Genomic DNA, 54,018 nt, shown 5'->3' on the forward strand with positions numbered 1-54,018 from the left:
GGCCGGCCGGTCCGGGCCGGCCCCGGGCCACGCCGGCCCGCACCCGGCGTCGAGGCGGGACGCGGCGTCGCGCGCCGACGACGCCGACCGGGCGTACGCCGCGGGAAACGCGACGGAGGCCCTGGCCGGGTACCGCCGCAGGCTCGCCGGGGATCCCGGGGACACCGACGCGCTGGTCGGGCTCGCGCTGGCCGCCGGGCGGCTGGGGCGTACCGCCGCCGCCCGGATGCTCACCACCCGCCCGGACCTGGTCCGGGCGCTGTGCCACCGGCTGCCCGGGGCCGACCCGGTGGCGGTCGCGGCCTGGCTGGCGGAGTGCCCCGGCGGGGTGTCTCCCGGCGGTCAGAGCAGCGCGGGCTCGATGTAGCCGTTGAACCGGTCCCGTTGCCGGGCCTGGAGCACCCGCGGGTTGTCGCCGCCGAAGAGCTGCACCAACTGGCCGAACGCGTCGTCGTAGAGGGCGCGGCCGGCGTCGGCCTCGCTCTCGGTGGCCAGCCGGCTGACCGCCAGGTTGACCGACGCGGAGACGGTGTCCGGGTGCTCGGCGCCGAGCGCGCGGGTCAGCTCGACGTACGCGGTGGTGTCCAGCAGCAGGGCATTGTCCCGCTCGCCGAGGGCGAACAGGTCGTTGGCGAGGTTGAGCGTGGCGAGCAGGGTGTGCGGGTGCCGCCCGCCGAGGCTGGCCAGGAGCTGGTCGCGGACCCGCTGGGCGAGATCCCGGGACAACGGGTGCTCACCGGCCTTGCGCAGGAACACGCCGAGGTTGTTGAGGCAGGCCAGGGTGATCGCGTGGTCGGCGCCGAGCACCTCGGTGTAGCCGTCGCGCAGCCGCCGCGCCATCCGCAGCGCGGTCGGGTTGTCGCCCACCGCCGACCAGGTGGTGGCCAGCGCCATCTCGCAGGAGAGGGTGTCGGCGTGGTCGCCGCCGAGGGTGCGCTGGTAGCGCACCACCGTCCGTTCCAACACGCGGTGGGCGTCGGCGAACCGGCCGAGCTGGCGCAGCGTCAGCGCCAGCTCCTTGGCGGTACGCAGGGTCTCGGGGTGGTCGGGGCCGATGACCTTCTGCTGGGTGGCGGAGGTGCGTTGCAGGACGCTGTGCGACCGCCACAGCTCCCCGACGTCGCGCAGCCCCCGGCCGTAGTTGCTGGCCGAGGCGAGGGTGGACGGATCCTCCTCACCGAAGCGTTCCCGGCGCCGCTCGTAGATGTGCTGGTCGAGCTGGGCCGCCTCGCGGAACTGGCCGACCAGGCGCAGCGAGACGGCGAGGTTGTTCTCGGCGGTCAGGGTACGACCGCTGTCCTCGCCGAAGCTGCGCACGCTCAACTCCAGGGTGCGCCGGTCGCGCTGCTCGGCGTCGTGGTAGCGGCCCTGGGCCCTCAGGTCGGCGCCGAGGCTGCGGGCCGTCATCAGGGTGTAGAGGTGCTGCTCGCCGAAGATCCGGCGCTGCCGCTGGTAGACGTCCTGGTCGATGTCGAAGGCCCGGTCGAAGAGGCTCTGCGCCCGCAGGACGTTGGCCAGGTGGAACCTCATCCGCAGCTTGGTCGGTTCGTCGTCGTCGGTGTCGCGCCAGCGGTCCAGCGCGTCCTCGGCCAACGCACGGCTGCTCTCGTAGTCGCCACGCCGGTAGAGGTAGCGCACGGTGTCGGCGACGAGCTGGCGGGCCTCGTCGGCCGTCGAGGTGTGCAGCGCCGCGGGCCGTACGTGCGGCCACAGCTCGGCGTAGCGCGGCCAGTTGGCCGGCTTGTCCGGATCGCGAGGGCTGGCCGCGGCGAGCAGCAGTTGGGCCTGCCGCAGCGTCTCGTCCGGATCGTCGAGCTGGTCCTTGATGACCAGTTGCACCAGCCGGTGGATGCGGACGGTGTTGTTCTCCGCGTCGACCTGGGCGAGGCCGTAGCGGCCCAACTCGGCGGTGACCAGCCCCTGCAGGATCGGGTCGGTAAGGGTGGGGTCGAACGAGGCCATGAAGGCGGCGAACCGCTCGCCGGTGAGCATCGCGACCGGGATCGGCTCGGGAGCGTAGTAGGAACACAGCTCCAGCAGGCGCGCGGCGGCGGGCTTCTCCTGCCGCAGTTGGCGCAGGGTCACCAGCCAGGTGGCGGCGAGCGCCTTGGAATAGCCGGCCGACTGCCGTCCGTCGAGGATCCGCAGCAGGCCGGGAGTGTCCAGCGACGCGAGGTACCGCTCCACCGGCAGCGCCGTGGCCCGCAGGTAGGCCGCGCCCTGCTCGACCGCCAGCGGCAGGTCGCCGAGCTTCTCCGCGACCTGGGCCGCCTCCTCGTCGGTGAGCCCCCGGACCCGGTCGCGCAGCAGTTGCACGCTCTCCATCCGGTCGAAGACGGACAGTTCGGTGGCCGTGGCGTACTCGCTCCAGGTCTGGTCCCGGGTGGTGAGCAGGATGTGCCCCGGGCCCTGCGGGATCAGCGCCCGGGTGGCCCGGGACGGCTCGTCGGCGTTGTCCAGGACGATCAGCCAGCGCCGGCCGCCCCGGCGCAGCGCGTCGAGCACCCGCCGGACCGACTCGGCGCCGCCGGCGACGCCCAGCCCCATCGCCTCGGCGAGGTCGGCCAACCCGCCCCGGATCCGCTCCTCGCTGTCGGCGGGGATCCACCAGACCAGGTCGTAGTCGCGGGCGAAGCGGAGCGCGTACTCGGCGGCGAGCTGGGTCTTGCCGACCCCGCCCAGACCGTGGATCACCTGCACCCCGGAGGCGGGAGACGCGGTCAGCCGGTCGCGCAGCGCCTCCAGCTGTGCCGCCCGCCCGACGAAGGCGGTGCCGTGCTGGTGGACGTTCCAGACCGCCGGGAACGATCCGGGGAACCGGCCGACCGTCCGTCCGGTCACCGTGTGCGGGGGTGCGCCGACCTCCTCGAGCAGCAGGGTCCGGGCGGTGCCGGCGTCGGCGGCGCTGACGTCGACGGGCGTGCGGTCGGTGTAGGGCAGGGCGAGCCGGGACTCGTCCACCCGCAGCGGCACCAGGACACCGGTGCCGGCGATCTGGTCCCGGCTGGCGGCGACCTTCCAGGTCTCCCCCGCCAGCGGGGTGGCCGCGAAGTGCCGGGTCAGCACCACCAGCACGCGGCTGGCGGTGGCGAGCGCCCGGTCGAACTCGGCCCGGCCGCCCGCGCGGACCGGCACGTCGACGGCCCGCCGGTCCACCCGCAGGCCGGCCTCCTCGAGCTGGTCGCTGATCCACTCCGCCCAGAGCCGGTCCATCGAGGCGTAGCCGACCAGCACGGTCTGCTCGGCGGTGAGCCGGGAACGCTCGAACGCGGCCAGCGAGCGGCGGCGTTCCTCCTCCGGCATCGGCTCCAGCCGGCTGACCCGGCCGTCCGTGACCACCGAGGTGAGGTGCTCGTACGCCGCCAGCAGCGTGCCCGACTGCTCCGGGCGGTCGCCGAAGGCGGCGAGGATCTCCTCGTACGCGTAGAACGCGCGGTACGGCACCTCGATGGTGTTCCAGTAGCGGGCCCGCGCGGTGTCGGAGAGGTGGTCGAGGAACGACGCGAACTCGGCGCGGACCAGGTCCCGGCCGGTGTCCAGCTTGCGCAGCTCGGCGTCCTCCACCCGGCTCGGCACCGGCACGACCAGCGGCGGGTCGTCGGGGCGTTGGGCGCGGATCGAGCGGGCCACCGCCGCCGCGCCCCGGATGCTCTGCGTGGACATGGTGAAGCAGTTGACGACGGTGTCGGGCAGCTGCACGGTGCAGATGCCGGCCACGTCGCTCAGGCCCGTCCGGCTGTCGATCAGCACGATGTCGTACTCGGCGCGCATCTGGGCGCGGACCGCGTCGAAGAACGCCGCCCCGCCCTGTCGTTCGTAGAAGTTCGACCAGTCGAAGGTGCTCACCAACCGCGAGTAGCCCGTGTCCTGTTGGCCGGCCGCCACGAAGTCGATGACGCCGCCGTGCGGGAACTCCCAGTTCAGCGAGACCGCCATCCGCTGGATCTTGGCGTGCCCGGCGAGCAGGTCCTGGGGGTCGTCGGCGGGGTCGCGCTGCATGGTGGCCATCGAGTAATCCCAGATCATCTCGATGACCCCGGGCGTGGCCCGCAGCTCGGAGTCGCGCAGGAACGGGTGGAAGTAGCGGTGCAGGCCGGGTGACTCCAGGTCCCAGTCCACCACGAGCACCTGGAGCCCCTGGCTGGCGAGGATCCAGGCGACGTTGGCCAGGGCCATCGTGCGGCCCGTGCCGCCCTTGTAGGAGTAGAAGGTGACGATCTGCCCGCGCGCCACGTCGTTCACCGCCATGGGCTGCCCACCTCCGCCATCAGGGACCCTCCAGGATCGGTCGGTGCACCGGGCCGTCCGACGGCGGCTCCTGGTAGACCGTGCCCGTACGGTAGATCCGGCTCTGCGCCACGACCAGGGCGTCCTCGAGCTCGGTGTGGAAGCGACCGGCGGTGGTGATCTCCGGCCGCCAGGTCGCCGGATCGTTGCGCACCACGTGGTGCGAGAGCACCCGGGCCAGGGTCTCCCACATCCGCTGGTTGCCGTCGGCCGCCGCGTCGTCGGCCGCCGACCAGGGCACCAGCACCGGCGTGGTGGTGTCGGGGTCGCGGTCGTAGCCGACCAGGGTCAGTTCGTAGCGCGGCAGGCCGGCGGACCAGACGTCCACCACGAGCACGACGATCTGGTTGTGTGCCCGGGCCCACTCGCGTACCTCGGCGAGGTCGACGGCGTCCTCCACCGTCCAGCCGTAGCTCTTGGTGGTGGCGACGGCCCCGGCGTAGCTGCCGATCGGCGCCTCCAGTTCGGGGCGGTACGGCCGCCAGTCCCGGGCCAGCGCGCCGTAGCGCTCCTCGGCACCGGGCCGGCTGTCCGCGAGTTCCGCCGAGCTGCCGGCGGCCAGCACGAACCAGACGTGCCGGGCGCTGGTCGCGCGGGGCACCCGGGCCGGGGAGGCTCCGACGGCCGAGGGCCGCCGCGGCGTCTCGAAGGCGCTGGTGACCTTGGCGAGCACCGGCCGCTGGGCGGGGCGGGCCAGCCGGTGGTCCCGGTCGGTCTGCACGATGTGCTTGGCCAGCGCGTCGACGAAGTCCTGGTAGTCGTCGTGGTGCCGGCGGCGCTGCTTGAGGGTGAGCAGCCCGTCCTGGGCGTACACCGCGCCGGCCGGGAAGTTCTTGTGCTGGAAGCCGGTCATCACCTCGGGCAGCCGGTCACAGGGGATCCAGCGGATCGGCAGCACCGCGGGTGGACGGCGGTGGAACTGCCGCTCGTGCTCGTCCACCCGGTCGACGAAGACCCGGAACTCGCGTCCACAGTAGTCACTGACCACGTAGCGGGGCGAACTCAGTGCCACCAGGCAGGAGCTGCTGGCCAGCGCGTCGGCCAGCTCGTGCGACCAGGTCGCGCCGAGCTGCATCCGCCCGTCGATGAATCCCGCCTCGTCCCATCCCACACCGGCCAACCGGGCCACGGCCTCGCTGAGGTCGCCGAAGAACTCCTGCACCTGGCCGTTGCGGTTGTCCTCATGGGCGTAGCTCAGAAAGAAGAGTGGCACGCCCGCCTCCGCTCACGGGTTCCACGACGATACGGAAAGTGTAAGTCCGTCGATGCCAGGGTAACCGCGTGCGATCTTCACACCGAGCCCCCGGAAGAGTCGTATCCCCGACGGTTACCGGGCGATGGCCCGGCACGGCACCGCATCCTCGAACTGCTCACCGACGGCGAGATGACGGCCGGCGGGCTGTGCGGGGTGATCCGGCGGCTCTACGCCGTGGACCCCCGGCCCCTGCGGGAGGTCGACCAGCGGCTCGACCACTTCCGCCAATTCTGGACGCCGCCTCTGCACGCCCTCGCGTCCGAGCTCGCCCGCGGCCGGCGCGGGCGCCGGTTACGAGAGGGCGCCGAAGCCATGGACGATCCGCCGGAGAAACAGGAGTGACCGATGATCGAGGCGACCGAGCAGCTCAACGCCGTACGCCGCCAGGTCGGCCGGCGGTTGCTGGAGGCCGGCGAGGCCCGGATGACGGAGGAGAGCGAGGCCTGGTCGGCGCGGCCTGACCGGCCCGGCGCCGCCCCGCGGTGAAAATGCGCGGCGGCATGTCGGTGCCCTCGGGCAGACTCGCCGGCATGTCACCGCGATCCGTCGCCGGGCTCGTCGCCGCCGCGCATGCCGGCCAACAATTCCGCTACCTGCACTTCTGGGGCCACCGGCCGAGGCGCGACGGCAGCGTCGGGCCCGGTTGCCTGAGCCAGTGGTGGCCGGCCCCGTTCAGTGACGGCGGGCGGACGTACGCCACCGCCGAGCACTGGATGATGTGGCACAAGGCGATGCTGTTCGGCGACCCCGACACCGCCGGGCGGATCCTCGCGGCCGGGCACCCGCACCGCGCCAAGTCGCTCGGCCGCCAGGTGCATGGCTTCGACCAGGCGACCTGGGAGGCCCGCCGCTACGACATCGTGGTGGCCGGCAGCGTCGCCAAGTTCGGCCAGCACGACGACCTGCGGGCGTTCCTGCTGGCCACCGGCGACCGGGTGCTCGTGGAGGCCAGCCCGACGGACGCCGTCTGGGGCATCGGGCTGGCCGCCGACGATCCGCGCGCGGCGGATCCGGCGGGCTGGCCGGGGCAGAACCTGCTCGGCTTCGCCCTCATGGACGCCCGCGACGCCCTCCGGGCTGGCCGGCTCTGACCGTCGACCGTCGTCGCCGTGCAGGTCGAACCGCCGTCGCCCGTGCAGGTCGGGCGGCGAGTCGGGCGGCTCGGGCGACGGGTCGCGGCGGTCCGCACGGCGACGGGTAACGTGCTGCGGCATGACTGCCACGGCGTACTCCCACTGCTCCTTCTGCGGCACCGCCTACCCGGCGGCGGCCGGGTGGCCGCGGGTCTGCGCGGGCTGCGGCGAGACGGTCTGGCGCAACCCGCTGCCCGTCGCGGTGGCGGTGCTGCCGGTCCGCACCGCCGAGGGCCTCGGCGTGGTCGTCGTCCGCCGCGACATCGAGCCGGCACGCGGCCAGCTCGCCCTGCCGGGTGGCTTCATCGAGCACGGCGAGCAGTGGCAGGACGCGCTGGTCCGGGAGCTGCGGGAGGAGACCGGCCTGCGCGCCGAGGCCGCCACCGTCCGGCTCCTCGCGGTGCACGGCGCTCCGGCCGGCGGCACGATCATGATCTTCGGCGAGCTGCCCGAGCAACGGGCCGAGACGCTGCCTCCGTCGGCGCCGACCGAGGAGGCGACCGAGTGGCTGGTGCTCACCGAGCCGACGGAGCTGGCATTCTCCACCCACACCCAGGTGCTCGCCGACTTCCTCGCCCGGCGCGCGGACTGAGCCGGACCGGTCAGACCGCGAGGTAGCCCGCGGGCACGGCGTCGGTGAGCCAGACGCCGTTGGCGCTGCGGTAGAAGACGTGCCCGTCGCGGGCCATGGCCGCGGCGTCCACAGTCAGGACGACCACCCCGCCCGCCCGCCGCGCGCCCACCCGTTGGGCGGTCGCCTCGTCGGGCGACAGGTGGACGTGGTGGCGACCGGCCCGGTGCAGGCCGGTGGCCCGGATCGAGTCGAGGGCGGTGTCGCTGGTGCCGTGGTAGAGCCGGGCCGGCGGCGGGCAGGGGGTCAGCCCCAGGTCGACCGGGATCGAGTGCCCCTGGCTCGCCCGGACCCGCTCGACGCCATCGGCGCCGCGTTCCACGGCGAAGCGTTGCTTGTCGTTGTCGGCCACCACGGCGTCCAGATCGGCGCGGTCGATCCGCAGCGCGCCGAGCAGGTCCTCCACCGGTACCCAGCCGCCCTGGTCGGGCACGAGGCCGACCCGTGCGGGCTCGTGCCGTAACGCCCGGGACATCCGCTTGCTCAGCCGCACCATCGCCCGATGATCCATCCCCGGAGTCTGCCTCCCGCCGCACGCTCCGCGCCATCGGAATTCCCAGCGCCCACACTGGACATCGACCGACGCGGCGAGGGGTAGGGAAGGGCCCTTCCTATCCGGCCACCCCCGTGCTGGCCGGGCCGGACCGGGCTCAGGCGGCGGCGCCCCGGCCGGCGACGGCGGCGGTCACCTCCACCTCGATCAGCGCGCCGGGCAGGAAGAGCCGGCTCACCTCCACCGTCGTGCTGGCGGGCGGTGGCGTGGCGGTGAACAGCCGGCGCCGGACCGAGGCGTAGCCGGGGAGGTCACCGAGGTCGGTCATGAACGTCCGGATGTGCAGTACGTCCGCCAGACCCGCGCCGTGGGCGGACAGCACCCCGTCGACGATCTCGAAGATCCGTGCGGACTGCGCGACGATGTCGCCCGGCCCGACCAGGTGGCCGTCGTCGTCGACGGCCACCTGACCGGCGAGCACGAGCAGGGCGCCGCCGGGCAGATCGAGGCGGGCCACGTGGGCGAACCGGTCACCGAACGGGGCGGCGACGGTCGGCGGGTTGTCGAGGGTGAGGTTCACGAGCACTCCAGCGGTACGAGGGTGGCGATGTCGGCGGTGGGGTCGGCGGCGGTGTCCAGCGTGGACCGGGCCGCCCGGAGCATCGGGGCCGGGGCGCCGCCGAGCGCGTCCCGGGCCAGGTCCAGGTCCTTGCCGGCGAGCGCGACCGGGAAGTCCGCGTCCCGGCTGGCGGCTCTCGCGAGCACGCCGCCGAGCGGGCCGCCGGCCAGCGCGTCGAGGGCGGTGTCGGGGTCGACGCCGACGGCCCGGGCGACCTCCAGGGTGTCGGCGAGCCCGGCGACGGCGACGAGCAGCGCCGTGTTGAGCACGAGTTTCAGCGCGGCCCCGCTGCCGGTGTCGCCGCAGTGCCGTACGGCGCCGAGCGCCCCCAGGACGGGCGCGACCCGGTCGACGGCCGTACCGGCGCCGCCGGCGAACACCCGGAGCCGGCCGGCGCGGGCGGCGGCCACGCTCCCGCCGACCGGGGCGTCGACGAGGCCCACGGTCGTGGGCAGGCGTGCCGCGAGGTCACGGACGGCGGTCGGACCGATGGTGGACATCTCCACCAGGCAGGCGCCGGCCGGCAGGGCCGCCGCGGCTCCGTCCGGCCCGAACAGCACCGCCCGCACGGCGGCGGCGTCGGTGAGCATGGTGATGGCGACGGCGGCGCCACGGACGGCGTCGGCCGGGGTCAGGGCCACCCGGGCACCGGCCGGCCCGAGCGGGGCGGCACGGGCGGCGATGCGGTTCCACACCGTCACCCGGTGTCCGGTGTCGAGCAGGCGCAGGGCGATCGACGCCCCCATCCGCCCCACGCCGAGTACGGCGATCTCTGTCATGCGGGAAACCGTAGGTCGGGAGCCGCCATGCGACCAACGAATGAATCCCATGGCAGCCATGCGAGATGCGCATGTCACGGCGTACGCTCCGGGGATGCAGCCGCTCGCTCTCGACGTGTTCCGGACGGTGGCCCGGGTCGGATCGATCACCGCCGCCGCCCGCGAGCTGCGCTACACGCAGTCGGCGGTCTCCCGGCAGATCGCGGCGCTGGAGGCCGACCTGGGCGTGGCGCTGTTCGACCGGCTGCCGCGCGGCGTCGCGCTGACCGAGCCGGGGCGCTGCCTGCTGCCGCACGCCGAGGCGGTGCTGGACCGGCTGGCCACCGCCCACCGGGACCTCGACGCGCTGCGCGGGCTCGGCGGCGGCCGGCTGCGGGTGGGGGCGTTCGCGACCGCGATGGCCACCCTCGTGCCGCGGGCCCTCGCCGCGTTCCGCGCCGCGCACCCCCGGGTGGCCCTCTCGGTGCTGGAGGGCCGGACGCCCGACCTGCTGGAACGGCTGCTCGCCGGCGACGCCGACGTGGCCGTGGTGAGCGCACCGCCGGACCGGCCGCCGGACGCCGGGCGGTTCGACCTGCGCCACCTGCTCGACGAGCGCCTGCTGGTCGCGGTGGCCCGGGAGCATCCGCTGGCCCGGCGCCGCACGGTGCGCCTGGCCGAGTTGGCCGACGACCCGTTCGTCGCCGGATCCGCCGACGGCGACGACCCGCTGCTGCGCGCCGCCATGCCGCCCGGTTTCCGGCCCCGGGTGGACATCGTCGCCGCCGACTGGACCGGCAAGCTGGGCTGCGTGGCCGCCGGGCTCGGGGTCGCGCTGGTGCCCGCGCTGGCCGTCCGGGCCGCGCCGGCCGACCTGGCGCTGCTGCGCCTGCACGCCGACGACGCGCCGTCCCGTCGGGTGTACGCGGCCACCGCCGCCGGGCGGTTCCGGCCGCCCACGGTCGACCGGCTGCTCGCGGGCCTGGTCGAGGAGGCGGCCGGTGCGGGGCGCCCGGCGGCGCGGGGTACCGGCCGGCGGCCGATATCCTCGACCGGGTGAACGCGGGCCGGCAGACCGAGCGCAAGCTGATCGCCTCGAACAAGAAGGCGCGGCACGACTACACGATCCTCAAGACCTACGAGGCGGGCATCGTGCTGGCCGGCACCGAGGTCAAGTCGCTGCGCGAGGGCCGGGCGTCGCTGGTCGACGCCTTCGCCCAGGAACGCGACGGCGAGCTGATGCTGTACGGGCTGCACATCGCCGAGTACGGCTTCGGTAGCTGGACCAACCACGCGCCCCGGCGCACCCGCAAGCTGCTGCTGCGCCGGGTGGAGATCGCCCGGATCCTGGAGCGCACCCGCGAGGGCGGGCTGACCCTGGTGCCGCTGTCGATGTACTTCTCCGGCGGCTGGGCGAAGGTCGAGCTGGCCCTGGCCAAGGGCAGGAAGTCCTACGACAAGCGGCAGGCCCTGGCCGAGCGGGACGCCGAGCGGGAGATCGCCCGGGAACTGGGCCGCCACCTCAAGGGCCGCACCGCCCGGCGGGGCTGACCGCTTCCCTGGTCAGGCCGCCGCCTCGATCGACACCGGGGACATCACCGACTGGGGGCAGCGAACCGGAGGCCTCCTACGTCGGCTCGATCGGCCTGCTCAAGAAGCCGTACGTCTACATCCGGGGCAACCACGACTCGGGACGCACCGCGGCGGCCGTGGCCCGCCAGCCGAACGCCATCGTGCTGAACAACACCACCACCACGGTCGCGGGCCTGACCATCGCCGGCATCGGCGACCCGCGCTTCACCCCCGACAAGAACACCTCGCCGCCACGGTGCGCAGCTCGCCGAGCCCGGTGAACATCGCGCTGGTGCACGACCCCGCCTCCGCCGGCCCGCTGTCGGGCGCTCTACTTCGACCAGGACAAGCTGCTCCAGGCATACGACGACATCACCGTCGGCGGCACCGGGCCAGGCGCAGGTGAACCTGGAGCGGCACATCGTGGAGGACCCACGGGCGGGCATCCCGGCCCCGGTCACCCCCACCCCGACCCGCTGAACGTCGCGCCAGCCCACCCTGCCCCTCGCCCCCGCCCCTCGCCCCCGCCCCCGCCGCTGGCCTTCGCCTGACCTGGTCGCTTGTCGAGCTGCGTCGCCGCCCCGCCTCCGACATCACCTAAGTGCCGGCATCACCTTGAGTAATGGCTTCCGCCCGCCGCCAACTCCCCCTCCGGACGCTTTGCTCTGCAGCCATGGACGCACCAGTAACGGAACGTAGGGTTCCGCTGGCGAAGAGCGGCGGAACCCACTGGACATAATTGCTGCTGAACAGGGTGGTGCGTCCGTGGCTGCACAGCAAAGGGGGCGCGCGAATGCCTGCCCGCCCGCACCCCAGTCGTCACACTCGGTCACATCATCAGCGATTACCTTCTGTCACGCTCGCTGGCCGCGCTGGCGCGACCCGTGGGCAACACACCGTCGGTTGCCACCGCCACGACGAGTCCGCGTCATTGCCAGAGACCGGAGGAGAAGCACGTCTCTCACCGTTGCACCCGCCCTGCTCGACGCCGCCGAGCGCGGCCCCGTCGACGACGCCGAGTTCGTCGCCTGCGTCCGCGACTCCCTGCCGTACGCCTGGAAGACGGTCAGCCGGGTCGCCGCGTTCCGCCCGGCGGCCGTCGACTCCGACGCGTACCGGCGGTTCGTCTCCCCCCGGGCCAACTGCTCAACCAGTCCCCCGAGCTGCGCAACTGCTGACGTCACCGGCGGGCGGGACGGGTGTCGAGGGCACCCGCCCCGCCTCGGGGCGTCGGTGGGCAGCCGGTCCCGTCGCCCGGTGGCGGTGAGCGACGGCCCCGCCGCCGGGCGGCGGTGGGGCGACCGTCAGCGGGGCCCCGGGAGCGGCGTGGACGACGTGCCGGGGTCGGGCGACGGCGGCACGGCCGGGACAGCGGTCGGCGGTACGGCCGGATCGGGCGCCGGCAGCCGACCGAGGCAGCGTGCGTCCGGCCGGTCGACCGGCTGCCGGGGGATCATCCAGTCCAGCGCCGTCTCCTCCACGTGCCAGCCGTACACGGCCACCCGGCTGACCGGGATCCGGCCCGGATCGGGGCAGAGGAGCTGCCCGCGTACCTGGTCGTTGGGGAGGAAACGCACCTCGCCCCGGCCGTCCAGCACGATCGTCATCCGGTCGGTGACGGTGACCGCCTGGCCGCGTACCACCTCCCGGACCGCGCCCGTCTCCGGCCCGACCTCGACGGCGACGTCGGGCAGCAGCGGGACGCGCAGGAAGACCACCCCCAGCACCAGCGGCACCACCGCGGCAACCGTGTAGGACAGGGTGCGGGTCAGCGCCGGGGCGACCGGGCGCGGTATCGGGCCGGTGAGCACCACGGCCCCCAGCGGTGGCACGACCAGCAGCAGGGCCGTGGCCACCTCGCCCTCGCGCAGCGCGGACGGCACGGCGGGCGCCAGCCAGGCGAAGCTCGCGGCAGCCGCCACGACGGGCAGCACCAGCCCGGTGACCAGGATCAGGCGGGCCCGGTCCGGGTGGCGCAGCCGGGTCCGCAGCGCCAGCAGCCAGAGGGCGAGCATCAGCAGCAGCGGCAGGAACCGAAGCTGCCAGGTGAGCGCCGCCAGCGCGATCGCCGACACCAGGACCCAGCCGGGGGTACGCACCGTGCCGTAGGCGAGCAGGGAGCGTTCGGGGTCGAACCGCTCAGGCGCGCTGACCTGGAGCAGCCGGCCGAGGACGGCCAGCACCAGCACGACGAGCGGAAACGCCCAGACCAGCGCGATCAGCAGGGCGCTGAGCAGCCCGAGCGGGCTGACGTACTGCACCAGCAGCAGCATCGTCGGCATGTCCTGCCGGCTGAGCCGCCAGAGCCGCAGCACCAGCAGCAGCACCGGGAACGCGGGCAGCAGCGTCAGCAGCCACTGCTGCGCCTGTTGCGCCTGCTTGGTCCCCGGGCGACGGTCGACGCGCCCGAACGCGGCCGGCTCGGAGACGGCAGGGCCCATCTCTCCCACGGCCACTGCCGCACCTCCACTGTCTCCTCAGGCTCCGGCTGCCGGCCGACCGCCACCTGCTGCGGGTTGCTGTACTGCTGTTCGGAGGCGAGGTAGCGGTCGAACGCCGCCTTCCACCGGTCGCCGTCCGGGCCCTTGGCGGACTGGTAGAGGGAGAGGTTGACCAGGTCCCGCATCGCCGGGTTGGGGCCGGTGTTCACGCCCCACTTCTCCGCCGCCTCCGCACCGATGTCCCAGTGCCGCAGTTCCTTGCGCCGCAGCAGCTTCGTCGCCGGCGGCAGCTCGCCCGATGGGCGGGGGCCCACGAATCCGGCCAGGATCGCCGCGTCGGTGGTCACGGCGTCGACCTCACCGTCGTAGAGCGCCTGGACGCACTGGCTGATCCGGTTGCGGCCGATCGGGTTCGCCCCCGCCTCGCGCAGGCGCTGTTCGGAGGTGGACGTGCCCAGCGTGCAGACCTTCGCCCGGTCGAGGTCGCGCAGGCTGGCGACCTGCCGGGGGTCGGACGCGAGGGTGAGCACCGACTGCTCTGTCTCCAGGTAGGGGAAGGAGAAGACCACGCCCTGCTCGCGACGGCGCTGCTCGGTGATGCTGTAGGAGGCGATCACCAGGTCGACCGTGACGAAGCTGCCGTCGGCGTCGCGCGCCTGCCGGCGGGCCCGGTCCTCGCTCTCGATCGACAGCAGCGTCACCTCCGGGGCGTCGAAGCCCAGGTCCTCGGCGATCATGTACGCGATCTCGATGTCGAAGCCCTCGAACGCGCCGTTCTCCAGCCGCTGTGCCACGCCCGGCTGATCGTCCTTGACCCCGATGACCAGCCTGTCCCGGTTGGCCAGCCCGGCCCGCTCCCGCAGCTCGTCCCAGGTGGGCGGGCCGCTGGCCACGATCACCCGGACCGCGGCCGCCGCGACCACGACCAGCAGGAGCAGCAGGGCCGCCAGGCGCACCTGCCGGGACCTCGACCGGCGGGCGGTGGCGGCCACCGCGGGCCCCGGCGCCGACGGGTCGGTGCTGGTCTCGTCGTCGTGACCCAACTCGGCCCTCCCCGTCGCCGTCCCCGTCCGAGCCCTCCATTGTGGTCCATCCCGCCACGTCGCGACATCATGCGGACGGCCCGGGCGCGGCGCGGCACCCGCCACCGCGAATGCGAGGGAAGGATGCTACTCAAGGCCGCATGCGCGATGGGAGGACCGGGCTTTGCCTCGCGGCTGCCGGCCGCTAGGGTGGGCCGGTGACGACGTTCCGCATCGGGGAGGCCGCCGAACTGCTCGGCGTCAGCGCCGACACCGTGCGCCGCTGGGTCGACGCCGGGCGGCTCACCGCCGGCCGCGACGAGCACGGGCACCGGGTCGTCGACGGGGTGGACCTCGCCGCGTTCGCCCGGGGGCAGGCCGCCGACCCGGACGACCGGTCGGACGCCTCCTCGGCCCGCAACCGGCTGCGCGGCATCGTGGTCAACGTCGTGAAGGACACCGTGATGGCGCAGGTCGACATCCAGGCCGGGCCGTTCCGGATCGTCTCGCTGATGAGCCGGGAGGCGGTCGACGAGTTGGGCCTGCGGGTCGGCTCGCTGGCCGTCGCGGTGATCAAGTCGACCACCGTGGTGGTGGAGCGGGCCACCCCGCCGGGTGCCGGCAGAGGGAGGCAGGGCTCGTGAGGGCACGCTGGCTGCGTACCGTGGCGGTGGTGGTGGCCCTCGCAGGGCTGGCCGGGTGCGGTGACGGGGGTTCCGCCGGTGCCGGCGGCTCGACGGACGGTTCGGGCGTCGGCGGCACGGTGACCGTGTTCGCCGCGGCCTCGCTGACCGAGTCGTTCACCCGGGTCGGCCGGGACTTCGAGGCGGCCCACCCGGGCACCACCGTGGTCCTCAACTTCGCCGGCAGCGCCGCGCTGGCCGCCCAGATCAACCAGGGCGCCCCGGCCGACGTGTTCGCCTCGGCGGCGACGCGCAACATGGCCACCGTCACCGAGGCCGGCAACGCCGACGGCGACCCGGTGGTCTTCGTCCGCAACCAGCTCGTCATCGCCGTGCCGAAGGGCAACCCGCGGGGCGTCGCCGGGCTGACCGACCTGGCCCGGCCGGGGCTGAAGGTAGCGCTCTGCGCGGAGCAGGTGCCCTGCGGCGCGGCGGCCCGGACGGCGCTCGACGCCGCCTCGGTCGCGCTCACCCCGGTCACCCTGGAGCAGGACGTCAGGGGCGCGCTGTCCAAGGTACGGCTCGGCGAGGTCGACGCGGCCCTCGTCTACCGCACGGACGCGCTGGCCGCCACGGCCGACGTCACGGCCGTCGAGTTCCCCGAATCCGCCCGCGCCGTCAACGACTACCCCATCGTCGTGCTGCGGGACGCGCCCAACCCCGACGGCGCGCGGGCCTTCGTCGCGTACGTCCGCTCGGAGCGTGGCCGCGCGGTGCTCACCGGGGCGGGATTCCAGGCCCCGTGACCCGCGTCGACAGCGTGCGGGTCCGGCGGCGGAGCGCCGGGGTGCCCGTCGCGTTGCTGCTGCCTGCCGGCCTCGGCCTGGTCTTCCTCATCCTGCCGCTGGTCGGGCTCCTGGCCCGTACGCCGTGGGCCGACCTGCCGCAGCGGCTCGCCGCACCGGGCGTGCTCACCGCGCTACGGCTGTCCCTGCTGACCGCCACCCTGGCCACGCTGTTCTGCCTGCTGCTCGGGGTGCCGCTCGCCTGGCTGCTGGCGCGCGTCGAGTTTCCCGGCCGACGCCTGGTGCGCGCCCTCGTCACCGTGCCGCTGGTGCTGCCGCCCGTGGTCGGCGGGGTGGCGCTGCTGCTGGTCTTCGGCCGCAACGGGCTGCTCGGCGGCTGGCTCGACGCGACCTTCGGGATCACCCTGCCGTTCACCACGGCCGGCGTGGTGCTGGCGGAGGCGTTCGTGGCGATGCCCTTCCTCGTGATCGCCGTTGAGGGCGCGCTGCGCGGCGCCGACCGTCGGTACGAGGAGGCTGCGGCGACCCTCGGCGCCGGCCGGTGGACGACGTTCACCCGCGTCACCCTACCCATGGTGGCCCCGGGCCTGGCGGCCGGCGCGGTGCTGTGCTGGGCGCGGGCGCTCGGCGAGTTCGGCGCCACCATCACCTTCGCCGGCAACTATCCGGGGCGGACGCAGACCATGCCGCTGGCGGTCTACCTGGCCCTGGAGACGGACGTGCAGGCCGCCGTGGTGCTCAGCCTCGTCCTGCTCACCGTCTCGGTGGCCATCCTCGCCGGGCTGCGCGACCGCTGGATCACCGCCCCGTGAGCGCGCCCCTGCTCGACGCCCACCTGGTCGTGGACCGGGGCGGGTTCCGGCTCGACGTGCCGCTGCGGGTGGCCGCCGGTGAGGTGGTCGCGCTGCTCGGCCCCAACGGGGCGGGCAAGACCACCGCCCTGCGCGCCCTCGCGGGCCTGCTCCCGCTGACCGCCGGCCACCTCACCCTCGACGGCGTCGACCTGGACCGGCCCGGGCGGCGCGCCTGGACGCCGACCGAACGCCGCCCGATCGGCGTGGTCTTCCAGGACTACCTGCTCTTCCCGCACCTACGCGCGTGGGAGAACGTGGCGTTCGGACCCCGGCGGCACGGCGCCGACCGACGCACGGCCCGCGAGACCGCCCACGCCTGGCTGGACCGGGTCGGCCTGGCCGAGCACGCCCACCGCCGGCCCCGGCAGCTCTCCGGCGGGCAGGCGCAACGGGTCGCGCTGGCCCGCGCGCTCGCCGTCGCGCCGGCGCTGCTGCTGCTGGACGAGCCGCTCGCCGCACTCGACGCGCGGACCCGGCTGGACACCCGGGCCGAACTGCACCGGCACCTGGTCGCGCACCCCGGAGCCACCCTGCTGGTCACCCACGACCCGCTGGACGCGCTGGTGCTGGCCGACCGGCTCGTGGTCGTCGAGGAGGGCCGGGTGGTGCAGGAGGGCGACGGGGCGACCGTGGCGGCCCGGCCGCGCACCGACTACGTGGCCCGGCTCGTCGGGCTGAACCTGTGCCGGGGCCACGCCGACGGGCACCGCGTCCGGATCACCGACGGGCTGACCCTCACCGTCGCCGACCGGCTCGACGGCGAGGCCTTCGTCGCCTTCCGGCCGTCGGCGGTGGCCCTGCACCCCGCCCGGCCGGCGGGCAACGTGCGCAACACCTGGACGGCGACGGTGGCGGGCGTGCAACGGCACGGCGACTACCTGCGGGTGGCGCTCGACGGGCCGATCGAGACGGCCGCCGACGTCACCCCGGCCGCCGCCGCCCGGTTGGCGCTGACACCCGGCCAGCAGGTCTGGGCGGTGGTCGACGCGGCGCAGACCCACGCGTATCCCGCCGGTTGACGCGCAAGCCCTGGAGCCCGGTGGCGCGGAGGCCGTGCGGGCGCGGAGCCAGGGCAGGCGGCCGAGCCGGGCCGAACGGGCGCGGACCCGGAGCTGACCCGGAGCAGGGCCGACGCTGACCCGGAGCAGGGTCAGGCGGCGGGGTCGGCCGCCAGCAGGTCGGCGTGGGCGGCTCGGAGCCGGGCGAGCGCGGGGTCGCTGCCCGGAACCACGCGCCGGTCGAGCTCGGCCCACACCTCGGCGAGGGCGGCGGTGACCGCGCGTAGCTCGGCGGCGTGCCGGCGGCTGCTGCGCCGGTGTGCCTCGTCGAGACGGCGGGCCCAGCCGGCGGTGACGGCGGCGAGGCGGTCCGCGTCGGCGGCGGCCTGCGCGGCGGTGCGGGCGGCGGTCGCCGGGACGATCGCGGCCACCGGGCGGGGATCGCCGTCGCGGGTGACGACGGTGACGGTGTCGGTCAACTCGGCCAGCGCGACGAGCTGGGTGAACCGGGTGCGCGCCTCGCGCAGCGGCACCGAGCGGGGCTGGTCGGTGTGCGGGGTGAGAGCGGGGACAGCCATGGATGGATGGTCGCCGCCGGGTACGACATTTCCGCACGCCGACGGTCCAGGGTGGACGGGCGGGGGCCGAAAATGGCGCGGGTCGGACCGGCGCGGCCGGATACGCTGCCCGCCCCACGCCGCACCGCGAACCGGTGCGGCGCACCCCTCCACGTGAAGGAGCTGCCGTGTCCCGCCTCGACGTCCGGACGGTCGACCTGCGCGCGATCAACTCGCTGACCAAGTACCCGTCGATCCCCACCTACCACGCCCTGGACCCCCGCAACGGCGGGCTGCTGGCGGAGTGCGTGGCGTTCACCGGGCCGGTCACCCTCACCGAGAAGATCGACGGGACGAACGCCCGGATCGTCGTGCTGCCCGGCGGCGCGTACCTGATCGGCAGCCGCGAGGAACTGCTGTACGCGCGGGGCGACCTGATCGGCAACCCCGCGCTGGGCATCGTGGACGCCCTGCGCGACGTGGCCGACCGGCTGACCCACGCGGCGTCGGACGACCGGATCACGGTCTTCTACCTGGAGGTGTACGGCGGCAGGGTCACCGCCGCCTCCCGGCACTACACCGCCGACCGCCAGGTCGGGCACCGACTCTTCGACGTGGCCGTACTGGACGACCCCACGCCGATGCTCGACTGGCCGGCGCAGCGGATCGCCGCCTGGCGCGACGGCGGCGGGCAGCGCTTCCTCGGCGAGGCCGACCTCGTCGGGCGGGCCGACGCGCTGGGCCTGCCGACCGTGCCCCGGCTGGCCACCGTCCCTGCCGGAGACCTGCCCCGCGACATCGAGGGCATGCACACGTTCCTGGCCGACCACCTGCCCCGGACCCTGGTGGCCCTGGACGGGCCGGCCGGCCGGTCCGAGGGACTGGTGCTCCGCGCAACGGACCGCTCGGTCATCGCCAAGGCGCGGTTCCAGGACTACGAGCGCACCCTGAAGCGCCGCGTGGCCCGGCGCTGACCCCGGGTGTAAGGAAGGGGCCCTTCCTATCGCCTGGGCGATAGGAAGGGCCCCTTCCTTACAAATCGATCTGGACAACTACAGTTAACAATCCTAATAATTGTGCATCCGTCGATCCGACGGCCCTCGTACCCGGGAGGTCCGGATGCGTCGCCCTGCCCGAAACCTGTTGCTGGCCGCCGTCGCGGCCCTCGCCACCGTAACCGCCACCACGCTGACCCTGGCCGCGCCGGCCCACGCCGCCGGCCCGACCGCCACCTTCGTCAAGACCGCCGACTGGGGCACCGGCTGGGAGGGCCGCTACACCGTCACCAACGGCGGCCCGAGCACCATCACCGGCTGGCAGGTGGCCTTCACCCTGCCGCAGGGCACCACCCTCGGCTCGTACTGGGACGCCAAGCTGAGCAGCGTCGGCCAGCGGCACACCTTCTCCAACCTTTCGTGGAACGGCACCATGGCCCCCGGCGCCTCGGTGTCGTTCGGGTTCCTGGCCACCGGCTCCGGCTCCCCCACCGACTGCACGCTCAACGGCGCGCCGTGCTCCGGCGGCACGCCGACCACCCCGCCGACGACCACGCCACCGACCAGCGCCCCGCCGAGCACGCCGCCGCCCACCACGCCACCGCCGACCACTCCGCCGCCGACCACTCCGCCGCCGACGGGCGGGCTGCCCCGGCACGCGCTGATCGGCTACCTGCACGCCAGCTTCGCCAACGGCTCGGGCTACCTGCGGATGGCCGACGTGCCCGCCGACTGGGACATCATCAACCTCGCCTTCGGCGAACCCACGACGGTCACCTCGGGCGACATCCGGTTCCAGCTCTGCCCGGCGGCCGAGTGCCCGGGCGTCGAGACCGAGGCCGAGTTCATCGCCGCGATCCGTGCCAAGCAGGCGCAGGGCAAGAAGGTGCTGCTCTCCATCGGCGGGCAGAACGGCCAGGTCCAGCTCACCACGACCGCCGCCCGGGACACCTTCGTCCGGTCGGTGGCGGCCATCATCGACAGGTACGGCCTCAACGGGCTCGACATCGACTTCGAGGGCCACTCGCTCTACCTGAACACCGGGGACACCGACTTCCGCAACCCGACCACGCCGGTCATCGTCAACCTGATCTCCGCGATCCGCACCCTCAAGCAGCGGTACGGGTCGGGCTTCGTTCTCACCATGGCGCCGGAGACGTTCTTCGTCCAGCTCGGCTACCAGTACTACGGTTCGGGCCCGTGGGGTGGACAGGATCCGCGCGCGGGGTCGTACCTGCCGGTGATCCACGCGCTGCGCAACGACATCACCGTGCTGCACGTGCAGGACTACAACTCGGGGCCGATCATGGGGCTCGACAACCAGTACCACACCATGGGCAGCGCGGACTTCCACATCGCGATGACCGACATGCTGCTCGCCGGCTTCCCCGTCGCCGGCAACGCCGACCGGGTGTTCCCGCCGCTGCGCGAGGACCAGGTGGCCTTCGGTGCCCCGTCCTCCCCCAGCGCCGGCAACGGCTACCTCGCCCCGGCCGGGGTGCAGGCCGCGGTGAACTGCCTGGTGCGGGGGCAGAACTGCGGCTCGTACGCTCCGCGCAGCGGCACCAACCCCGCCTTCCGGGGCCTGATGACCTGGTCGATCAACTGGGACCGGTTCTACGCCTGGGAGTTCCGCCTGAGCCACGGCCCGTTCCTGCGGTCGCTGCCCTGACCCCGGCGCCGCCGTCCGGGCCACCCGCCCGGACGGCGGCGGCACACCGGTCGCGCCGTCCGGGCCGCCGTAACCCGGTTGCGCGGCCCGGGCGGGTCGGCCCACGATCGGCGGGCGGGCCCGGGCCGGACGGACGCCCGGCTGCGGGCACGGTGCCGAGCCGGCCGGTCGGTCACCGGGGCCACGACCGGCGATGGGAGGCGATCGTGCGAACCGTCCGCGAGGTGGCAGCCGGGATCGACGCGCGGGCCGTGGTGCTCGTCGAGGGGGCGAGCGACCGGGTGGCCCTGGAGACCCTCGCCGCGCGCCGGGGCCGGGACCTCGACGCCGACGGCGTCCGGGTCGTGTCGATGGGCGGCGCGACGAACATCGGCCACTTCCTCGACCGACTCGGCCCGGCAGGCCGGGGGCTGCGGTTGGCCGGCCTCTACGACGAGGCCGAGGAGAATTTCTTCCGGCGGGGACTGGAACGCTGCGGCCTCGGCGCCGACCTGTCCCGGGCCGGCATGGCCGCTCTCGGGTTCCACGTCTGCGTCGCCGACCTGGAGGACGAGCTGATCCGCGCGGTCGGCGTCGACGGGGTACGGGACGTGCTCACCGCCGACGGCGAGCTGCGCTCGTTCCGGCTGTTCCAGCGACAGCCGGCCCAGCGGGGACGTCCCGTCGAGGCCCAGTTGCACCGGTTCATCGGCACCCGGTCCGGCCGCAAGAGCGCGTACGCGCGCCTGCTGGTGCAGGCGCTGGAGCCGGACCGGGTGCCCCGCTCACTCGACGCGGTGCTCGCCTGCGTCTGACCGGACGCCCCGCCACTCGTGGGCGAGGAACTCCTCGGCCCGCCAGGGCTCCAGGGGACGCAGCTCGGCGTCCTCGGTCAGGGACAGGGCGAACACGACTGACATGCGCATGTTGTCCGCGTCCTCCGGCAGGTTACGGAACCGAGCGCTCGTGCTGACAGCTCGGTGCCGGTCACCCGCGCTACCGACACGAGCTGACGTGACCAAGCGGCTGGAGCTACCCGGCGACGCTTCGGCCGCCTCCAGTGGCGAAGGCCGTGCGCACCGGCGCGGGTATCCGGCGCAGCCTCATGACGGCGTCGCGCAACACGAGCAGCCCGGCCGGCAAACGCACGCGTCCGCCGCACCGGCGGCGGCCGTGGCCGCCCCAGCCGGCACGTCACCGGTTGCGGTGGCACGCGTGGTGGCGCGCAGGGCAGCGTTCGGTGCGCAGCAGGTGTCGCCCTTCCATGCCTCGCGGCCTTCCTTGACCGCGACGGCGGCGATGACCAGGGCGGCGATCGGGTCGGCCCAGGACCAACCGAACAGGCTGTTGACCGCCAGGCCGACGAGCAGGACCGCGGACAGGTAGGTGCACAGCAGGGTCTGCTTGGAGTCGGCCACCGCCGAGCGGGAGCCGAGTTCGCGGCCGGCGCGGCGCTGTGCGTACGACAACATCGGCATGATCAGCAGCGACAGCCCCGCCAGGGCCAGGCCGACGGTGGAGTGCTCGGCGTCGGCGCCGCCGAGCAGGGCGCGCACCGACTCGACGGTGACGTACGCGGCGAGGGCGAAGAACGAGACGGCGATGATGCGCAGTGCCGTCTTCTCCCGGGCTTCGGGGTCGCGGCCGGCGAACTGCCATGCCACCGCGGCCGCGGATGCCACCTCGATGATCGAGTCCAGGCCGAAGCCGATCAGGGCCGTGGATGAGGCGATCGTACCGGCGGTGATCGCCACGACCGCCTCGATGACGTTGTAGGTGATCGTGGCGGCGACGAACAGGCGCACTCGCCGGGTGAGCAGCGCGCGCCGGGCGGGCGAGGGCCCGGCCGGGTTGACCTGGATCAGCGGCAGGCTCATCAGCAGCAGCCCTTCTCGCCGGAGTCCGGGCACGCGGCCGGGTCGACAGCGAGCACCAGGCCGAGCAGGTCGCCCAGGGCGTGCGCCAGGCGCGGGTCGGCCAGTTCGTAGCGCGTGCGCCGCCCCTCGGGTGCGGCGACTACCAGGCCGCAGCCGCGCAGGCAGGTGAGATGGTTGGACAGATTCTGCCGGGTGGTGTTGAGCAGCACGGCCAGCTCCGCCGGATAGCCGGGCCCGTCGCGCAGGGCCAGCAGCAGCCGGGCCCGGGTGGGGTCGCTCAAGGCGCGCCCGAAGCGGGCCAGCACCTGCCCGTCCGTCAAGGTCTCCACCCGACGACAGTACACCTAGCGCTGTACTAACGACAGCGAGGCGGGGCCACCTCACAGCGAACCCTCAGCCATGACTCAGCCACAGAGTAAAGCGCTCGCTGTATCCTCGCCGAGATTCCGGCACATCGCCCGAGCGGACGGGCACGCCGACGAAAGGGACGCTGATGGCGGCGAACAAATCCAACGCTCGCAGACGCACGCCCAAGGCACCGGTGGGTGCCGGCGGCACCCGGACCGGTCGTCCGGGTTCGGGTGCGCCCAGCGGCGACACGAAGTCGGCCCACACGGCGGGCGCGGCCCCGTCCAGGGCCGCCCAGTCGGCCAAGGCGGCCAGGGCAGCAAGGGCGACGCGCCGGATGCGCAAGACGGGCATGAGTACGAACCTGAAGGTGACCCTCGGCGTGCTGGCCGTCGCGCTCGCCGTGCTGGCCGGCGTGGTGCTCGTCAACCGTGGCGGCGACACCACGCCGACGGCCGCGGCGGAGGCGGTGGTGCGACCGGACAGCCACCGGCTGTCCACCGCGGCGGACGGCAAGACCACGGTGGTGGAGTTCCTCGACTTCGAGTGCGAGTCCTGCTTGGCCGCCTACCCCGGGGTGGAGAAGCTGCGCGCCGAGTACGGCGACCGCATCACCTACGTGGTGCGGTACTTCCCGATCGCCAGCCACCCGAACGCCTACAACGCCGCGCACGCCGCCGAGGCCGCCGCCCGGCAGGGCAAGTTCGAGCCGATGTACAAGAAGCTGTTCGACACCGCGACGGCCTGGGGCCACCAGCAGCAGTCGCAGGCCGCCGTGTTCGAAGGCTACGCCCAGGAGCTGGGCCTGGACATGACCCGCTTCAAGGCCGACGTGGCCAGCGCGGAGGTCGCCGCCCGGGTCAAGGCCGACGCCACCGACGGCGAGGCGCTCGGCGTGCAGGGCACCCCGACGTTCTTCATCAACGGCGAGAAGTTCGACGGCCGCCCCGACTACGACGGCCTCAAGGCCGCCATCGACGCCTCGCTGAACTCGTGACCACCACCCGTGCCAGCGCGGCCGCTCAGCACGCGCCCGGCGACACATCCACGCTGAGCGACCGGGTGATCGGCTGGACGCTGACCATCGGCGGGATCGTCGGCGCCCTCGCCGCGTTCGTCCTCGCCGTCGAGAAGATCGCCCTGCTCGAAGACCCCGGCTATACGCCCACCTGCTCGATCAACCCGATCCTGTCCTGCGGCTCCATCATGGCCACCGGCCAGGCCGAGGTGTTCGGGTTTCCGAACCCGCTCATCGGCCTGGCCGCCTTCCCCGTCGTCGCCGCCGCCGGCGCCGCCCTGCTCGCGGGCGCCCGGCTGCCCCGCTGGTGGTGGCTCGCTCTGCAGGCCGGCACCGTGTTCGGCGTCGTGTTCGTGCACTGGCTGTTCTTCCAGAGCCTCTACCGCATCGGCGCGCTGTGCCCGTACTGCATGGTCGTCTGGGTCGCCATGATCGTGCTGTTCACCTACGCCACCCTGCACAACCTCGAACGCGGTCACCTCCCGGCGCCGCGCCGGCTCACCGCCACGCTGCTGCGGGTGCACAGCGCCATCCCCACCACCTGGCTGCTGATCCTGACCGCGCTGATCGGCGTGCGGTTCTGGGACTACTGGCGCACCCTGCTCTGACGTGGCGCAGTGGACATGCCGGCCGATGAGCGTCACCTGCCGGTGGCGCGTGGGCGTACATGATCACGGCGACGCCGAGCAGGCAGATGACGGCACCGATGAGGTCCCAGCGGTCGAGCCGCCCGCGGCGGCGGCCCAGTGGGCGCTGCGGCGCCGGCGCAGCCATCGCATGTCCCGCGCGGCGCAGGCTCATGCGGGCTCTTCCTGGGGCGCTCGGCGGTGCCGATGGTCACGTCGAGCCGCAGTACGACGGTGAGCCTGCGCCCAGGCACAGGGTGCATGCGGCGGCTCGGGCTGGCGATCGCACGAACCACCCGCCTCGCTATACACCTCGCGTATACGCGAGGTGTATAGTCCCGGGCATGTCGATCGGACAGACCTTCCTCGGCCTGCTGGAGGCCACCCCCCGGCACGGCTACGACATCAAACGCCTCTACGACGAGCGGTTCGGCCACGCCCGCCCGCTCGCGTACGGGCAGGTCTACGCGACCCTCTCCCGGCTGCTGCGCGGCGGGCTGGTCGAGGTGGACGCCGTGGAGCCGGGCGGTGGGCCGGAGCGCAAGCGCTACGCGATCACCGAGGCCGGCGTCACCGACGTGGCGCAGTGGCTCGCCCGGGCCGAGAAGCCCGAGCCGTACCTGCAGAGCACCCTCTACACCAAGGTGGTGCTGGCCCTGCTGACCGGCCGCCCCGCCGCCGACGTGCTCGACGTGCAGCGCGCCGAGCACCTGCGGATGATGCGCGAGCTGACCCGCCGCAAGCGCGACGGTGACCTCGCCGAGCAGTTGGTCTGCGACCACGCGCTGTTCCACCTGGAGGCCGACCTGCGCTGGCTGGAGCTGACCGCCGCCCGCCTCGACGAGCTCGCCGCGACGGTGCGGTCGTGACCGCACCGCTGCTGGTCGCCGAGGACCTGCACCACTCGTTCGGCCCGACCCGGGCGCTCGCCGGCGCCAGCCTGCGCGTCCACCCGGGCGAGGTGCTGGCCGTGATGGGCTCGTCGGGCTCCGGCAAGTCCACCCTGCTGCACTGCCTCGCCGGCATCACCCGGCCCGACTCCGGCCGGGTGTGCTACGCCGACCGGGACCTGGCCGCGCTGGGCGACGCCGAGCGCAGCGCGCTGCGCCGGGAGGAGTTCGGCTTCGTCTTCCAGTTCGGCCAGCTCGTGCCGGAGCTGACCTGCCTGGAGAACGTGGCGCTGCCGCTGCGGCTGAGCCGGGTCGGTCGCCGGGAGGCGGAACGCCGGGCCGCCGGGTGGCTGGACCGCCTGGAGGTCGCCGAGGTGGCCGGCAAGCGGCCCGGCGAGGTCTCCGGCGGGCAGGGGCAGCGGGTGGCGGTCGCCCGGGCGCTGGTCACCCGGCCACGGGTGGTCTTCGCCGACGAGCCGACCGGCGCGCTGGATTCGCTCAACGGGGAGCGGGTCATGCGGCTGCTCACCGCCGCCGCCCGGGACAGCGGGGCGGCCGTGGTGCTGGTGACCCACGAGGCGCGCGTCGCCGCGTACTCCGATCGGGAGGTCGTGGTGCGCGACGGCCGCGCCCGGGACCTGGAGGTCGCGGCGTGAGCGCGAGGAGTGAGCCGGTTCTGCGAGCCCCGCAGTCGCGAACGAAGGCAGGTGCCGTGAGCCGGCTGCGGCACGGCGCGGCCGACCTGGCGATGGGCGCCCGGATGGCGTTCACCGGCGGCCGGGACGGCTGGCTGCGGGCGGCGCTGACCGCGGTCGGCGTCGGGGTGGGGGTGGCGATGCTGCTGCTCGCCGCGGCGGTGCCCGGCGCGCTGGACGCCCGGCAGGCGCGCGGCGACGCCCGCGACGACCTGCGGATGGGCGAGCAGATCCCGGCCGCCGCGAACACACTGCTGGTCCGCCAGATTCACACGGAGTTCCGCGAGCAGCCGGTGCGGGGCCGGGTGCTGCGGCCCGAGGGTCCGGCAGCGCCCGTGCCGCCCGGGGTGTCCGCGCTGCCGCGCGCCGGCGAGGTGGTGGTCTCCCCCGCGCTGCGCGACCTGCTCGGCTCCGCCGACGGCGCGCTGTTCGCGCCCCGCCTCGGCGGGGCCACGGTCACCGGCGTCATCGCCGACGAAGGGCTGGCCGGCCCGCACGAGCTGGCCTACTACCTGGGCAGCGACACCCTCACGGCCGACGACGCGGCCCGGCTGGACGCCTTCGGCGGCGGGCTGCCCGGCGAGGCCTTCGACCCGGTGCTGATGGTGCTCGTGGTGGTCATCTTCGTGGTCCTGCTGCTGCCCATCGCGGTCTTCCTCGGCGCGGCCGTGCGGTTCGGCGGGGAGCGCCGCGACCGGCGGCTGGCCGCGCTGCGGCTGGTCGGCGCCGACGCCGCGATGGTCCGCCGGATCGCCGCCGGTGAGGCAGCCGCCGCGGCGCTGCTCGGCGTCGCGGTCGGCGGCGTGCTCTTCGCCCTCGGCCGGCAGGTGGTGCCGCTGGTCACCCTGATGGACCTCAGCGTGTACGCCGCCGACGTGCGCCCGCCGCTGCCGCTGGTGGCGGTCGTCGTGGTGGCGGTGCCCGCCCTCGCCGTCGTGGTGACGCTGGTGTCGATGCGGGCCGTGCTGGTCGAGCCGCTCGGGGTGGCCCGGCGCGCGACGCCGGTGCGCCGCCGGCTGGCGTGGCGGCTGCTGCTGCCCGCGGCCGGGCTCGGGCTGCTGCTGGCCGGCGCGGCCGGCATCGCCCCGCTCGGCAGCGAGCGGCAGACCGCGGCCGGCGCCGTGCTGCTGCTGGTCGGCGTGGTCACCCTGCTGCCCTGGCTCACCGACCTGCTGGTACGCCGGCTGCGCGGCGGCCCCGTCGCGTGGCAGCTCGCGGTGCGCCGCCTCCAGGTCGACAGCGCCGCCTCGGCGCGGCTGGTCAACGGCATCGCGGTCGCCGTGGCGGGCACCATCGGGTTGCAGATGCTCTTCGCCGGCGTCGCGGACCGGTTCACCTTCGACACCGGGCAGGACCCGTCCCGGGCCCAGGTGCACGTCCAGCTTCCGGAACGACCGGACCCGGCGGCGGCGCTGGACCGGCTGGCCGCCGCCCCCGGGGTGACCGGAAGCAACGCCACCCTGGGCACCGTGGTGACCGTCGACGAGCACCACGGTGTGCTGCGGATCGGTGACTGCGCGGCGCTGGCCGAGTTCGCCCGGCTCGACCGGTGCGCCGACGGCGACGTCTTCCTGGTCGCCGACTCGGAGGGCCGGCCGGCCGGCATCGTGCCCGGCGACACCGTCGCGGTGGCCGACGCCCCGGGGACGACCTGGCAGGTCCCCCGCGCCGCCCGGGAGGCGCCGGCCCGCGCCGACCCGTCCGGCTTCCAGCAGGCCGGCCTGCTGGTCACCCCCGGCGCGGTCGACACGGCCCGGCTGGGTCCGCTGCGCGCGGACGTCTACCTGCGGCTCGCGCCCGACCGGCCGGACGCGGTGGAGCACGTCCGCAACGCCGCCGCCGGCATCGACCTCTTCACCCCGGTGCTCACGCTGACCGGGAGCCGGCAGGCCACCCAGTTCGTCAACGTCCAGCGGGGCCTCTACATCGGTGCGGTGGTCACCCTCCTGCTGATCGGGGCCAGCATGCTGGTCGGCGTGCTGGAGCAGCTCCGGGAGCGCCGCCGGCTGCTGGCGATGCTGGTCGCGGTGGGCACCCGGCGCTCCACGCTGAGCTGGTCGGTGCTGTGGCAGAGCGCCGTGCCGGTGGCGATCGGGCTCGCCCTGGCGGTGGTCTTCGGGCTCGGGCTCGGCGCGGTGCTGCTGCGGATGGTGCGGACGCCGGTCGCGGTCGCCTGGCCGGCGCTGGGCGTCTCGACCGGGCTCGGGGCGGCGGTGGTGCTGCTGGTCACCGGGCTCAGCCTGCCGGTGCTGTGGCGGCTCACCCGCCCGGACGGCATCCGTACCGAGTGATCGCCGGCGCCGGCCCGCCCCCGGGCGGGCTACGGCGACTCGACGAGGGCGAGCAGCTCGGCGAGGTGCACGGCCCGTACGGCGGACCGGCGCCGGCGCAGGCCGGTGCGCAGTTGCCGCAGGCAGCCCGGGTTGACGGCCACCACCAGGTCGACCCCGGCGGCCTCGATCTCGTCGAGCTTCGCGTCCAGGATCCGCCGCGACTCCTTCGGCCGCAGCAGCGAGTACGTGCCGGCGGCGCCGCAGCAGGTGGCCGCCGAGGGCAGCTCCACGTGGTCGGCGACCTGACGCAGCAGCGTCCGGGGCTCGGCGAAGACGCCGAGGCCGTTGCGCAGGTGGCAGGAGTCCTGGAGGGCTACCCGGGCGCGCCGGCCGGCCACCCGCAGCTCGGCCCCCGGGGGCCGGTCGGCGAGCCAGGTGGACAGTTCGCGCACCCGGTCCCGGCCGAGTACGGAGGCCAGGTGCGCGGCGCAGCCGCCGGAGGTGGTGACGATCGTGCCGGGCAGGTCCGCGCCGAGGCGCTCGGCCAGCCGCTCGCCCCCGGCCAGGTCGCCGTTGTGGGCGTGCAGCGCGCCGCAGCAGCCCTGCCCGGTGGGGGCGGCCAGCTCGGGGGCGAGCGCGTGCGCCGCCCGGCTGACCGCCGGGTAGAGCCCCCGCTCGACGCAGCCCAGCATGAGCTGCGCGCCCGGCACTCCGGCCGGGTCCGGCGCGGACGTGGCCGGGGTGGGCGTGGCCGGGGTGGGCGTGGCCGGGGTGGGCGTGGCCGGGGTGGACGTGGCCGGGGTGGGCGTGACCTGTGGTGGGGTGGCGGCCCGGCCGCGGGCGGCGCGGCGGACGAGGCCGGACAGCCGCAGCAGCCAGCGCTGCTCGACGAGCAGCATCAGCGCCCGGGCCACCAGCGGTCGTCGCCAGCCGCGCCACTGGTGTACCCGCCACTGCTCCAGCAGGCTGCCGTACTCGACCCCGGCCGGGCAGACCGGCTCGCAGGCCCGGCAGCCCAGGCAGAAGGAGGACTGCTCGGCGAGGGTGTCGTCGTCCGGCGGCAGGGTGCCGTCCTGCAACGCCCGCATCAGGGTGATCCGGCCGCGCGGCGAGGACGCCTCGTCGCCGGTCATCGCGTACGTGGGGCAGGCCGGCAGGCAGAACCCGCAGGAGATGCAGCGGGACAACTGCTCCGGGTCGAACACGTCGCCGGTCACGAGCCCAGCTTTCCGGGGTTGAGGATGCCCGCCGGATCGAAGGCGGTCTTGATCCGGCGCAGCAGGGCGAGCTGGTCGTCGCCGAGGCGGGCGGCGAGGAACGGCAGCTTCGCCGCCCCCACCCCGTGCTCGCCGGTGATGGTGCCGCCGAGGTCGAGGGCGGCGGCGAAGACGTCGGCGAACGCGGCCTCGGCGCGGCGTACGGCGTCGTGGTCTTCGGCCGAGTCGAGCACGCAGGTGGGGTGCAGGTTGCCGTCACCGGCGTGGCCGAAGGTGGCGATGGCGACGCCGTGCCGGGCGGCGATGGCGTCGATCCGGTCGACCATCTCGGCGATCCTCGGCCGGGGCACGGTCGCGTCCTCCAGGATCGTGACCCCGCCCCGGCGGGACAGCGCCGGCAGCGCGCACCGGCGGGCGGCCAGCAGCGCCTCGGCCTGGGCTACCTCGCGGGCCGTGGTGACCTCCACCGCGCCGGCCTCGACGCAGGCCGCGCCGATCCGGTCCAGGTGGGCGGCGACCAGGTCGGGTGGCCCGTCGTCGCCGAAGAGCAGCAGGGCGCCCGCGTCGGCGCGCAGCCCCAGGTGGGCGAAGTCCTCCACGGCGACGATGCAGGCCCGGTCGAGGAACTCCAGCGTCGCCGGCACCACCCCGGCCCGGATCACCCGGGCGACCGCCTCCCCCGCGTCGGCGAGCGTCGGGAAGTACGCGACCCCGGTGTTCGTCGACGCCGGGGCGGGCAGCAGCGCCACGGTGGCCTCGGTGATCACGGCGAGGGTGCCCTCGGAGCCGGTGAGCAGCCGGGTCAGGTCGTAGCCGGCGACGTCCTTCCACAGGCGACCGCCGGTGCGGATCACCTCGCCGGTGGGCAGCACCGCCTCCAGGCCCAGCACGTAGTTGCGGGTCACCCCGTACTTCAGGCCGCGCAGGCCACCGGCGCAGGTGGCGATGGTGCCGCCGACGGTGGCGACCGTACGGCTGCCCGGGTCGGGCGCCCACAGCAGGCCCCGCGCGGCGGCCGCGTCGGCCAGCGCGGCGCTGGTCACGCCGGGCTGCACCCGGGCGAGCAGCTCGTCCGCGCTGACCTCCAGGATGCTCGTGAGCCGGGTCAGCACCAGCACGATCCCGCCGCGCAGCGGCACGGTCGCGGCGCACAGGTTGGAGCCCGCGCCGCGGGGCACCACGGGCACCCCGTGCCGGGTGGCCAGCGCCAGCACCGCGGCGACCTCGGCGGTGTCGGCCGGGAAGACCACGGCGTCGGGGCGGTGCGAGAACAGGGGCGTCGCGTCCCGCGCGTACGCCACCAGGTCGCCGGCCCCGTCGTGCACGTGCGAGGGACCGACGATGCCGCGCAGCTCGGCGAGGACGGTCGCGGACAGCGCCATGCCAACCCTTCCCGGCGCCGGCCCGCGCCCGTAGGTTTTTGCCGACGATCTGCCTGATGGTCGGCGACAGTTTTCAGCCGATCATAGAGAGCCGGGGCCGGTCAGGTGAAGGTGCCGCTGTCGGACGATCCGTCCTTCCCATCCTCGTCGGGCTGCGGCCGGCCGGCGGAGGTCCGCCACGCCGGCCGCAACCCGGTGGTCAGGCGACGTGGTGCAGGTATCCCGCGACGGACGCGTCGAGGACCTCCCGGCCGGGCCGGGCCCACACCTCGGCCGAGAAGACCTCCACCTCGACCGGCCCGGTGTAGCCGGCCGCGTCGACGGCCTCCCGCAGGCGGCGCAGCTCGATGCAGCCGTCGCCCGGCAGGGCCCGGCCCAGCAGCACCCCCTCGGGCAGCGGGGTGACCCAGTCGCAGACCTGGAACGCGGCGATCCGCTCGCCCGCCCGGGCGATCTGCGCGTACACCGTGTCGTCCCACCACACGTGGTACGCGTCGACGACCACCCCGACCACGCCCGGGTCGAACCGTTCGGCGATGTCGAGCGCCTGGCCGAGGGTGGACACCACGCAGCGGTCGGCGCAGAACATCGGGTGCAACGGCTCGATCGCCAGCGTCACCCCGGCCGCCGCCGCGTGCGGGGCCAACTCGGCGATGGCGTCGGCGACCTGCCGGCGGGCGCCGTCGACGTCCCGGCTGCCCGCCGGCAGCCCGCCGGAGACCAGCACCAGGACCGAGGTGCCGAGGGTGGCGGCCTCCTCGATCGCGCGCAGGTTCTCCTCCCGCCAGCCGTCGGCCGTGAAGAACCCGCCCCGGCAGAGCGAGGTGACCTCCAGGCCGGCGTCACGGACCAGCTTCGCGGCGCGGCCCAGCCCGTACTCGGCGACCGGCTCCCGCCAGAGCCCGATCCCCGGCACGCCGGCCGCCACGCAGCCGTCGACCACCTCGGGCAGCGGCCAGTGCTGCGACGTGGCCTGGTTGAACGAGAACCGTTCCAGCCCACTCACTGGTTCACCCCCGTTCGCGACTGCGGGGCTCGCAAACCCGGCTCACTCCTCGCGCTCACCGAGCCACCCCCGTTCGCGACTGCGGGGCTCGCAAACCCGGCTCACTCCTCGCGCTCACTGGTCCACTCCCGCCACCGTGAACAGCGCCCGCGCGCGGGCGGCGGCCAGGTCCGCGTCGGGCAGCAGCCCGGCGGCGTCGGCGAGGGTGAGCAAGGTGGCCAGGTGCTCCGGCGAGCGGCCGGACTGCGCCCCGCCGACCATCGTGAAGTGGTCCTGGTGCCCGGTCAGCCAGGCCAGGAAGACGATGCCGGTCTTGTAGTGCCAGGTGGGCGCCGCGAAGATGTGCCGGGCCAGGGGCACGGTCGGCGCGAAGATCCGGTCGTACGCCGCCAGGTCACCCTGGTCCAGCGCGGCCAGCGCGGCGGCGGCGGCCGGCGCGATCGCGGCGAACACCCCGAGCAGCGCGTCGGAGTAGCCGCTCGCGTCACCCCGGATCAGCTCCGGGTAGTGGAAGTCGTCGCCGGTGTAGAGGCGCACCCCGGCGGGCAGCCGGCGGCGCAACGCCACCTCGCGGTCGGCGTCCAGCAGCGAGACCTTGATCCCGTCCACCCGGGTGTCGTGGGCCTTGATCAGCTCCACCACGGCGTCGGCGGCCTCGTCGAGATCGGCCGACCCCCAGTAGCCCGTGAGCGCCGGGTCGAACATCGGGCCGAGCCAGTGCAGCACCACCGGCTCTTCGGCGACGGAGAGCAGCTCGTCGTACACCCCCAGGTAGTCCTCGCGACTGCGGGCGGCGGCGGCCAGGTGGCGGCTGCACATCAGCACCGGGCGGGCCCCGGCGGCCCGTACGTCGTCGAGCTGTTCGTGGTAGGCGCGGGTGACCTCGGCCAGGGTCGCCGGGCCGGGCGGAAGCTGGTCGGTGCCGACCCCGGCGACGATCCGGCCGCCGACGGAGCGGGCCTCGGCGGCACTGCGCCGGATCAGCTCCCGGGTGGCCGGGTAGTCCAGGCCCATGCCGCGCTGCGCGGTGTCCATCGCCTCGGCCACCCCGAACCCGTACGACCACAGGTGGTGCCGGAAGGCCAGGGTCCGGTCCCAGTCCAGCACGGCCGGGGCGCCCGGGATGTTCTCGGCCGTCGGATCGGCCACCACGTGCGCGGCGGCGTACGCGATCCGGCTGGTCGGCGGCCCGGCGGGGTGCGGGAAGCCGGCGCCCCCGGCCAGCCGGTACCGCCGCCCACCGGGCAGCACCACCTCATTGCTCGCGCTCACAGCGCCACCTCCGTTCGCGACTGCGGGGCTCGCAACCCCGGCTCACTCCTCGCGCTCACAGCTCCAGCTCCGGGATGTCCAGGCGGGCGCCCTCACGCGCCGACCGCAGGCCAAGCTCGGCGAGCTGCACGCCGCGCGCCCCGGCCAGGAAGTCCCACGGGAACGGCTCGTTGGCGACGACGTGCCGCAGGAACGCCTCCCACTGCACCTTGAACCCGTTGTCGAACTCCTCGTTGTCCGGCACGTCCGTCCACTGCGAACGGAACGGCTCGGTGGCCGGCAGGTCGGGGTTCCACACCGGCTTCGGGGTGACCGCCCGGTGCTGCACCCGGCAGTTGCGCAGCCCCGCCACGGCGCTGCCCTCGGTGCCGTCGACCTGGAACTCGACCAGCTCGTCGCGGTGCACCCGGACGCACCAGGAGGAGTTGAGCTGCGCCACCACGCCACCGTCGAGCTCGAAGATGCCGTACGCGGCGTCGTCGGCGGTCGCCGGGTAGGTGCGGCCCGCCTCGTCGACCCGCTGCGGCACGTGCGTCGCGGTCAGGCAGGAGACCGTCCGCACCCGGCCGAAGAGTTCCTCCAGCACGTAGTGCCAGTGCGGGAACATGTCGACGACGATGCCGCCGCCGTCCTCGGTCCGGTAGTTCCAGGACGGGCGCTGGGCCGGCTGCCAGTCGCCCTCGAAGACCCAGTAGCCGAACTCGCCCCGCACCGACAGGATCCGCCCGAAGAAGCCGCCGTCGATGAGCCGCTTGAGCTTGCGCAGCCCGGGCAGGAAGAGCTTGTCCTGCACCACCCCGGTACGCACCCCGGCGGCGCGCGCCGCCCGGGCCAGGTCGAGGGCGCCCGCGGTGTCCTCGGCCAGCGGCTTCTCGGTGTAGATGTGCTTGCCCGCCTCGATCGCCCGGCGGATCGCCTTCTCCCGCTGCTGGGTGACCTGCGAGTCGAAGTAGATCTCGACGTCGTCGCGGGCCAGCGCGGCGCTCAGGTCGGTGGTCCAGTCGGTCAGGCCGTGCCGTTCGGCGATCTCGCGCAGCTTGGTCTCGCTGCGGCCGACCAGGACGGGCTCGGGCCAGATCGACGTGCCGTCGGCCAGGGGCACGCCGCCCTGCTCGCGGATGGCGAGCAGGGAGCGCACCAGATGCTGCCGGTAGCCCATCCGGCCGGTGACGCCGTTGACGATGATGCCTATCGACCTGCGGGTCATGGTGTTCCTTCCCTCCGCGGGCGCCTCCGACCAGAACGGCGATGGGCGGCGACCCTCTTCCACGCCTACGCCGCCGCCCGGAGGTCCCTGGCGGCGGAGGTGAGGCAAGCGCTTTCCTGGCAGCGTAGGGAACGCTTCCCCACTCAGGCAAGAGGCCACCCGGCCCTGTTACGCGGCACTCACCGCCGGCTACGCCCCAAGGTCACCTGCGGGACCGGCGTAAGGCTTTCGCTACGGTACGGTGACGATGGCCGGCACCCGGGCACGGCCGTCGAGAAGCGACCGAGGGGGCGGCAGTGGCGACCCTGTCCGACGTGGCCCGGCGGGCGGGAGTATCCCCCGCGACCGCTTCCCGGGTGATCAACGGCAGCAGCAAACCCGTCACCGAGGAACTCCGCGAGCGCGTGCTCCAGGCCGTCGCCGAGTTGCAGTACGTGCCGAACGCACACGCCCAGTTGCTCGCCCGCTCGCACCGCACGGCGGTGGGAGTCATCGTGCACGACGTGTCCGACCCGTACTTCGCCGAGATCACCCGGGGCCTGCAACGGGTCGCCGCCGACCAGGGCCGGCTGTTGATGATCTGCAACAGCTACCGCGACCCGGACCGCGAGCTGGAGTACGTCGAGCTGCTGCGCGGCCAGCAGGTCGCCGCGATCATCCTGGCCGGCTCGGGTTACCACGACGCCACCTTCACCCGGTTGCTCAACGAGAAGCTCGCCGCGTACGAGGCGACAGGCGGGCGGGTCGCGGTCATCGGCCGGCACGAGCACTCCGGCGACGCGGTGATGCCGGACAACCGCACCGGCGGCCGGCTGATCGGCGCGGAGCTGTACGAACTGGGCCACCGGGAGATCGGGGTGGTGGCCGGGCCGGCGGTGCTCACCACCACCACCGACCGGCTCACCGGGCTCCGCGAGGCCCTCGCCGCGCACGGGCTCAGCCTGCCCGAGCACCGCGTACGACACGCCGCGTTCGACCGCGACGGCGGCGTCACCGCCACCGCCGCCCTGCTCGACGCCGAGCCGGAGCTGACCGCCATCGTCGCGCTCAACGACTCGATGGCGATCGGCGCGCTGACGCTGCTGCGCTCCCGGTCGGTGGCGGTGCCCGCGCAGGTCTCGGTCGTCGGCTTCGACGACATGCCGATCGCCCGGGACGTCACCCCGGCACTGACCACCGTCCGGCTGCCCCTGGTCGAGATGGGTGCGCGCGCGATGTCGCTGGCCCTCGACCCGGGAGCGGCGGCCCCCCGCGTCGAGGTGCTGCCCGCCGAGATGGTGCGCCGCGACAGCACCGGGCCGGCGCCCGAGGTCACCCCGGTCCGCTCCCGGTGAGCCGGCTCCGCGCCGACCGACTCCTGGTCGTCGGGTGCCGGGACGCTAGCCCTGCCGGGCGTCCCTGACGAACACGATCCCGTCGGTGCCGGCCAGCTGGGCGGGATCGAGCGGGGCGTAACCGAACCAGGGCGACACCCGGGCAGGCGGCGGCGGGTCGGCGAGGGCGGTGGCCAGCCGGCGGGCGTCGACGACGTACCGTTCCTCCGGCAGCGCGTACAGCAGCCCTTCGACGGTGTCGGCGGGTGGGGCGTCCACGCCACGGTGGCGGATCGTGCCGAGGGCCGTGGCGAGGAAGGCGTACTCCTCGCCCAGGTGGGCGCTGACGAGCGCGCCGGCGCTCCACCAGTGCACCGGCAGGTCGCCCATCCGCATGCTGCTGCGCGGCCGCTGGAGGTGGCTGTTGTGGGCGTGCACCAGCGCCGGCCCCCGTTCGGCGACGGCGAGCAGGTTGGCCGCCATCATCGAATCCCGCACGCCGAGCAGCCGGGCCATCCGGGCCGGTGACGTGTCGGCCATCGAGAAGTGGTAGCGCAGCAGGCCGGTGGCCGTACGCCCGTACAGGCGGGCCCGGTGCCAGTCCTCCCGCGAGGACGCCGCGATCAGGTGTGGCGTCTGCTCGTCGAGCAGGGCCACCAGTTCGTCGGCGAGCAGCCGCAGGCGGGCGGCCTCGGGCGTCCGCCCCACGGACCGGGACGGGTCCATCATCACGGCGGGATCGGTCCACCGGTCGTCGGCGCCGAGGAGCCCGTCCAGCGTCTGCGCGGCGCAGGGCAGCAGGTCGGCGTCGACCCGGGCGGCGAGGTACGCGTGCAGTGCGGTGAGCGCCTGCCGGGGGCTCGCGGCGCCGGTGATCTCCAGCGGGCCGTCGATCCCGGCGAAACGCACCTGCTCCGATGCGGGCCGGCCCTCGTTGTGGGCGCGCATCCAGCGCACCAGCTCCCGGTTCGCCGCGTGGGCGCCGAACCCGTGGCTGAAGCCGCGTGCCATGACGTCGTCGAGACGGCCCGCACCCGAGGTGACGTGGTCGTCCACGACCAGGCCCAGCAGGCAGTCGCTCTCGATCGCGATCGTCCGGTAGTGCTCCCGCTCGACGAGTTGCCGGAACAGGTCGTTGCGCAGTTCGAGCAAAGTCTCCTCGCCGTGGGTGGGCTCGCCCAGGGCGAGCAGCCTCGGCCGGGCGGGGAGCAACCCCAGGACGGTGGCGTGGCCGACGGCGTGGGCGGCGCTGGTGATGCCAGTCATGCCCTCAACGGTATCTTTGAACCAACGGTGGAAACTTCTCGTCGGAACCAGCAGGACGATGCCACAGAACCTTAAAAGCAGCGGAAGGCTCAGGCCGGTCGACCTGGCGCGGGCGCACGGCCTGTCCACCCAGGCGGTCAGGAACTACGAGGCGGCCGGCATCCTTCCGGCCGCCGAGCGCACCCCGCACGGCTACCGCACCTACACGCCGGTGCACGCGCGGGCCCTGGACGCGTTCCTCGCCCTCCTGCCCGGACACGGGCACCGGACGGCCGCGGCGATCATGCAGGCGGTCAACCGGGGCGCGACCGACGACGCGCTCCGGCTCGTCGACGAGAGCCACGCCCAGCTTCTCGACGACCGCCGCACCCTCCAGGCCGTCGAAGCCGCCGTCGGTGACCTCGCGCCGGTGCCGCAGGAGCGGGGCGACACGTTCGTCGGTCCCCTGTCGAGAAGGCTCGGCATCCGCCCGGCCACCCTCCGCAAGTGGGAACACGCCGGCCTGGTCCAGCCGCGCCGCGACCCACGGACGGGCTACCGGGTCTACGGCGCGGCCGACGTACGCGACGCCCGGCTGGTCCACCAGCTCAGGCGGGGTGGCTACCTGCTGGAGCAGATCGCCCCGCTGATCGCCCAGGTCCGCTCCGCCGGAGGCGTCGCGCCGCTCGATGCGATGCTGCGCGACTGGCGCGCCCGCCTCTCGGCCCGCAGCCGCGCCATGCTCACGGGCGCCGCGGCACTGGACGCCTACCTCGCCTGCCGGCCGGCAACGCCCGAGGGCGGGGTCAGATGATGAAGTGGGTCCAGTAGGCGAGCCACGTGACGAAGAGCGCGCCCTGGAGCAGGGCCAGGGCGGCGGTCAGCCAGGCGTCCGCACCCGCGTGGCGGGCCCAGCGCGCCAGCACGAGGCCGACCGGGAAGACGGCGAGCAGGTACCGCAGCAGGCTCTTGTACACCGGCGGGCCCATCGACAGCGGCACCAGGACCATGATCAACCCGTACGCGAGATAGGGCAGGCCGAGCCGGCGGGCGCCCGCGACCAGGACCGCCAGCACCAGCACGGCGAACCACACCCGCAGCGCGTCGCGGGGCGGGGTGTCGGTCAGGCCGTGCCACAGCACCGCCAGCGGGTTCTGCACCCTGATCCCCCAGCCCTCCTCCTGGGCGTGCTTGTAGGCGAACCAGTCGCCGCTCTGCCACCGGCAGAACGCCATGAAGGCCAGCCAGCCGGCGGGCACCAGCGCCAGCGGCCAGCCGACCCGCAGGTACGCCCACCACCGGCGCGGCCCCAGCCGGTAGCGGTGCTGCCGGAACAGCACGAGGGCCAGCGGGAGCACGACGAGGAACCCGACCGAGCGGCTCGACGCCAGGAAGAAGCCCACGACGCCGACGAGCAGCCAGCGGCCCCGCTCGGCGTAGTGGAAGGCGGCCAGCGCGAGGCAGAGGAACAGCGACTCGGTCAGCGCCGCCTGGAACAGGAACGCGGCCGGCAGGAGCACCAGGTAGCGGACGAACCGGCGGGCGGACGCGTCGTCACCGAGCAGCCGCTCCCCCAGCCCGTGCGCGAAGTAGAGCATCAGCAGGAACGCCACGTTGGCGACCAGCAGCAGCGCCAGCGCCGTGTCCCCGCCCAGCAGCGGGGCCAGCGGGCGGGCCAGGAACGGATACAGCAGCGGAAAGCCGAAGTCGGGCCACGGTTCGTCGAGCGGGAGCTGGGCCAGACGGTCGTAGAGGAAGGAGTCCCAGGCGAACCAGAGCGAGACCGCGCGGTGCCCGGAGACGGCCCGCTGCTGCTCGCGCATCATGGTCTCGTCCGGCGGCGGCGCCCAGGGCACCTCGTCGAAGGCGCTCAACGCGAGCACCCCGACGACGCTGAGCACGATCTTCGTCCCGAGGAAGACGGCGAGGACGTACGGCCACGGCGCCGGCACCCGGCCGGCGACCCGCGCCACCGTACGCCGCACATCGTGGGCGCGTCCGGCCAGCCGGGCGGGCACGGCACGCCGCCGGTCCGTGGCGGCCCGCCCTCTGTGCATCACGCGTCTCCCGATCCGGCGGCCCGACGGTGCCTCATCCCCGTTCCGGGGCGGTTGACACGTCCCGTACGCGATCACCGAGGCGTCGCCGGCCCGGACGGGAGTCCGGGGTGAGTTCCGGTCGATGCCGGGTAAGCGGGCCGCTCCGGGAACCGAAGCAGGAGGCGGGCATGGGTCAGGAGCACGGCACGGTGGTCATCGGTGCGGGACCGGCGGGCCTGACCGCGGCGTACGAGCTGCTCCGGCGGGGCGCCCCGGTACGGGTGTTCGAGGCCGACGAGGTGGTGGGCGGGATCAGCCGCACCGTCGAGCGCGACGGGTGGCGCTTCGACATCGGCGGGCACCGCTTCTTCACGAAGGTGGCCCGCGTCGAGAAGTTCTGGCACGAGATCCTGCCCGACGAGGACTTCCTGCTGCGACCCCGGATGAGCCGGATCTACTACCGGGGCGCCCTGTTCGACTACCCGCTGAGCGCCGTCAACGCCCTGCGCAACCTCGGGCTGCGGGAGGCCGTGCTCTGCATGGGCTCGTACGCGCGGGCCCGGCTGCGCCCGCCGAAGGACCAGTCGCACTTCGAGGGCTGGGTCTCGGCCCGGTTCGGGTGGCGGCTCTACTCGATGTTCTTCAAGACGTACACGGAGAAGGTCTGGGGGATGCCGGCCGACCGGTTGCAGGCCGACTGGGCCGCCCAGCGGATCAAGAACCTGTCGCTGGCCAAGGCCGTGCGCAACGCGGTCCTGCCCCGGCGCAACCGCACGGACGTGACCAGCCTGATCGAGGAGTTCCAGTACCCCAAGCTCGGCCCCGGCATGATGTGGGAACGGTGCACCGAGGAGGTCCGCCGGCGCGGGGGCCGGGTCGACACCGGCACCTGGGTGACCGCCGTACACCGGGATCCGGAGGCCCGCCGGGCCGTCGCGGTCACCGTCGACGGCGCGGGCGGACGGCGCACCGAGCCGGCCGCGCACGTCGTCTCCTCGATGCCGATCTCGGAGCTGGTGGCCGCGCTGCGCCCCGCGCCCCCGGCGGAGGTGCTGGCCGCCGCGGCCGACCTGCGGTACCGGGACTTCCTGACCGTCGCGCTGGTGGTACCGGAGGAGTTCTCGTTCCCGGACAACTGGATCTACGTGCACGACCCGGCGGTACGGGTCGGCCGGATCCAGAACTTCGGCTCCTGGTCGCCGCACCTGGTGAAGGACGGCCGCACCTGCCTGGGCCTGGAGTACTTCGTGTTCGAGGACGACGAGACCTGGCGTACGCCGGACGCCGAGCTGATCGCCGCCGCGACAGCCGAGCTGGAGCGGCTCGGCCTGGTCCGTCCGGGGGTGGTCGAGGCCGGATACGTGGTGCGGATGCCGAAGGCGTACCCGGTCTACGACGAGCGCTACCAGCACAACGTGGACGTGATCCGGCAGTGGCTGGCCCGCGAGGTGCCCAACGTGCACCCGGTGGGCCGCAACGGCATGCACCGCTACAACAACCAGGACCACTCGATGCTGACGGCCATGCTCACCGCCGAGAACATCGCCTGCGGCACCCGGCACGACGTGTGGTCGGTCAACGTGGAGCAGGACTACCACGAGGAGTCGCGCCACGACGGCAACGGCCACCGGGGCACCGGCCGGGACGCCCCCGTCGTACCGGCCCGGCCCGCCGCCCCGATCGGCACGACGATCGACGGTGCCGCGAGTCCCGAACGGCCGGCCCAGGTACGCCTCGGCTGAGCCGCCAGGTCTGAACCCGTCTGCCGCCTCGGTCGTCGACCTGTCGCCGACTCAGGACGCCCGGCACAGGTCGCCCCGGTGCTGTCGACAGCACCGGTAGGCGGTGTGCGCGCCCGATCGTCGCCGCCAGGCGCGCACACCCATCCTCAGCAGCAGCCCGACGGCGCCCCGCTGGTGGCCGGTTCCTTGTCGGCGGCCGGGGTGCAGCAGGCGCTGTCGGTGGTCTTCTCCAACTGCGGGGAGTCGGCCTTGACGGTGTAGACCTCCCACGGCTCGTCGCCGGGGCCGCGCACCCACACCTTGTCCTGGAGGGCGTAGCAGCACTCCGTGCTGTTCTCCTCCAGGGTGACCAGGCCGGATTCGGTGAGGCGCCTGGTGGCCGCGTCGACCTCGTCGGTGCTGAACACCTCGACGCCCAGGTGGTCCAGCACGGTCGGCTGGTCGGGCTCGCCCTCCAGGAGTACGAGCTTCAGGGGTGGGTTCTCGACGGCGAAGTTGGCGTAGCCGGGTCGGCGCTTGGCCGGCTCGACGCCGAACAGCTTCGAATAGAAGGCCACGGAGCCTTCGAGGTCGGACACGCGCAGGGCGAGCTGGACACGGGACATGGCGATTCCTCCTGGGCGGGTTCAGCGGACGTGGTAGGCGAACCACTTGATCACGGCTTGCCTAGACGCTTGTCGAAGCAAGACCTACGTTGCACCCTGATTCGAATTCTGTCAACGTAGACGCATGCCAAAACAAGCACTGCCGGTGGTGGACCTCGACGCTGTCGCCTGCTGCTCCCCGATCGCGGCCCGCCCGATGGACGCCGCGCAGGCAGTGGTCGTCGCGCCGATGTTCAAGGCCCTGGGTGACCCGGTCCGGCTGCGGCTGATGTCGATGATCGCGTCGGTGCCGGAGATGTGTGTCTGTGATCTGACCCCGGCATTCGACCTGTCCGGGCCGACCATCTCCCACCACTTGAAAGTGCTGCGCGACGCCGGCCTGGTCGACTCCGAGCGGCGCGGCACCTGGGTCTGGTACCGGGTGAAGCCGGAGGCGTTCCGGCAGCTCGGCGCGTTGCTGGACATCTCCACCGCCCCGGCCGCCGACAGCGCGGCGTGAGACTCGCCCTGCCCCGGCGGGCCTCGGCGGAGTTCGCCGGCACCGCGCTGCTGGTCGCCGTCGTCGTCGGCTCCGGGATCGCCGCCGCCCGGCTCTCCCCCACCGACGTCGGGCTCCAGCTCCTGGAGAACGCGATCGCCACCGCCCTCGCGCTGGGCGCGCTGATCCTCATGTTCGGGCCGGTGTCCGGGGCGCACTTCAACCCGGTCGTCTCCGCCGTCGACTGGTGGCTCGGCCGCCACACCGGCACCGGCCTGACCGCCCGCGACCTCGCCGCCTACACCACCGCCCAGACCGGCGGAGCCATCACCGGGGCGATGCTGGCTGGCCTGATGTTCGACCTGCCGGCCGTGACCTGGTCCCGTACCGAGCGGACCGGCGGGAACCTGTGGCTGGCCGAGGTGGTCGCCACCGCCGGCCTGGTCGTCCTGGTCTTCGCCCTCGCCCGCTCCGGCCGCACCTCCGCCGCCCCTGCCGCCGTGGGCGCCTACATCGGCGCGGCCTACTGGTTCACCTCGTCGACCTCGTTCGCCAATCCCGCCGTCACCATCGGCAGGGCCTTCACCGACACCTTCGCCGGCATCGCCCCGGCCTCCGTGCCCGGCTTCGTCGCCGCCCAGCTCGTCGGCGGCCTGGTCGCCGTCGCCGCCCTCGCAGCCTGGTACCCCCGCGCCGCCGACTCCGCCGACGCCGTCGTCGTGCCGCACCTCGCCCAGGAGAACCGATGACCGCCTCCACCAGCACCACCGGCATCACCATCACCGGCATGGGCGACCAGCACGCCGACGCCGTGCTGGACATCTACCGGCTCGGCATCGCCACCGGCAGCGCCACCTTCGAGACCGAGCCGCCCACCTGGGCGCAGTTCACCGCCAGTCGGCTGCCCGGTCACCGCTGGGTGGCCGTCGATCCCACCGGCCGGGTCCTCGGCTGGGTCGCCTGCTCCGCCGTTTCCGACCGGTGCGTCTACGCCGGGGTCGTCGAGCACTCCGTCTACGTCCACCCCGACGCCCGCGGCCAAGGAATCGGCCGCCTCCTGCTCGACGCCCTGATCGCCTCCACCGAGCAGGCCGGCGTCTGGACCATCCAGTCCGGCGTCTTTCCCGAGAACACCGCCAGCCTCGCCCTGCACGCCACCTGCGGCTTCCGCACCGTCGGCACCCGCGAACGCGTCGGCCGTCACCACGGCACGTGGCGCGACGTCACCCTGATCGAACGCCGCAGCCCTACCATCACCTGACAGGAAGAACGTCACCGATGAGCGACAAGCCCAGCGTCCTGTTCGTCTGCGTCCACAACGCCGGCCGCTCCCAGATGGCCGCCGGCTGGCTCCGCCACCTCTCCGGCGACACCGTCGAGGTCCGCTCCGCCGGCTCCGAACCAGCCGACCAGATCAACCCCGTGGCCGTCGAGGCCATGCGCGAGGTGGGCATCGACATCACCGGTCAACTCCCAGCCCGGCTCACCTGGGATGCCGCCGAAGCCAGCGATGTCATCGTCACCATGGGTTGCGGAGACGCCTGTCCCGTCTTCCCCGGCAAGCGCTACGAGGACTGGAAACTCATCGACCCCGCCGGGCAGCCCCTCGACATCGTCCGCCAGGTCCGCGACGACATCAAGACTCGGGTGGTGACCCTGCTCGCCGATCTGGAGGGGCACCGGTAGGTCGCCGGCAGCGCCAGCGGATCTTCGCTACGGGTGGGCGGGGCTTGAGCCCCTGAGGGCAGGACCCGACTATCGTTGGCCGATGCACGCCACATCACGCCTTGCGGGCCTGGCCGAACTGACGGGCGTGCGGAAGGTGTGGTTCAGTGGTTGGTACGACGGGCCGATCACAGGTCTGGCGATGCATGACGGTCACGAGTACTGGTTCATCATGGTCACCGATGATGAAGGTGGGAGCTGGGACTTCGACCCCCGCGTCTACGTGCTCCACAAATTGACGTCCGCGCAACTGCTGGACGCATGGGAGGCGCACCGCGGCTTCGCTGCCGCCGGCTTGCCGGGGTGCCTGCATTCACCGCGGTGTGCTGCCGCGAGCGCCACCGACGACCCGAAGCTAGCCGCTCTGCATGAACGGTGGCCGCCCGAGATCGAAGACGCCTACCTGGACGCTCCCGCGATCGGCTGGTTCAGAGGCGGTGCGCGTCAGGATGACCAGCACTCGGACCACTAGCCACCGTCGACCACGTCCCTCCGTAAACGCTTTGCCGTCCTGCCGTGCCCCCCATAGCATCCGCCGGATGCGGATCCGCGAGTTCCACGAGCCGGACTGGGCCCAGGTGTGGCCGATCATCCAGGAGGTTGTCCGGGCGCAGGAGACGTTCCCCTACGACCCGGAGCTGACCGCCGACCAGGCGTACGACATGTGGGTGGAGGCCCCGCCGGGACGGACGGTGGTCGCGGTCGACGGCGACACGGTGCTCGGCACCGCGAAGATGGGCACCAACCGGCCCGGGCCCGGCGCGCACGTCGCCACGGCCAGCTTCATGGTGGCCCGCGCGGCGCGCGGCCGGGGCGTGGGCACCGCCCTGTGCCGGCACGCGGTCGGCTGGGCCAGCGAGCGGGGGTACGCGGGGATGCAGTTCAACGCCGTCGTGGCGAGCAACACCACCGCCGTCGAGTTGTACCGGCGGGAGGGGTTCGCCGTGGTGGGCACGGTGCCCGGCGCGTTCCGCCATCCCGCCCTCGGCCGGGTGGGCCTGCACGTCATGTACCGGGAGTTCTGAGCGACAAAGGACGCCGCGCGCCGCGTCCCATCGGGGTGGGACGCGACGCGCGGCGGGCATCGTCAGGCGGCGGCTGCGGCAGCCTCGGCGCGCAGGTCCTCCTCAGAGACACCGCGGCGCCAGTAGCCCGAGAAGGTGACGTGGCGGCGGTCCAGGCCGCGTTCGGCGACGAGGTGCCGGCGCACGGAACGCACCATCGAGGACTCGCCGGCGACCCAGGCGTACGGGCTGCCGGGCGACAGCCGGGCGGCGCGGACCGCGTCGGCCAGCAGGCTGCTGCCGGGGGCGGTGGCGCCCCGCACGATCCAGCTCACCTCGGCCTGCGCCGCGCTGGGCAGTTCCTGGATGTCCGCCGCGTCGGGCACCTCGATCCAGGCCCGGACCCGGGTGCCGGCCGGCAGCCAGGCCAGGATCCCGGCGGCGGCGGGCAGCGCGGTCTCGTCGGCGACGAGCAGGACCGAGTCGGTGCCGGTCGGCGGGCGGAAGCAGACGCTGCGGTTGTCCTGCACGGCCGGACCGAGCAGGACGACCCGGTCCCCCGGCAGGGCGTGCCGGGCCCAGCGCGAGGCGGGGCCGGTGTCGCCGTGGCTGACGAAGTCGATGTCCACCTCGGCCCGCTCGGGACGCTGCTCCCGAATGGTGTACGACCGCATCACGGCGCGCACGTCGGCGTCCATCGCCCGGTAAGCGCCGAACCAGTCGTCGCCCTCCGCGACGGGGAGCACCGGCTCGGGCTGGCCGGGGTGCGGCAGGAACAGCGAGACGCTCTGGTCCCGGCCGCCACCGGCGAAGTCGGCCAGCTCCGGACCGCCGAGGGTCACCCGGATCAGGGACGCGCCGATCCGCCGGGCGGCGACGACCCGCGCCGCGTAGAAGCGGTACTGGACGGCGACGAGGGTCGTCATCCGGTGACCTTCTTCGCGCCCTTGATGGCGGCGGCCAGGTTCTCCAGCAGCGGCGCGGAGCCGGCGTACGAGAAGCGGGGCACCGCGTCCCACGGGGTGATCTGGTTGGCCTTGACCGCGGGCAGTTGCGCCCAGGTGGGCTTGGCGGCCATGTCCTTGGGCTGCAGGGCGGTGCTGCGGTTGTCGAGCAGCAGCAGGTCGGCCGGGAACTTGCCCGCGTTCTCCCAGCTCAGCGCCTCGAAGTAGTCGCCGGCCTCCAGCTTGGTGGGCACGACGATCTCGACGCCCAGCTCGGCGAAGTACATCAGGTCGGTGCTGACCTTCGGGTTGGAGGCGTAGAACTGGTCGGGGCTGCCGGAGCAGGCGAGCACCTTGATGCCCGGGTTCGCCTTGACCGCCTGGCGGACCGACTCGGCGGCGGCCTCGAAGCGGGCCTTGGCGTCGGTGACCTTCTTCGCGGACAGGTCGGCGCCGAGCGACTCGGCGAGCTGCGCGTACCGCTCGATGGGCTTGGTCATCGGCACCCGGGCGGTGGTGATGGCGACGCTGGGGGCGAGCGGGAGGATCTTGTCCTTGCTCTCGTCGGGCACGTACCAGAGGGCGCCCGGGTCGTACATGTGGGTGACGAGCAGCTCGGGCCGCAGGGCGGCGTACTTCTCCAGGCTGAACTCGCCCCAGACGTTGCCGAGGATCTCCACACCCTCGACGTCGAGGTCGCCGGCCTGCGGGTCCTTGCTGCCGTCGGCGCGCTTCGTCTCGCCGAACACGCCGACGATCTGCTTGTCGACCCCGAAGTCGACGAGTGCGGCGGCGACCCCGGTGAAGGCGACGACCCGGGTCGGACGCGCGGCGACGCTCACCTTCTCGTTACGGTCGTCGGTGAACGACCACGGGCCGCCGGAGTTCGACGCGGCGGGAGCGGCGGAGTCCTCGTCCCCACCGCAGCCGGCGAGCAGGGCGGCCAGGGTGGCGGCGCCTCCGGCGGCGAGCAGGCCCCGGCGGGAAAGGCGGCGGGCGGACACGGGATGCGACATTGGCGGCGTCTTTCCGATCAGGGTCGGGCGAATGACGATGGACAGCGGGGTTAGGTTAACCTAACCTAAACGCCTGTCAAGCCCCGCCCTCGTTTTCGCCCCACACCGGAGTCCACACTGTCCGCCACCACCTCCCCACGCACCGGCGCACCTCCGGCACCGATCGTCGTGCGCCGGTCCGGCCGCGCCGCGCCACGCGCCGTCGGTCTCGCGGTGTCGGTGTTGCTGCTCGTCGCCGTCGCGGTGCTCAGCATCGCCGTGGGCGCCAAACAGCTTCCCCTCTCCGACGTGTGGCAGGGCCTGCTGCACCGCGACTCCGCCGAGCACGCCGTCGTGTACGAGATGCGGCTGCCGCGTACGCTGCTCGGCCTGATCGCCGGGGCGGCGCTCGGCGTCGCCGGCGCCGTGATGCAGGCGCTGACCCGCAACCCGCTCGCCGACCCCGGGCTGCTCGGCATCAACGCCGGCGCCTCGGCGGCGGTGGCCACCGGGGCGGTCCTGTTCGGCATCGGCGGCGTCGGCGGGCAGGTGTGGTTCGCGCTGATCGGCGCGGCGGTCGTGACCGCCGCCGTGTACGTGGTCGGCGGCGGGCGCGGGGCGACCCCCGCCCGACTGGCGCTGGCCGGCGCGGCGCTCAACGCCACCCTCTACTCGTACGTCAGCGCCGTGATGCTGATGGACACCGCGTCGCTGGAACGGCTGCGGTTCTGGACGGTCGGCTCGCTGGCCAGTGCCGAGCTGTCCACCGTCCGCACGGTCGCGCCGTTCATCGCGGCCGGCCTGCTGGTCGCGCTGGCGGTCACCCGCCCGCTCAACGCGCTGGCGCTCGGCGACGACGCGGCGCGCGCCCTCGGTGCCCGCCCCGCCCTGGTCCGGGGCGCGGTCGTCGTGGCGATCACGCTGCTCTGCGGCGCCGCCACCGCCGCCTGCGGGCCGATCGTCTTCGTCGGGCTGCTCGTGCCGCACCTCGTCCGCGCGCTCACCGGGCCCGACCTGCGCTGGCTGCTGCCGTACTGCGCGGTCCTGGCGCCGGTGCTGCTGCTCGGCGCCGACGTGCTCGGGCGGGTGCTGAGCCGGCCCGGCGAACTCCAGGTCGGCATGGTGACCGCCGTGGCGGGCGGTCCGCTCTTCCTCTGGCTGGTGCGGCGCGGGCGGGTGGCCCACCCGTGAAGACCCTCCGCACCCCCGGCGGCCTCTCCCTGCGGCTGCACCCCCGCGCCATCGTCGTCGGCGTCACCTGCGTGCTGCTGGCCCTGGCGCTGAGCGTGTTCGCCATCGGCAGCGGCGACTACCCGATGAGCACCGCCGACGTGCTGCGCGCCCTCACCGGCCAGGGCACCCCGGCCGAGGAGTTCATCGTCACCGAGCTGCGGTTGCCCCGGCTGGTCACCGCGCTCTGCGTCGGCGCCGCACTGGCGCTGGCCGGGGCGGTCTTCCAGTCGCTGGTCCGCAACCCGCTGGGCAGCCCCGACATGCTCGGCTTCACCCAGGGCGCGGCCACCGGGGCGCTCGTCGTGGTGGTGGTCGGCGGCAGCAGCCTGGCGCTGGCCTCGTCGGCGGTGGTCGGCGGGCTGGTCACCGGCGCGCTGGTGTACGGGCTGGCCTGGCGACGCGGTGTGCACGGGTACCGGCTGATCCTGGTCGGCATCGGCACCATGGCGATCCTCACCGGGGTCAACGGCTGGCTGCTCACCCGGGCCCCGCTGATGGACGCCGCCCGCGCCGTGCTCTGGCTCACGGGCAGCCTGGACGGGCGCGGCTGGGTCAACGCGCTACCCGTGCTGATCGCACTGGGCGTGCTGGTGCCGCTCATGCTGGCCGCGTACGGGCCGGCGATGCGGCTGGTCGAGATGGGTGACGACGCCGCCGCCGCCCTCGGCGTACGCGTGGAGCGGATGCGCCTGGTCACGCTCGCCGCGGCGGTGCTGCTGGTCTCCCTCGCGGCGGCCGCCGCCGGGCCGGTGAACTTCGTGGCGCTCACCGCGCCGCACCTGGCGCGGCGGCTGACCCGGGCGCCGGGGCCGAACCTGCTGCCGTCGGCGGCCGTCGGGGCGGTGCTGATGGTCGCCGCCGACCAGGTCGCCCAGCGGGCGTTCACCGGGCACCAACTGCCGGTCGGCGTGGTGACCGGGGTGCTCGGCGGCGCCTACCTGATCTGGCTGCTGGCCACCGAGCGCCGGGCCGGCCGGCTGTGACCGGCCCCGGCGGGGCCGCCCACGACGAGAACGGAGCACCGAGCATGCAGTCCCGGCTGAGCGGCACCGCGATGACCCTCGCCTACGAGCGACGGACCATCGCCGAGGACCTGAGCGTCACCGTGCCCGACCGGTCCTTCACGGTCATCATCGGCCCCAACGCCTGCGGCAAGTCGACCCTGCTGCGGGCCCTGTCCCGGCTGCTGAAGCCCACCACCGGGGCGGTGCTGCTCGACGGGGAGGACATCCACCGGATGCCGGCCCGGGGCGTCGCGCGCACCCTCGGCCTGCTGCCGCAGACGTCCGTCGCGCCGGACGGCATCGGTGTGGCCGAACTCGTCGCCCGCGGCCGGTATCCGCACCAGGGGCTGCTGCGGCAGTGGTCGCGGGAGGACGAACGGGTGGTCACCGAGTCGATGGCCGCCACCGGGGTCGCCGACCTCGCCGACCGGGCCGTGGACGAGCTCTCCGGCGGGCAGCGGCAGCGGGTGTGGATCGCCATGGCGCTGGCCCAGCAGACTCCCCTGCTGCTGCTCGACGAGCCGACCACCTACCTGGACATCGCCCATCAGATCGAGATCCTCGACCTCTGCGCCCGGCTGCACGAGGAGCAGGGCCGCACGCTCGTGGCGGTGTTGCACGACCTCAACCACGCCGCCCGCTACGCGACGCACCTGATCGCGATGCGCGACGGGCGGGTGGTCGCCGCCGGCCCGCCCCGGGACGTGGTCACCGCGGAACTGGTCGAGGAGGTCTTCCGGCTGCCCTGCCGCGTGATCGACGACCCGGAGTGCGGCACCCCCCTGGTGGTCCCCGCCGCCCGCCGCCGGACCGGGGCCGAGGCGGGCACCCTGACGATCGCGGCAGGCGGCGGGAAGCGGGCGTGAGCACCGCCGGCCGGGGCCGTCGGACGCCCGGCGCCACGCCGGTGATCGAATTGCGTGCATATCGACGGAAATCACCGTATCGTGATGCACGATGCGTAATCTTGCCAGCACCTACCGACAAGACGTCGACGGCTTCGGCCTGGTGACGATCCGCCCCCTCGACCCCGACACCGACATCGACCTGATCCACGGCTGGGTCAGCCAGGAACGCGCCCGGTTCTGGGGGATGCGCGACGCCGGCCGGGACCGGGTCGAGGAGATATACCGCTACCTGGACTCGCTCACCACCCACCACGCCTGGCTGGTACACCGCGACGACACCCCGGTCGCGCTGTTCCAGACGTACGATCCGGCGGCCGACCCGGTCGGCGAGTACTACGAGGTGCTGCCCGGCGACCACGGGACCCACCTGCTGATCGGCGCACCCACCGGGATCGAGCGGGGCTTCACGGGCACCCTGCTGAACGTGCTCTTCGGCTTCGTCTTCGCCGACCCACGGCACCAGCGGGTGATCGCGGAGCCGGACGCGCGCAACGAGAAGGCGGTACGCCGGCTGCTGCGCACCGGTTTCGTCGCCGGGCCGCTGATCGACCTGCCCGAGAAGCAGGCCCGGCTGCTCTTCCTCGACCGGGAGACGTTCGAGACCCGCCGGCCCTGACGCAGCGACGCTCCCGGGCGGTCGGGCCGCCCGGGAGCGTCGCGGGGATCAGCCGCCCGGGCGCAGCACCCGGCCCGGCCCGGCGGCGTTGTCCGCCGCTGCCTGGCTGCGCTGGGCGCCGGTCACGCACACGTCGTCACCGAGGAACGCCTCCCGCCACACGTAGCCCGCGACACAGGTGTGCGGGCCGTACGGGCCGTTCACCCAACGGCTGGCGGCGGCGGCGTTGTCGGCGAGCACCTGCGACCGGGTCGCCCCGGTGACGCAGACGTAGTCGGACTGGTCGGCGTCGCGCCAGACGTACCCGCTGACGCAGGTGTTCGGCCCGGCGACGAGGCGTGCCGGGTTGCGCCGGCTCGCCGCGGCGGCGTTGTCGGCGGCGGCCTGGGTGCGCTGGGCGCCGGTCACGCAGACGTCGTCACCGGCGTACGCCTCGCGCCACACGTAGCCGGTGACGCAGGTGTGCGGGCCGTACGGGCCGTTCACCCAGCGGCTCGGGGCCGCGGCGTTGTCCGCCCACACCTGGCTGCGGGTGGCGGGGGTGACGCAGACCATGTCGCCCGGCCGGGCCTCCCGCCAGACGTAGCCCTGGAGGCAGCGGTTCACCACGTCGGTGGTGACGGTGACGGACGCGGCGTCGCCCGAGACCCAGTTGACGCTCACCTGCACGCCGTTGGCGTTGAGCGACTGCGCCGGCCCCCCGCCGGGCCCCGTCCGCAGCAGCGTGGGCGTGCCGTTGCGGACCTCGTGCAGCAGGACGGTGTCGGCCGGGATGCCGGCACTCCAGCCCGTCTTACGGCGGAACTCCACCGTGTAGTAGTGGAACAGGTCAGCCGGGTCGAACGGGATCCGGACCAGTTGCGGGCCGCCCGCCGACGGCACCTCCAGCGGCGCCAGCGTGATGGTCCGCGAACCCACGCCGTCGGCGGCCATGGTGAACACCCGGTTCTTCGGCAGCCAGCCCAACTCGTCGCGGTGGAAGCCGTTGAGCCCGACCGCGCTCGTGCCGTAGTTCGCGGTGGCGAAGGCGTAGATGTGCATCGCGCTCATCTCGTCCCACGGGTCGTCGTACTCGCCCGGCTGGGACCACGGCGCGTTCTGGTAGGTCGTGTCGTTGGAGAACGAGTGCCCGAGGTTGTAGCCGTGCAGCATCTCGTGGGCGGCGAAGCCGACATTCCAGGCCCCCGGGTCGAGCAGCACCCGCCCGCCGGCCGCCCCGGAGTCCACCCAGTCGTTCAACATCACGGCGGTGCGGTGCCCCGCGGGAACGGTGTAGCCGTTCGCCGCGGCGGTGTCGACACAGCGCTGGATGCGGGTGCCCCGGTCGATCGACTGGAACTGCGCCAGGGTGTACGACATCGTGTACCAACCCCGCACGTTCGAGCCGGCCAGCGAGACCCGGCCGCCGGACTGGTCGGCGAGGTAGTCCGCCACCCCACCCGTACCGAGACCGGCGTGGGTGAGGAAGTTGGCGAAGAACGACGGGGTCCTGGGCTCGGCCGGCTTGTCGCTGAACTTGCAGAGCAGCACCGACCAGGGGGTGTTGTTGCGGATCGGGCTGGCCGCGGCCGGCCCCGTCGCCGCCACCACCGTCCCGAGGACGGCGCAGCTGAGCGCCACGGTCGCCGTGGCGACCCGGCGCAGGAGGTTGGATCCCACTCGCACTCTCCGTTTCCGTCGGCCCGCACGGTGCGGGCCAGCGGGAGAAATGAGAGCACTCGGCGTCATCACGCGGGCACGGCAAGTCGCATTGACGACGAGCAGGAATCCGACTCGCCCACCGGGTGGACGCGCCTTCAGCGGCTGACCCGGCGGCCGGTGCCCGGCGGCGCGGGCGGGTGTCCCGCCCCGTCACCGGGGCGCGACGAGGCCGGCGTAGTCGTCGGCGGCGAGGGGCCGCTGGGACAGCGACCCGTCGGCGCGCGGCACCCCCAGCGGTGCCCCGGCCCGGAGGAAGGCCACCGTGTCGACGTCGGAGCGGGCCGTCAGGGTGCAGACGATCTGCCCGAAGGCGAGGACCTCGTCGCTGCGGCCCGTGTCGTCGCCGGCCCCACCGAGGTCGACGTCGACCTCGGTGCCCCGCGGCCGGGCAGTGGCGACCGCGACGGCCCCCGGCAGCGCGGTGGTGAGGCCGGTGTCGCGCTCGGCGGCGGTCGGACCGGCCAGCAGGTGCTGGAGCTGGGCGTCGACGGTCGGCGTGCCGTCGACGCGGCGCTCGACGCGGACCAGCCGGTCGTCCCGGACGAAGCAGAGCACCTCCATCGCCCGTCCCGACGTCAGGGTGGGCGTCGGCGTCGTGACGACCGTTCCCGAGGTGGGAAACGGCCCCGGCGGTGGCGCCACCGCGCGCGGGCCGCTCTCGGTCGGCACGCCGCACCCGGCGAGCAACCCGAGGACGACGAGCGTCCCGCCCACGCCGCGCCACGGGCCGCGGGACGCGGGCCCGGTCACGGCAGCACCCCGGGCAGCTCGACCCGGAAGCGGGCGCCCCCACCCGGGCGGTCGCCCACCCCGGCGCGGCCCCGGTGCGCGGCGGCGTGCTGCGCGACGATGGCCAGCCCGAGCCCCGTGCCGTCGCCGCCGGCACGCGAGTGCGCGGCCCGGCCGCGGACGAACCGGTCGAAGATGGCCTCCCGGTCCCGCGGGGGCACGCCCGGCCCCTCGTCGTCGACCTCGACGACTCCCGTCCCGTCCCGCTGCGACAGTCGCACGGCCACCGGTCCGCCCGCGTGGCGGATCGCGTTGTCGACCAGGTTGGCCAGGATCTGCTCGACGCGACGCTCGTCGACCAGCCAGCGGTCGGCGCCGCCCCGGTCGGCCCGTACGAGCGTGTCCGGCAACCCGCGCGCCTGACAGGCGCGCCGGGCCAGCGCCGCCACGTCGACCGGCGCCCGGTCGATCGGCTGGTCGCCCCTGGCGAGCTGGATCAGGTCGTTGACCAGCTGCTCGAACCGCGTGATCTCGTCGGCCACCAGCCCGGCGGCCGTGGCGGTGCGCTCGTCGAGGTGGTCCCGGCGCCGGGCCAGGACGCTGGCCGCCGCCGACAGGGTCTGCAACGGCGACCGCAACTCGTGGCTGACGTCGGCGGCGAACCGGCGGTCCCGTTCGATGCGCTGCGAGAGCTGGTCGACCATGTGGTTGAAGGACGTGGAGAGCCGGGTGAGGTCCGGATCGGTGGTCGTCGCGAGCCGGGCGGAGAAGTTGCCCGCCGCGATCTCCTGGGCGGCGTCGGCGACCGCCGTCAGCGGTCGCAGGCTGTGCCGGGTGGCGTACCAGCCCAGGGCGGCGCCGGACCCGGCGACCACGATCGCGACGGCCGTCAGCGCGAGCGCCAGGACCCGCAGGGTCTGGTCCAGCTCGCGCAGCGAGGTCAGCTCGTAGTAGCTGGTGGAGGGGGCCAGCGGCAGGCCGACCAGCAGGGTGGGCTGGCCGTTGACCCGGACCCGCTGCACGGCCGGTTCCCCGTCACGGACGAGCCGTTGCAGCTCGACCGGGATGGCGGCGGTCAGGCCCGTGTCCGCCGTACGCCCGTACCAGTCGTCGCCCCGGTGCAGCAGCGGTCGGCGGTTGCCGCCGGTGTCGAGGGACCGCAGCACCTCCACCACGTCGGGTGCCTCCGTGTCCAGGCCGGTACGCACCACCGCCGCGTCGAAGTACGCCG

At 74.1% G+C, this 54,018-nt stretch carries 55 protein-coding genes and 5 pseudogenes (1 of these 60 only partly in view); 34 read left to right on the plus strand and 26 right to left on the minus strand.

Going from position 1 to position 54,018, the window contains the following annotated elements; genetic code table 11:
• Nucleotides 1-367 (plus strand): annotated as a pseudogene (locus tag ABZ809_RS29490) (hypothetical protein); the annotation flags it as partial.
• Here ABZ809_RS29490 and fxsT read toward each other — a convergent pair.
• Nucleotides 343-4,248, minus strand: coding sequence for an FxSxx-COOH system tetratricopeptide repeat protein (gene fxsT / locus ABZ809_RS29495; RefSeq protein WP_357565883.1), 3,906 nt, complete (start codon nt 4,246-4,248; stop codon nt 343-345). The pseudogene ABZ809_RS29490 and the gene fxsT overlap by 25 nt on opposite strands.
• Before the next feature lie 19 nt (nt 4,249-4,267).
• The gene (locus tag ABZ809_RS29500) at nt 4,268-5,500 is read right to left on the minus strand and encodes a TIR-like protein FxsC (protein WP_357565884.1); all 1,233 of its coding nucleotides are present in this window, start codon (nt 5,498-5,500) and stop codon (nt 4,268-4,270) included.
• A gap of 144 nt (nt 5,501-5,644) precedes the next feature.
• Here ABZ809_RS29500 and ABZ809_RS29505 point away from each other — a divergent pair, with 144 nt between their 5' ends.
• From ABZ809_RS29505 to ABZ809_RS29520, 4 genes are all read left to right on the plus strand, one after another.
• The gene (locus ABZ809_RS29505; RefSeq protein ID WP_357565942.1) at nt 5,645-5,884 is read left to right on the plus strand and encodes a hypothetical protein; all 240 of its coding nucleotides are present in this window, start codon (nt 5,645-5,647) and stop codon (nt 5,882-5,884) included.
• Between the two features lie 3 nt (nt 5,885-5,887).
• The gene (locus ABZ809_RS29510; RefSeq protein WP_357565885.1) at nt 5,888-6,028 is read left to right on the plus strand and encodes a hypothetical protein; all 141 of its coding nucleotides are present in this window, start codon (nt 5,888-5,890) and stop codon (nt 6,026-6,028) included.
• A gap of 44 nt (nt 6,029-6,072) precedes the next feature.
• A complete protein-coding gene (locus ABZ809_RS29515; protein WP_357565886.1) occupies nt 6,073-6,633 on the plus strand; it encodes an NADAR family protein in 561 nt (186 codons plus the stop codon).
• Between the two features lie 121 nt (nt 6,634-6,754).
• Complete coding sequence (locus ABZ809_RS29520; protein WP_357565887.1) at nt 6,755-7,267, plus strand: NUDIX domain-containing protein; 513 nt, start codon at nt 6,755-6,757, stop codon at nt 7,265-7,267.
• A 10-nt stretch (nt 7,268-7,277) separates the two neighbouring features.
• Here the strand turns inward: ABZ809_RS29520 and ABZ809_RS29525 are convergent, their stop codons facing one another.
• From ABZ809_RS29525 to ABZ809_RS29535, 3 genes are all read right to left on the minus strand, one after another.
• The gene (locus ABZ809_RS29525; protein WP_357565888.1) at nt 7,278-7,817 is read right to left on the minus strand and encodes an RNA 2'-phosphotransferase; all 540 of its coding nucleotides are present in this window, start codon (nt 7,815-7,817) and stop codon (nt 7,278-7,280) included.
• Between the two features lie 139 nt (nt 7,818-7,956).
• Nucleotides 7,957-8,379 (minus strand): RidA family protein, encoded by a 423-nt coding sequence (locus ABZ809_RS29530; protein ID WP_357565889.1) that lies wholly within the window; start codon nt 8,377-8,379, stop codon nt 7,957-7,959.
• The gene (locus ABZ809_RS29535) at nt 8,376-9,197 is read right to left on the minus strand and encodes an NAD(P)-dependent oxidoreductase (RefSeq protein WP_357565890.1); all 822 of its coding nucleotides are present in this window, start codon (nt 9,195-9,197) and stop codon (nt 8,376-8,378) included. The genes ABZ809_RS29530 and ABZ809_RS29535 overlap by 4 nt, the downstream gene beginning before the upstream one ends.
• Nucleotides 9,198-9,291: 94 nt before the next feature.
• Between ABZ809_RS29535 and ABZ809_RS29540 the strand changes: the two genes are divergently transcribed.
• From ABZ809_RS29540 to ABZ809_RS29555, 4 genes and pseudogenes are all read left to right on the plus strand, one after another.
• Nucleotides 9,292-10,236 (plus strand): LysR family transcriptional regulator, encoded by a 945-nt coding sequence (locus ABZ809_RS29540; protein ID WP_357565891.1) that lies wholly within the window; start codon nt 9,292-9,294, stop codon nt 10,234-10,236.
• A complete protein-coding gene (gene smpB, locus ABZ809_RS29545; RefSeq protein WP_357565892.1) occupies nt 10,233-10,727 on the plus strand; it encodes an SsrA-binding protein SmpB in 495 nt (164 codons plus the stop codon). The genes ABZ809_RS29540 and smpB overlap by 4 nt, the downstream gene beginning before the upstream one ends.
• A 31-nt stretch (nt 10,728-10,758) precedes the next feature.
• Nucleotides 10,759-11,228: pseudogene (locus tag ABZ809_RS29550) on the plus strand (metallophosphoesterase); the annotation flags it as partial.
• Nucleotides 11,229-11,678: 450 nt separating this feature from the next.
• A pseudogene (locus ABZ809_RS29555) lies at nt 11,679-11,926 on the plus strand (hypothetical protein).
• 126 nt (nt 11,927-12,052) lie between these two features.
• On the opposite strand, the gene ABZ809_RS29560 reads toward ABZ809_RS29555, so the two are convergent.
• Both ABZ809_RS29560 and ABZ809_RS29565 read right to left on the minus strand, forming a co-directional pair.
• Entirely contained in the window at nt 12,053-13,204 is a 1,152-nt protein-coding gene (locus ABZ809_RS29560; RefSeq protein WP_357565893.1) for a hypothetical protein, read from the minus strand.
• On the minus strand, nt 13,096-14,232 hold the full coding sequence (locus tag ABZ809_RS29565; RefSeq protein ID WP_357565894.1) for a transporter substrate-binding domain-containing protein: 1,137 nt from the start codon (nt 14,230-14,232) through the stop codon (nt 13,096-13,098). Before ABZ809_RS29565 ends, ABZ809_RS29560 begins: the two co-directional genes overlap by 109 nt.
• Before the next feature lie 197 nt (nt 14,233-14,429).
• Here ABZ809_RS29565 and ABZ809_RS29570 point away from each other — a divergent pair, with 197 nt between their 5' ends.
• The 4 genes from ABZ809_RS29570 to ABZ809_RS29585 are packed head-to-tail and all read left to right on the plus strand — an operon-like array spanning nt 14,430 to nt 17,513.
• Entirely contained in the window at nt 14,430-14,855 is a 426-nt protein-coding gene (locus ABZ809_RS29570; RefSeq protein ID WP_357565895.1) for a TOBE domain-containing protein, read from the plus strand.
• Nucleotides 14,852-15,640, plus strand: coding sequence for a molybdate ABC transporter substrate-binding protein (gene modA / locus ABZ809_RS29575; protein WP_357565896.1), 789 nt, complete (start codon nt 14,852-14,854; stop codon nt 15,638-15,640). The genes ABZ809_RS29570 and modA overlap by 4 nt, the downstream gene beginning before the upstream one ends.
• Nucleotides 15,637-16,452 carry an ABC transporter permease gene (locus ABZ809_RS29580; protein ID WP_357565897.1) on the plus strand — a complete coding sequence of 272 codons (816 nt, stop codon included), beginning with the start codon at nt 15,637-15,639 and terminating at the stop codon, nt 16,450-16,452. Before modA ends, ABZ809_RS29580 begins: the two co-directional genes overlap by 4 nt.
• Nucleotides 16,449-17,513, plus strand: coding sequence for an ABC transporter ATP-binding protein (locus ABZ809_RS29585; RefSeq protein ID WP_357565898.1), 1,065 nt, complete (start codon nt 16,449-16,451; stop codon nt 17,511-17,513). The genes ABZ809_RS29580 and ABZ809_RS29585 overlap by 4 nt, the downstream gene beginning before the upstream one ends.
• 131 nt (nt 17,514-17,644) lie before the next feature.
• Here the strand turns inward: ABZ809_RS29585 and ABZ809_RS29590 are convergent, their stop codons facing one another.
• Nucleotides 17,645-18,070 (minus strand): type II toxin-antitoxin system Phd/YefM family antitoxin, encoded by a 426-nt coding sequence (locus ABZ809_RS29590; protein ID WP_357565899.1) that lies wholly within the window; start codon nt 18,068-18,070, stop codon nt 17,645-17,647.
• Nucleotides 18,071-18,237: 167 nt separating this feature from the next.
• On the opposite strand from ABZ809_RS29590, the gene ABZ809_RS29595 reads away from it, so the two are divergent.
• The 3 genes from ABZ809_RS29595 to ABZ809_RS29605 all read left to right on the plus strand — a co-directional run bounded on the left by ABZ809_RS29595 (nt 18,238) and on the right by ABZ809_RS29605 (nt 21,510).
• Nucleotides 18,238-19,023 (plus strand): RNA ligase family protein, encoded by a 786-nt coding sequence (locus tag ABZ809_RS29595; RefSeq protein ID WP_357565900.1) that lies wholly within the window; start codon nt 18,238-18,240, stop codon nt 19,021-19,023.
• A gap of 145 nt (nt 19,024-19,168) precedes the next feature.
• The gene (locus ABZ809_RS29600) at nt 19,169-20,716 is read left to right on the plus strand and encodes a cellulose binding domain-containing protein (protein ID WP_357565901.1); all 1,548 of its coding nucleotides are present in this window, start codon (nt 19,169-19,171) and stop codon (nt 20,714-20,716) included.
• Nucleotides 20,717-20,922: 206 nt separating this feature from the next.
• A complete protein-coding gene (locus tag ABZ809_RS29605) occupies nt 20,923-21,510 on the plus strand; it encodes an ATP-dependent endonuclease (RefSeq protein ID WP_357565902.1) in 588 nt (195 codons plus the stop codon).
• Between the two features lie 9 nt (nt 21,511-21,519).
• Here the strand turns inward: ABZ809_RS29605 and ABZ809_RS29610 are convergent.
• The 4 genes and pseudogenes from ABZ809_RS29610 to ABZ809_RS29625 all read right to left on the minus strand — a co-directional run.
• Nucleotides 21,520-21,606, minus strand: a pseudogene (locus ABZ809_RS29610) (GNAT family N-acetyltransferase); the annotation flags it as partial.
• 192 nt (nt 21,607-21,798) lie between these two features.
• The gene (locus tag ABZ809_RS29615) at nt 21,799-22,572 is read right to left on the minus strand and encodes a cation transporter (protein ID WP_357565903.1); all 774 of its coding nucleotides are present in this window, start codon (nt 22,570-22,572) and stop codon (nt 21,799-21,801) included.
• Nucleotides 22,572-22,901: a metalloregulator ArsR/SmtB family transcription factor gene (locus ABZ809_RS29620; RefSeq protein ID WP_357565904.1), complete on the minus strand. Its 330-nt coding sequence runs from the start codon at nt 22,899-22,901 to the stop codon at nt 22,572-22,574. Before ABZ809_RS29620 ends, ABZ809_RS29615 begins: the two co-directional genes overlap by 1 nt.
• 64 nt (nt 22,902-22,965) lie before the next feature.
• A complete protein-coding gene (locus ABZ809_RS29625) occupies nt 22,966-23,274 on the minus strand; it encodes a hypothetical protein (RefSeq protein ID WP_357565905.1) in 309 nt (102 codons plus the stop codon).
• Between ABZ809_RS29625 and ABZ809_RS29630 the strand changes: the two genes are divergently transcribed.
• Nucleotides 23,273-23,917: a thioredoxin domain-containing protein gene (locus tag ABZ809_RS29630; protein ID WP_357565906.1), complete on the plus strand. Its 645-nt coding sequence runs from the start codon at nt 23,273-23,275 to the stop codon at nt 23,915-23,917. The genes ABZ809_RS29625 and ABZ809_RS29630 overlap by 2 nt on opposite strands.
• Nucleotides 23,914-24,546 carry a vitamin K epoxide reductase family protein gene (locus tag ABZ809_RS29635; protein ID WP_357565907.1) on the plus strand — a complete coding sequence of 211 codons (633 nt, stop codon included), beginning with the start codon at nt 23,914-23,916 and terminating at the stop codon, nt 24,544-24,546. Before ABZ809_RS29630 ends, ABZ809_RS29635 begins: the two co-directional genes overlap by 4 nt.
• On the opposite strand, the gene ABZ809_RS29640 is transcribed toward ABZ809_RS29635, so the two are convergent.
• Entirely contained in the window at nt 24,437-24,739 is a 303-nt protein-coding gene (locus ABZ809_RS29640; RefSeq protein WP_357565908.1) for a hypothetical protein, read from the minus strand. The two genes, ABZ809_RS29635 and ABZ809_RS29640, sit on opposite strands and share 110 nt — an antisense overlap.
• 169 nt (nt 24,740-24,908) lie before the next feature.
• Between ABZ809_RS29640 and ABZ809_RS29645 the strand changes: the two genes are divergently transcribed.
• The 3 genes from ABZ809_RS29645 to ABZ809_RS29655 are packed head-to-tail and all read left to right on the plus strand — an operon-like array spanning nt 24,909 to nt 28,440.
• Nucleotides 24,909-25,433, plus strand: a complete 525-nt coding sequence (locus tag ABZ809_RS29645) for a PadR family transcriptional regulator (RefSeq protein ID WP_357565909.1) — start codon at nt 24,909-24,911, stop codon at nt 25,431-25,433.
• Nucleotides 25,430-26,110, plus strand: coding sequence for an ABC transporter ATP-binding protein (locus tag ABZ809_RS29650; protein WP_357565910.1), 681 nt, complete (start codon nt 25,430-25,432; stop codon nt 26,108-26,110). The genes ABZ809_RS29645 and ABZ809_RS29650 overlap by 4 nt, the downstream gene beginning before the upstream one ends.
• 56 nt (nt 26,111-26,166) lie before the next feature.
• Entirely contained in the window at nt 26,167-28,440 is a 2,274-nt protein-coding gene (locus tag ABZ809_RS29655; protein ID WP_357565911.1) for an ABC transporter permease, read from the plus strand.
• A gap of 29 nt (nt 28,441-28,469) precedes the next feature.
• Here ABZ809_RS29655 and ABZ809_RS29660 read toward each other — a convergent pair whose 3' ends face one another.
• From ABZ809_RS29660 to ABZ809_RS29680, 5 genes are all read right to left on the minus strand, one after another.
• Nucleotides 28,470-29,639 (minus strand): (Fe-S)-binding protein, encoded by a 1,170-nt coding sequence (locus ABZ809_RS29660; RefSeq protein ID WP_357565912.1) that lies wholly within the window; start codon nt 29,637-29,639, stop codon nt 28,470-28,472.
• Nucleotides 29,636-31,021, minus strand: coding sequence for an FAD-linked oxidase C-terminal domain-containing protein (locus tag ABZ809_RS29665; RefSeq protein ID WP_357565913.1), 1,386 nt, complete (start codon nt 31,019-31,021; stop codon nt 29,636-29,638). The genes ABZ809_RS29660 and ABZ809_RS29665 overlap by 4 nt, the downstream gene beginning before the upstream one ends.
• 199 nt (nt 31,022-31,220) lie before the next feature.
• The gene (locus ABZ809_RS29670; protein WP_357565944.1) at nt 31,221-32,018 is read right to left on the minus strand and encodes a sugar phosphate isomerase/epimerase; all 798 of its coding nucleotides are present in this window, start codon (nt 32,016-32,018) and stop codon (nt 31,221-31,223) included.
• A gap of 123 nt (nt 32,019-32,141) precedes the next feature.
• Nucleotides 32,142-33,251: a dihydrodipicolinate synthase family protein gene (locus tag ABZ809_RS29675; protein WP_357565945.1), complete on the minus strand. Its 1,110-nt coding sequence runs from the start codon at nt 33,249-33,251 to the stop codon at nt 32,142-32,144.
• A 103-nt stretch (nt 33,252-33,354) separates the two neighbouring features.
• Nucleotides 33,355-34,506, minus strand: a complete 1,152-nt coding sequence (locus ABZ809_RS29680; protein WP_357565914.1) for a Gfo/Idh/MocA family oxidoreductase — start codon at nt 34,504-34,506, stop codon at nt 33,355-33,357.
• Between the two features lie 296 nt (nt 34,507-34,802).
• Between ABZ809_RS29680 and ABZ809_RS29685 the strand changes: the two genes are divergently transcribed.
• Nucleotides 34,803-35,840, plus strand: coding sequence for a LacI family DNA-binding transcriptional regulator (locus ABZ809_RS29685; RefSeq protein WP_357565915.1), 1,038 nt, complete (start codon nt 34,803-34,805; stop codon nt 35,838-35,840).
• Nucleotides 35,841-35,885: 45 nt separating this feature from the next.
• Here the strand turns inward: ABZ809_RS29685 and ABZ809_RS29690 are convergent, their stop codons facing one another.
• Nucleotides 35,886-37,085: an erythromycin esterase family protein gene (locus tag ABZ809_RS29690; protein ID WP_357565916.1), complete on the minus strand. Its 1,200-nt coding sequence runs from the start codon at nt 37,083-37,085 to the stop codon at nt 35,886-35,888.
• 58 nt (nt 37,086-37,143) lie between these two features.
• On the opposite strand from ABZ809_RS29690, the gene ABZ809_RS29695 reads away from it, so the two are divergent.
• Nucleotides 37,144-37,878, plus strand: a complete 735-nt coding sequence (locus ABZ809_RS29695) for a TioE family transcriptional regulator (protein ID WP_357565917.1) — start codon at nt 37,144-37,146, stop codon at nt 37,876-37,878.
• On the opposite strand, the gene ABZ809_RS29700 is transcribed toward ABZ809_RS29695, so the two are convergent.
• Nucleotides 37,871-39,121, minus strand: coding sequence for a hypothetical protein (locus ABZ809_RS29700; protein ID WP_357565918.1), 1,251 nt, complete (start codon nt 39,119-39,121; stop codon nt 37,871-37,873). The genes ABZ809_RS29695 and ABZ809_RS29700 overlap by 8 nt on opposite strands.
• A 170-nt stretch (nt 39,122-39,291) precedes the next feature.
• Here ABZ809_RS29700 and ABZ809_RS29705 point away from each other — a divergent pair, with 170 nt between their 5' ends.
• A complete protein-coding gene (locus ABZ809_RS29705) occupies nt 39,292-40,845 on the plus strand; it encodes an NAD(P)/FAD-dependent oxidoreductase (protein ID WP_357565919.1) in 1,554 nt (517 codons plus the stop codon).
• Between the two features lie 146 nt (nt 40,846-40,991).
• Here ABZ809_RS29705 and ABZ809_RS29710 read toward each other — a convergent pair whose 3' ends face one another.
• On the minus strand, nt 40,992-41,450 hold the full coding sequence (locus ABZ809_RS29710) for an ArsI/CadI family heavy metal resistance metalloenzyme (protein ID WP_357565920.1): 459 nt from the start codon (nt 41,448-41,450) through the stop codon (nt 40,992-40,994).
• A 124-nt stretch (nt 41,451-41,574) separates the two neighbouring features.
• On the opposite strand from ABZ809_RS29710, the gene ABZ809_RS29715 reads away from it, so the two are divergent.
• The 6 genes and pseudogenes from ABZ809_RS29715 to ABZ809_RS29740 all read left to right on the plus strand — a co-directional run bounded on the left by ABZ809_RS29715 (nt 41,575) and on the right by ABZ809_RS29740 (nt 44,678).
• Nucleotides 41,575-41,949, plus strand: a complete 375-nt coding sequence (locus ABZ809_RS29715) for a metalloregulator ArsR/SmtB family transcription factor (protein WP_357565921.1) — start codon at nt 41,575-41,577, stop codon at nt 41,947-41,949.
• Nucleotides 41,946-42,653: pseudogene (locus tag ABZ809_RS29720) on the plus strand (MIP/aquaporin family protein); the annotation flags it as partial. The gene ABZ809_RS29715 and the pseudogene ABZ809_RS29720, both read left to right, overlap by 4 nt.
• Nucleotides 42,654-42,715: 62 nt before the next feature.
• Nucleotides 42,716-43,189, plus strand: a complete 474-nt coding sequence (locus tag ABZ809_RS29725; RefSeq protein ID WP_357565946.1) for an N-acetyltransferase family protein — start codon at nt 42,716-42,718, stop codon at nt 43,187-43,189.
• A 17-nt stretch (nt 43,190-43,206) separates the two neighbouring features.
• Nucleotides 43,207-43,614 (plus strand): arsenate reductase ArsC, encoded by a 408-nt coding sequence (locus tag ABZ809_RS29730; protein WP_357565922.1) that lies wholly within the window; start codon nt 43,207-43,209, stop codon nt 43,612-43,614.
• 82 nt (nt 43,615-43,696) lie between these two features.
• Nucleotides 43,697-44,125 carry a hypothetical protein gene (locus ABZ809_RS29735; protein WP_357565923.1) on the plus strand — a complete coding sequence of 143 codons (429 nt, stop codon included), beginning with the start codon at nt 43,697-43,699 and terminating at the stop codon, nt 44,123-44,125.
• Between the two features lie 67 nt (nt 44,126-44,192).
• The gene (locus tag ABZ809_RS29740) at nt 44,193-44,678 is read left to right on the plus strand and encodes a GNAT family N-acetyltransferase (protein ID WP_357565924.1); all 486 of its coding nucleotides are present in this window, start codon (nt 44,193-44,195) and stop codon (nt 44,676-44,678) included.
• A 62-nt stretch (nt 44,679-44,740) separates the two neighbouring features.
• Here ABZ809_RS29740 and ABZ809_RS29745 read toward each other — a convergent pair whose 3' ends face one another.
• Nucleotides 44,741-45,583 (minus strand): siderophore-interacting protein, encoded by an 843-nt coding sequence (locus tag ABZ809_RS29745; RefSeq protein WP_357565925.1) that lies wholly within the window; start codon nt 45,581-45,583, stop codon nt 44,741-44,743.
• Complete coding sequence (locus ABZ809_RS29750) at nt 45,580-46,617, minus strand: ABC transporter substrate-binding protein (protein ID WP_357565927.1); 1,038 nt, start codon at nt 46,615-46,617, stop codon at nt 45,580-45,582. The genes ABZ809_RS29745 and ABZ809_RS29750 overlap by 4 nt, the downstream gene beginning before the upstream one ends.
• A 219-nt stretch (nt 46,618-46,836) precedes the next feature.
• On the opposite strand from ABZ809_RS29750, the gene ABZ809_RS29755 reads away from it, so the two are divergent.
• From ABZ809_RS29755 to ABZ809_RS29770, 4 genes are all read left to right on the plus strand, one after another.
• A complete protein-coding gene (locus ABZ809_RS29755) occupies nt 46,837-47,787 on the plus strand; it encodes an iron chelate uptake ABC transporter family permease subunit (protein WP_357565947.1) in 951 nt (316 codons plus the stop codon).
• Entirely contained in the window at nt 47,784-48,812 is a 1,029-nt protein-coding gene (locus tag ABZ809_RS29760) for an iron chelate uptake ABC transporter family permease subunit (RefSeq protein WP_357565928.1), read from the plus strand. Before ABZ809_RS29755 ends, ABZ809_RS29760 begins: the two co-directional genes overlap by 4 nt.
• Nucleotides 48,813-48,856: 44 nt before the next feature.
• On the plus strand, nt 48,857-49,699 hold the full coding sequence (locus tag ABZ809_RS29765; protein ID WP_357565929.1) for an ABC transporter ATP-binding protein: 843 nt from the start codon (nt 48,857-48,859) through the stop codon (nt 49,697-49,699).
• A 91-nt stretch (nt 49,700-49,790) separates the two neighbouring features.
• A complete protein-coding gene (locus ABZ809_RS29770; protein WP_357565931.1) occupies nt 49,791-50,357 on the plus strand; it encodes a GNAT family N-acetyltransferase in 567 nt (188 codons plus the stop codon).
• Between the two features lie 48 nt (nt 50,358-50,405).
• On the opposite strand, the gene ABZ809_RS29775 is transcribed toward ABZ809_RS29770, so the two are convergent.
• From ABZ809_RS29775 to ABZ809_RS29785, 3 genes are all read right to left on the minus strand, one after another.
• Nucleotides 50,406-52,016, minus strand: a complete 1,611-nt coding sequence (locus tag ABZ809_RS29775) for a hypothetical protein (RefSeq protein WP_357565932.1) — start codon at nt 52,014-52,016, stop codon at nt 50,406-50,408.
• 192 nt (nt 52,017-52,208) lie between these two features.
• On the minus strand, nt 52,209-52,772 hold the full coding sequence (locus ABZ809_RS29780) for a GerMN domain-containing protein (protein WP_357565948.1): 564 nt from the start codon (nt 52,770-52,772) through the stop codon (nt 52,209-52,211).
• A gap of 32 nt (nt 52,773-52,804) precedes the next feature.
• Nucleotides 52,805-54,018 carry the 3' portion of a HAMP domain-containing sensor histidine kinase gene (locus tag ABZ809_RS29785; RefSeq protein WP_357565933.1) on the minus strand. 142 nt of this gene lie beyond the right edge of the window, so only the last 1,214 of its 1,356 coding nucleotides appear in the window; its start codon lies off the right edge, out of view — the gene reads right to left on this strand; its stop codon occupies nt 52,805-52,807.

Origin of the sequence: Micromonospora sp. NPDC047074 (assembly GCF_040643815.1) — a bacterium.
Taxonomy (GTDB): Bacteria; Actinomycetota; Actinomycetes; order Mycobacteriales; family Micromonosporaceae; genus Micromonospora.

Excerpts from the sequence above, each read along its gene's own strand:
- ABZ809_RS29740 (WP_357565924.1), top strand. The coding sequence starts at position 44,193 with ATGCGGATCCGCGAGTTCCACGAGCCGGACTGGGCCCAGGTGTGGCCG.
- ABZ809_RS29690 (WP_357565916.1), bottom strand. The coding sequence starts at position 37,085 with ATGACTGGCATCACCAGCGCCGCCCACGCCGTCGGCCACGCCACCGTC.
- ABZ809_RS29600 (WP_357565901.1), top strand. The coding sequence starts at position 19,169 with ATGCGTCGCCCTGCCCGAAACCTGTTGCTGGCCGCCGTCGCGGCCCTC.
- ABZ809_RS29725 (WP_357565946.1), top strand. The coding sequence starts at position 42,716 with ATGGGCGACCAGCACGCCGACGCCGTGCTGGACATCTACCGGCTCGGC.
- ABZ809_RS29590 (WP_357565899.1), bottom strand. The coding sequence starts at position 18,070 with ATGGCTGTCCCCGCTCTCACCCCGCACACCGACCAGCCCCGCTCGGTG.
- ABZ809_RS29525 (WP_357565888.1), bottom strand. The coding sequence starts at position 7,817 with ATGGATCATCGGGCGATGGTGCGGCTGAGCAAGCGGATGTCCCGGGCG.
- ABZ809_RS29695 (WP_357565917.1), top strand. The coding sequence starts at position 37,144 with ATGCCACAGAACCTTAAAAGCAGCGGAAGGCTCAGGCCGGTCGACCTG.
- ABZ809_RS29645 (WP_357565909.1), top strand. The coding sequence starts at position 24,909 with ATGTCGATCGGACAGACCTTCCTCGGCCTGCTGGAGGCCACCCCCCGG.
- ABZ809_RS29765 (WP_357565929.1), top strand. The coding sequence starts at position 48,857 with ATGCAGTCCCGGCTGAGCGGCACCGCGATGACCCTCGCCTACGAGCGA.
- ABZ809_RS29540 (WP_357565891.1), top strand. The coding sequence starts at position 9,292 with ATGCAGCCGCTCGCTCTCGACGTGTTCCGGACGGTGGCCCGGGTCGGA.
- ABZ809_RS29510 (WP_357565885.1), top strand. The coding sequence starts at position 5,888 with ATGATCGAGGCGACCGAGCAGCTCAACGCCGTACGCCGCCAGGTCGGC.
- ABZ809_RS29615 (WP_357565903.1), bottom strand. The coding sequence starts at position 22,572 with ATGAGCCTGCCGCTGATCCAGGTCAACCCGGCCGGGCCCTCGCCCGCC.
- ABZ809_RS29730 (WP_357565922.1), top strand. The coding sequence starts at position 43,207 with ATGAGCGACAAGCCCAGCGTCCTGTTCGTCTGCGTCCACAACGCCGGC.
- ABZ809_RS29710 (WP_357565920.1), bottom strand. The coding sequence starts at position 41,450 with ATGTCCCGTGTCCAGCTCGCCCTGCGCGTGTCCGACCTCGAAGGCTCC.
- ABZ809_RS29515 (WP_357565886.1), top strand. The coding sequence starts at position 6,073 with ATGTCACCGCGATCCGTCGCCGGGCTCGTCGCCGCCGCGCATGCCGGC.
- ABZ809_RS29520 (WP_357565887.1), top strand. The coding sequence starts at position 6,755 with ATGACTGCCACGGCGTACTCCCACTGCTCCTTCTGCGGCACCGCCTAC.
- ABZ809_RS29630 (WP_357565906.1), top strand. The coding sequence starts at position 23,273 with ATGAGTACGAACCTGAAGGTGACCCTCGGCGTGCTGGCCGTCGCGCTC.
- ABZ809_RS29640 (WP_357565908.1), bottom strand. The coding sequence starts at position 24,739 with ATGAGCCTGCGCCGCGCGGGACATGCGATGGCTGCGCCGGCGCCGCAG.
- ABZ809_RS29715 (WP_357565921.1), top strand. The coding sequence starts at position 41,575 with ATGCCAAAACAAGCACTGCCGGTGGTGGACCTCGACGCTGTCGCCTGC.
- ABZ809_RS29770 (WP_357565931.1), top strand. The coding sequence starts at position 49,791 with ATGCGTAATCTTGCCAGCACCTACCGACAAGACGTCGACGGCTTCGGC.
- ABZ809_RS29735 (WP_357565923.1), top strand. The coding sequence starts at position 43,697 with ATGCACGCCACATCACGCCTTGCGGGCCTGGCCGAACTGACGGGCGTG.
- fxsT (WP_357565883.1), bottom strand. The coding sequence starts at position 4,248 with ATGGCGGTGAACGACGTGGCGCGCGGGCAGATCGTCACCTTCTACTCC.
- ABZ809_RS29700 (WP_357565918.1), bottom strand. The coding sequence starts at position 39,121 with ATGCACAGAGGGCGGGCCGCCACGGACCGGCGGCGTGCCGTGCCCGCC.
- ABZ809_RS29665 (WP_357565913.1), bottom strand. The coding sequence starts at position 31,021 with ATGGCGCTGTCCGCGACCGTCCTCGCCGAGCTGCGCGGCATCGTCGGT.
- ABZ809_RS29680 (WP_357565914.1), bottom strand. The coding sequence starts at position 34,506 with ATGACCCGCAGGTCGATAGGCATCATCGTCAACGGCGTCACCGGCCGG.
- ABZ809_RS29705 (WP_357565919.1), top strand. The coding sequence starts at position 39,292 with ATGGGTCAGGAGCACGGCACGGTGGTCATCGGTGCGGGACCGGCGGGC.
- ABZ809_RS29745 (WP_357565925.1), bottom strand. The coding sequence starts at position 45,583 with ATGACGACCCTCGTCGCCGTCCAGTACCGCTTCTACGCGGCGCGGGTC.
- ABZ809_RS29625 (WP_357565905.1), bottom strand. The coding sequence starts at position 23,274 with ATGCCCGTCTTGCGCATCCGGCGCGTCGCCCTTGCTGCCCTGGCCGCC.
- ABZ809_RS29750 (WP_357565927.1), bottom strand. The coding sequence starts at position 46,617 with ATGTCGCATCCCGTGTCCGCCCGCCGCCTTTCCCGCCGGGGCCTGCTC.
- ABZ809_RS29535 (WP_357565890.1), bottom strand. The coding sequence starts at position 9,197 with ATGACAGAGATCGCCGTACTCGGCGTGGGGCGGATGGGGGCGTCGATC.